The following is a 55,895-nucleotide window of genomic DNA, read 5'->3' as shown; positions in this document are numbered from 1 at the left end:
CGACAAGGTCGCTCAGCATGACCTGGTCGAGCTCTGCGTAGAACGCCTCAAGCGCGCGGCGGATGTAGGCGTGCAGCCGACAGCTGTCGACCAACGGGCAGTTGTTGTTCGCGGGATCGAAGCACTCGGTGAACGGCACCTCCGCCTCGAAGTCGCGAAACAGCGCGCCGATCGAGATCGTCTCGGGCGCACGGGCGAGCATCAGCCCGCCGCCCCGGCCGCGCCGGGTTTCGACATAGCCGAATTGCTGCAGCTTGTGGATCACCTGGCTCAGGTGGTTGCCGGAGGCGTTCGTCGCCTGCGCGATCTGCGCGGATCGCACTGTCGCGTCCGCGTTCACACCGCAGTACATCAGCACGCGCGCGGCCAGGTTCGTTCTCATGGTCAGACGCATGGGCCCCTCCCTAATCACCTGCCAGTCTAACCGGTCGCGCCCACCGGCGATTTGACATGGATCAGATAAATGTTTCGGCCCGTCTTACTTGCATCGCCGGAAACCGTTGAAATGGCCGCGAAAATTGAACACGTTAAGAAAACCACTGCAAAAGCGGCGCCCCGCGCGTCCGCCCGGCCCGGGGAAACGCCATGACACGCAAAGCTGCGCGCAACGGATTCGAACTGTCCGAGACCCGGCGCACGCTGCCCATCGCGCTGCTGCGCGCGCGGGAAACCGTGATGGAACGCTTTCGCCCGATGCTCTCGGCGCATGGCGTGACCGAACAGCAATGGCGCGTGCTGCGCGTGCTGCAGGAGGCTGACGAACTGGACGCGACCGACGTGTCGGAAGCGGCCTGCATCCTTGCCCCTTCGATCTCGCGCATGACCCGCACGCTCGAGGCAAAGGGGCTGGTCGAGACCCGCAAGGACCCGGCCGACGGGCGCCGTTCGCTGATCCGGCTGACCAAGGCGGGCGACAGTTTCCTGCGCCAGGTCGCCCCGGAAAGCGCGGCGATCTACGAGGAGATCGAAACGCTCGTCGGGCGCGACCGGATCGAGGCGCTGCTCGACGAGGTCGACGCGCTCCTGAACGCGCTCGAGCGCGACGGCTGAGCCGTCAGCCGTCCGTTTCCCCGGCCAGCCAATCGCGAAAGGCCCGAAGAGGGGCGGCCTCTTCCCGGCTTTCCGGCCAGTCCAGCCAATAGGCGCCCTGCACCGGCACCGCCTGCCCGAAGATCGGGACCAGTCGGCCATCCGCGATCTCGATCCTGGCCAGGTAATCGGGCAGAAGCGCGATCCCGAGCCCCGAGATCGCCGCCTGAATCATCATCGAGAACTGATCCATCATCATCCCGCCGGTCGCGGGCGGCGTGGCTCCCTGCCCGGTGAACCAGTCGGACCAGACGTTGGGACGGGATTCGAGGTGCAGCATCGGGAGGCCGGCCAGGTCGTCGAGGGTGTCGAGCCTGTGGTTCTCGGCGAAGGCGGGCGACACGCAGGCCGTGACCCGTTCGTCGAAGAGCTTCTGCTGATGGGCCCCGGCCCGGTCCGGACCGCCGAAACGGATCGCCGCGTCGAAGGCCTCGCCCGCGAAATCGACGAGGCCGATCCGGGTCGACAGGTTGACCGCGATCCCCGGATGCGCGTTCAGGAAATCACCCAGCCGCGGGCCGAGCCAGCGGGTCGCGAAGGTAGGCAGGACCGCCAGCGACAGCGTCCCGCCCTCGGGGTTGGCCAGCACCGCCATGCTCGCGCGCTGCACGATGTCGAGCGCGCGGGCCACGTCGCGCTGGTACCCGATGGCCGCGTCGTTGGGGATCAGCCGGCGCCGCGTGCGGGTGAAGAGCTCCACCCCCAGCTGGGCCTCGAGCGACAGGATCAAGCGGCTCACCGTGCTCTGCGTGAGGTTCAGCTCCTGCGCCGCCGCCGTCACCGAGCCGTGGCGCACCACCGCGTCCAGCGCGAGAAGCAGCCGGGTCGAGGGAAGGAAACGTCGCTGCCGCATGATCATTCCATTTCTGCATGAACTCATGCGACAATGCCGCTTCATGTGGGGAATTTCCACTGGTATTGTCGCGCCTGACGCATAATCGAAGAACCACAGGAAGGGACGACATGGCCACAACATCGCACAAGGGGATCTCGTACAACTGGGAGGACCCGTTCCTTCTGGACGACCAGTTGAACGACGACGAACGCATGATCCGCGACAGCGCACGCGCCTTCGCTGCCGACCGGCTCCTGCCCCGCGTGACGGAAGCCTACCTCGAGGAAAAGACCGACCCGGAGATCTTCCGCGAGATGGGCGAGGCCGGGCTTCTCGGCGTGACCGTGCCCGAGGAATACGGCTGCGCCGGTGCCTCCTACGTCTCCTACGGCCTCGTCGCGCGCGAAGTGGAGCGGATCGACAGCGGCTACCGGTCCATGATGTCGGTGCAATCCTCGCTCGTGATGTTCCCGATCCACGCCTACGGCTCGGAAGAGCAGCGGCAGAAGTACCTGCCGAAACTCGGCAGCGGCGAATACATCGGCTGCTTCGGCCTGACCGAGCCCGATGCGGGCTCCGACCCCGGCGGCATGAAGACCCGGGCCACCAAGACCGACGGCGGCTACGTGCTCAACGGGTCGAAGATGTGGATCTCGAACAGCCCGATCGCCGATGTCTTCGTCGTCTGGGCCAAGTCCGAGGCGCATGACGGCAAGGTGCGCGGCTTCATCCTCGAGAAGGGCATGAAGGGCCTGTCGGCCCCGAAGATCGGCGGCAAGCTGTCGCTGCGCGCCTCGATCACCGGCGAGATCGTGATGGACAACGTGGAAGTGGGCGAGGACGCTCTGCTTCCAAACATCCAGGGCATGGGCGGCCCCTTCGGCTGCCTCAACCGCGCGCGCTACGGCATTTCGTGGGGCGTGATGGGCGCGGCCGAGGATTGCTTCACCCGCGCGCGCCAGTACGGGCTCGACCGGCACCAGTTCCAGCGCCCGCTCGCCGCGACCCAGCTCTACCAGAAGAAGCTCGCCGACATGCAGACCGAGATCACGCTCGGCCTCCAATCCTCCCTGCGCGTCGGCCGGCTCTTCGACGAGGGCCGCTTCGCGCCCGAGATGATCTCGCTCATCAAGCGCAACAATTGCGGCAAGGCGCTCGACATCGCGCGGATGGCCCGCGACATGCACGGCGGCAACGGCATCCAGGCGGAATACCACGTGATGCGCCATGCCCAGAACCTCGAGACGGTGAACACCTACGAGGGGACCCATGACGTGCACGCCCTGATCCTCGGGCGCGCGATCACCGACCTCCCCGCCTTCGCCTGAGCCGATGGCCGGGGACGCACCGCTCGCAGGCCTCAAGGTGGTCGAGCTGGCCCGGATTCTTGCCGGGCCGTGGCTGGGCCAGACGTTGGCCGACCTCGGTGCCGAGGTGATCAAGGTGGAAAGCCCCGATGGCGACGACACGCGCCATTGGGGCCCGCCCTTCATCGAACGCCCCCTGCCCGACGGCGGGACCGAGACGGTGGCGGCCTATTTCCACGCCGCCAACCGGGGCAAGACCTCGATCACCTGCGATTTCGGCGACGCGGACGACCTTGCCCGCCTCAAGGCGCTCATCGCCGAGGCGGACGTGGTCATCGAAAATTTCAAGGTCGGCGGGCTGAAGAAATACGGCCTCGATTACGAGACGGTTTCGCGGGACAACCCCGGCCTCGTCTATGCCTCGATCACCGGCTTCGGCCAGGACGGGCCGCGCGCCACGCAACCCGGCTACGACTTCCTGATCCAGGGGATGTGCGGGATCATGGACCTGACGGGCGACCCCGAAGGCGAGCCGCAGAAGGTGGGCGTCGCGTGGATCGACGTCTTCACCGGGCTCTACGGCGTGATCGGCGCGCAGGCGGCGCTGGCCGAACGGGCCCGGTCGGGGCGCGGACAGCAGGTGGACCTGGCGCTGTTCGACTGTGGCATCGGCGTGCTCGCCAACCAGGCGATGAATCACCTGCTGGGTGGCCTTTCTCCGACCCGGCTCGGCAACGCCCACCCCAACATCGTGCCCTACCAGGTCTTCCCGGCCTCCGACGGCCACCTCATCATCGCCTGCGGCAATGACCGGCAGTTCGTCCGGCTCTGCGACGTCCTCGGGCTTCATGATCTCGGCCAGGACCCGTCATTCGCCACCAACCGCGGCCGGGTCGCGGGCCGGGACACGCTGATCGCCCGCCTCAGCGCCGCCACGCAGACACGCCCCCGCGCCGAGCTCATCGCCGCGCTGGACGCCGCCGGCATCCCCGCGGGCCCCATCAACACCGTGGCCGAAGCCCTTGGCGACCCGCAGGTCGACGCCCGGGAGATGCGGATCACCCCAGAAGGCATCGCCGGCCTGCGCACCCCCATCCGCTTCTCCCGGAGCCCGCTGTCGCTGGAGCGTGCCGCGCCGGTGTTGGGCCAGATCAAACCGCCCGAGCCGCCGCAATGATCGGATGTGGCCTGCCCGCCTGACTCGCCTGTTCGCATGAGATCGGCGCTCGAGCCGGTTCAACCGGATTGCACGCGCGCTGGATTCGCCAAGGCGGACCGCCGCTTTTTGCAGCCAATTCAAGAGGTTGCCGAGATCCGGCATCGGTTTCACGCAAGAGCCAATTTCGCCTTGTGTCCGCAAGACTTGGGCGGCTATACCCGTCGACGGAGACGTGGCCGAGTGGTCGAAGGCGCTCCCCTGCTAAGGGAGTAGGCGGGAAACCGTCTCGAGGGTTCGAATCCCTTCGTCTCCGCCACCCACCCCGCCCGCTTCGCAGCGATTGCCAAGACCCGCTCGGGCGCGATAGGAACGGGGCCAGTCCTGCGTTTGCCGCGGGACACGTGGGACCTGGTCGAGAGAGGCGGAATCTTGAGCATTTTCAAACGGCTGCTGCGTCGCTCCGGTGCTCCGGCGGCGTCGCCGGAATTCCGGGCGCCACTTCAGCCCGAAAGTCGGATGTGCGTGATCGGGGATGTGCACGGCTGTGCCATGCTGCTCGACCGGCTCATGGAGAAGATCGAGAGCCGCGACGATCTCGAGGAAATCATCTTCGTTGGCGACTACGTGGATCGGGGCGACGACAGCCGGGGGGTGATCGACCGCCTGGTGGAACGCGACCGCGACGCCCGCGTGACGTGCCTCATGGGCAACCACGAGGACATGATGCTCACCTTCCTCGACGACCCGGCGGGAAGCGGGCGGCGCTGGCTGCGCTTCGGCGGGCTGCAGACGCTGGCGAGCTTCGGGATCACCGGCGTGGCGGAATCGGCTCCGGACGACGAGATGACCGCCGTGGGTGAGGCGTTCCGCGAAGCGCTGGGGTCCGAGCGCGATGACTGGCTGCGTAACCGCCCAGTGCAGCACCGCAACGGAAACGTGGCCGTTGTCCACGCCGGGGCGGCGCCAGCGCTGCCGATGGAAGCGCAGAACCCCGGCCACCTGATCTGGGGGCACCCCACGTTCGGGCGCACGCCGCGCAGTGACGGGGTCTGGGTCGTGCACGGGCATACGATCGTGTCGGCCATCGAGCCGCACGAGGGCGTGATCGGGGTCGATACCGGCGCCTACGCGACGGGGCGGCTCTCAGGGGTGATCCTGTCGCCCGACGGCGGGCTCGAGGTGGTCGAAGCCGTGGAATAGCGTCGGCACCCGCATCAGGCTTCTATACAACTCAAACGTGTGATAATGATCCCAGGCACAGCCATAACCTGTGCGAGGAACAGTCGTGCGCATACTCATCCTCTTGAACTTCCTGGTGACGCTGACCGCCTGTTCCGGGGTCGGCACGCCGGTCGTGATCCCGGAGCGCACCGCGGCCGGCGAGGTCGAGATCGTGATGATGACGGCCAATTCCGTCGATGCGGCCAACGCCTCGCGCTATGAGCCGCGCACCGTGCCCGCGATCTTCGCCCGGACCACCGGCATCCCGGACGCGACCCGCGGGTTGGGCGCCCTGCCCGCGCCGGTGCACAGCGCCCAGGTGCGACCGGGATCCCTGCCCACCCGCCTGCCGCCCGACCTGCTTCCCGCGCCCTACCGCATCGGCGTGGGCGACGTGCTGGTCCTCTCGACCCCCGGCGGCGATACGACGGCCGAGGCGCTGACCGGGCTGCTGGCCGCGCAGAACAGCCGGCAGGACTACACGGTGCAGGATGACGGGGCGGTCTCGATCCCCGACGTGGGACGGGTCGAGCTGGGCGGTCTCACGCTCCCGGAAGCCGAAGCAAGAGTATTCCAGGCAGTCCTCGACGCCGGGTTCGAGCCGAGCTTCTCGCTCGAAATCTCCGAATTCAACGCGCAGCGGGTCACGATCGGCGGCGCAGTGGGCGCCCCGGCGGTGATCCCGATCACGCTCACACCGCTGCGCCTGTCCGAGGCGATCAGCCAGGCGGGCGGTATCACGGCGGCCGAACGGGAGATGGCCACGATCCGGCTCTACCGCGACGGGGCGCTCTACCGGATTCCGCTGTTCGCCTACCTCGAGGACACCGAGATCCGGGGCCTCACGCTCAAGGACGGCGACAGCCTCTACGTCGACGCGGAATACGACCTCGCGCAGGCCGAGGCGTTTTTTCGCGAACAGATCACGCTTCGGACCACCCGGTTCAACGCCCGCTCCACCGCGCTCGACCAGCTTGCGACCGAAATCGGAATGCGCCGGGCCGAGTTGAACGAGGCGCGGGGCAATTTCCGCGCGCGGCTGGAGATGGATGCGGTGGCGCGCGACCATGTCTACATCGCCGGGGAAGTGGGCCAGCAGAGCCGCTATACCCTGCCCTTCGAGCGGCGCGCCACGTTGGCCGACGCGATCTTCGACGCCGCGGGCGGCGTGCCCAACGAAAGCGGAAACATCGGCGAGGTCTACGTGCTGCGCGGCACCGGCGACGGGCGCGGGATTCGCGCCTGGCATCTCGACGCCTACAACGCCGCGAACCTGGTGCTGGCCACCCGGTTCGAGCTGCGACCCGACGACGTGATCTTCGTGAGCGAGAAGCCCCTCAGCGCGCTCAGCCGGTCGCTGACGCAGATCGCCGCGGGGCTGGCGCTGGTGCTCTAGGCGTTGAAGAGGAAGTGCAGGACGTCGCCGTCCTTCACCTCGTAGCTCTTGCCCTCGGCGCGCATCTTGCCGGCATCCTTGGCGCCCGCTTCGCCGCCCAGGGCCACGAAGTCGTCGTAAGCGATGGTTTCGGCCCGGATGAAGCCTCGCTCGAAATCGCCGTGGATGACGCCCGCAGCCTGCGGGGCGAGCGTGCCGGACTTGATGGTCCAGGCGCGCGCCTCCTTCGGGCCGACGGTGAAGTAGGTCTGGAGGTGCAGCAGGTCGTAGCCCGCCTTGATCAGCCGGTCGAGCCCGGCCTCTTCCAGACCCAGCTCGTCCAGGAACATCGCCTGTTCTTCGGCGTCGAGCTGGCTGATCTCTTCCTCGATCTTGGCCGAGATCACGACGCTGGCCGCGCCCTGCTCTTGCGCCATCTTTGCGACCGCGTCGGAATGCGCGTTGCCCTCGGCCGCTTCGTCCTCGCCCACGTTGCAGACGTAGAGGATCGGCTTGGTGGTCAGCAGCTGGAGCATCTTCCAGGCCTTCGCGTCCTCCGCGTCGACCTCGACGGTGCGCGCGGGGCGCCCCTCTTCGAGCGCTGCCATCGCGGCCTTCAGCAGGCGTTCCTGCTGGAGCGCTTCCTTGTCGCCGCCCTTCACCTTGCGCACGATGTTCTGGAGCCGTTTCTCGATCGACTCCATGTCCGCGAGCATCAGCTCGGTCTCGATCGTCTGGGCGTCCTCGACCGGGTTCACGCGGCCCTCGACGTGGGTCACGTCCCCGTCCTCGAAGCAGCGCAGAACGTGTGCGATCGCGTCGACCTCGCGGATGTTGGCCAGGAACTGGTTGCCCAGCCCCTCGCCCTTCGAGGCGCCCTTCACGAGGCCGGCGATGTCCACGAAGGTCATGCGCGTCGGGATCACCTCTTTCGACTTGGCGATGGCGGCCAGCTTTTCGAGCCGCGGGTCGGGCACGGCCACCTCGCCCACGTTGGGTTCGATGGTGCAGAACGGGAAATTCGCCGCCTGCGCCGCGGCGGTCCGCGTCAGCGCGTTGAACAGCGTCGACTTGCCGACATTCGGCAGCCCGACGATCCCCATGCGAAAGCCCATTTGCATCTCCTTCGGAATGATCCCCGCGCCTTCTAGGGACAATTCCGCCCGCCCGCAACGGGGGCCGGTCAATTGCGGAAGACGAAGCGGAAGAGCGTCGAGGCGGCCCAGCCGAAGAACCCCGCGATGGCGAGCGACAGGAGACCGTAGATCAGGGGGCGTTCATGGGCGAGGTTGAAGACCCAACGCTCCAGCCCGACCTTGCGCACGCTCACGTAGGAGACGTGGTTGGATACCACCTTTCCTTCGCGCGTGAGATAGATATGCGCCGTGTAGAGCCCCTCGACCACGTTCGACGGAAGCTGCACGCTGGTGGAAAAGAGCGTCGATTGATCGAGAAAGACGCTGTCCTCGGCCAGCGAATAAAGCCCTTCCTTCTCGCGGATGCGGATGAGCGCGTCGGCGAACGCCTCGGCGTCGTCCACCTCTGCGTTCTCGATCACCTGCACCGTCTCCTCGATCGAGACGAGCCGATCGCGGTTCTCCTCCTCGCTCAGGACGTAGTCGAACCGGCCGGACGTGGCGATGGCGTAGAAGGCCGGCGCGTCGCGCACCGCCACCGCGTCGGTGTTCACCCAGATGCCGAACTGGCGTTCCTTGCGCCGCACCGTCACGGTTTCTTCCGGACCCTCGATCACGATGACCACGCCCAAAGGGCTATCGGGGATCGGGGTCTCGCGCTTGACGGCCCCGAAGAGTAGGATCTCGGAGCCCACGAAGGTCGCGTCGATGGCCACCCGGTTCTGGCTCATCCCCGCGACGATGCGTTCCTCCTGCGCCCACGCCGGGGCGGCGAGAAAGAGGAGAAGCGACAGGAGGAGGCGCATCATCAGCCCTCCTGCCCCAGCGAGTAGAGCTCGGACGGCTCGATCAGAAGGCCCACGGCCAGGTTCAGGCAGACACCGACGACGAGCAGCGCAAGCAGGATACGGGTCTGTTCGGCCTTGATGCGAAGCCCGATGCGCGCGCCCAGCTGCGCCCCGATCACGCCGCCGAGGATCAGAAGGATCGCAAGGCCGATATCGACGGTCTGGTTCTCGTAGGCGTGCATCACCGTGGTGAAGGCCGCGACGAAGATGATCTGGAACAGCGACGTGCCCACGACCACCTTGGTCGGCATCCCCAGGATGTAGATCATCGCGGGCACCATGATGAACCCGCCACCGACGCCCATGATGGCCGCCAGCACGCCCACCGAAAGCCCGACGAGGATCGGCGGGATCACCGAGATGTAGAGCCCCGAGGTGCGGAACTTCATCTTGAAGGGCAGCGCGTGCACCCAGTTGTGCCGCCTGCGTTTCGGGGCCGTAGCACGCCGGTTGCGCAGGATCGCGCGGGTGCTTTCGACCAGCATCAGGAAGCCGATGATGCCCAGGAAAACGACGTAGCAGAGCGTCACGAGCAGATCGACCTGCCCGATGGACCGCAGGTAGGTGAAGAGCTGGACACCCAGAAGCGCGCCGATCAGACCCCCGACCAGCAGCACCCAACCCATCCTCAGGTCGACCGTCTTTCGCTTGAGATGCGCGAGCACGCCGGACACGGAGGACGCGACGATCTGGTTCGTCCCCGTCGCCACGGCCACCGCCGGCGGAATGCCGATGAAGAACAGGAGCGGCGTCATCAGAAAGCCGCCACCGACCCCGAACATGCCGGACAGGATTCCGACCAGCCCTCCGAGCCCGAAGAGCAGGAACACGTTGACCGAAACCTCGGCGATAGGAAGGTAGACCTGCATGGAACACTCCTGCGCCAAGCCACAGGATTTGTCCAGATCGCCGCCGATTACCGGAGGGAATACCTATGCGCTAACGGACAGGAAGCGGCGGATCACCCGTTCGAGCTTCTCGGCCCCCGAGACGGCCATCTTCTTGGTGTGCGCGTGGGACAGTTTCTCGTCCGACATGCCCTCGGCCATGTTGGTGATCGCCGAGATCGCGGCGACGTCCAGACCGAAGAACCGCGCGAGGATCACCTCGGGCACCGTCGACATCCCGACCGCGTCACCGCCCAGCGTGCGGATCGCCCGGATCTCGGCCGGCGTTTCGAAGGATGGCCCGGAGAACCACGCGTAGGTCCCTTCGGCGAGCGTGATCGCCTCTGCCCGGGCCGCCGCGTGCAGCCCCGCACGCATCTCGGCCGAGTAGGCATCGCCAAGCGGCACGAAACGCGCGTCGGTCGCCTCGCCGATCAGGGGATTGGCCCCGGCGAAGTTGATGTGGTCGGTGATCATCATCAACTCGCCCGGGGTCACGTCCGCCCGCGTCGACCCGGCCGCGTTGGTGAGCAGCAGGCGTTTCGCCCCCAGCTCTTTGAGCACGGCGAGCGGCATGCGCATCGCGGCCGCGTCCCCGTGTTCGTAGTAATGCGCGCGCGCCCCGAAGATCGCCACGCGGGTGCCCAGCAGGTCACCGATCACCAGCTTGGGGTTGTGCCCCGACACCCCCGGCTGCGGGAACCCGACAAGGTCGGCATACGGAATGGCCGTGCCCTCAACCGCATCGGCAAGGTGACCCAGGCCCGAGCCCAGGATCAGGCCCAGCTCGACCGGGGCGTCACCGGCCCTGTCGCGGATCGTGGCGGCGAGTGTGGTGGCGTCGGTCATCGTCCCTCCTGGCGTTTTCGCCACCCTAGTCACGGGTCGCCGTGACGGTCCAGAGGCCACGTCGCGGCAGGTGGCTCAGAGCAGGGATTTCGACATGAGGATCGCGTCGACCGGCGCCGCGCCGACGCGGGCGTAGTAGCCGGGGCGCCGCCCGGTCTCGGCCCAGCCCGCCGCGCGGTAGAGCGCCAGCGCCTGAGCGTTGTCCTGCGCGACTTCGAGAAACGCGCTTTCGCCGGCCCGGCCGCGCGCGGCCTCTTCGAACGCATCCAGAAGGGCGCGCCCCTGCCCGGCCCCTTGCGCGGCCGGATCGACGGCGATGGTCAGAAGCTCCGCCTCGCCCGCGATCACCCGGCCCAGCGCGAAGCCGTCCGGCGCATCGACGGCGAAGCCGCCCGGGCCCTCGATCAATCCGGCAATCTCCCTGACCGCCCACGCGCGGCTCGCCGGGAAGGCAGCGGCATGAATCCGGGCCATGTCTGCCGGCGTCATGGCAGTATAACGGGGGGCGGATCGCTTGCGGGCGCGGCATCGGCGCTGCGGATGTAGAGCGGCGCAGGCCGGTCGATCGAGCCGCCGGCGGCAAGGCGCCCGACGCCGATCCGCGCGATATTGGTCACGAGCCGGTCCGGCGGCAGCCCCGCCGCAATTGGCAGGTCGTCCGGCACGTCACCGGCCTCGATCAGCTCGGGCCCCGCCGCGCCATCGCCGAAGACCTGCGCATAGACCATGCCGCGGCGCGCGTCCGCCACGGCCCGGCACGGGCGTGCCAGCCCGTAGGCCTGGGCTTCGAGCACGGAAACCCCGATGGCCGGCCGGCCAAGCCCCAACGCCAGGCCGCGTGCGGCGGAGACGGCGATGCGGATGCCGGTGAAGTTCCCCGGTCCGATGCCCACGGCCACGGCCGACAGATCGTCCCAGCGCAGGCCCTGGCGCGCGAGCACCGCGTCCATGAGCGGCATCAGCCGTTCCGCCTGCCCCCGGCCCATCTCTTCCACGGCGCATTCGACGATGTCGTCGCCACAAAGCAAAGCGGCCGCGCAATGCGCGGCCGATGTGTCGAAAGCAAGAAGCGTCGGGTCAGACGGCAACGGGCCGAACCTCGGTCACTTCCGGGATGTAGTGCTTGAGCAGGTTCTCGATCCCCATCTTGAGCGTCAGGGTCGAGGACGGGCAGCCTGCACAGGCCCCCTGCATGTGCAGGTAGACCACGCCACGGTCGAAGCCGTGGAAGGTGATGTCGCCACCGTCCTGCGCCACGGCCGGGCGCACGCGGGTGTCGAGCAGGTCCTTGATCTGGACCACGATCTCGCCGTCCGGGCCGTCATGGTCGGCGTGGGCCGCCTGGCTCGCCTCTTCCCCCATGACCGGCGCGCCGGACTGGTAGTGCTCCATGATGGCGCCCAGAAGCGCGGGTTTGACGTGGTCCCACTCGATCTCGTCGGCCTTCGTCACGGTCACAAAATCGGTCCCGAAGAACACACCCGTCACCCCGTTCACGGCGAAAAGACGCTGTGCCAACGGGGACTTGCCGGCAGCCTCGGGGTTCGGGAAATCCGCGGTTCCCGCGTCCAGAACGGTCTGTCCCGGCAGGAATTTCAGGGTTGCCGGGTTCGGTGTGGATTCGGTCTGAATGAACATGTTACGTCCTTTCCTGTCGACTTCGGATATGAGCTTGGAATCGTTCCAAGTCAACCGGTGGGCCCTTTTTCTTTCCTTCACGCGAAAGTCAGCTTTAGGAGATTTCATGACCGATCACCTCAAGGGATTGATCATCACGTTCCTTGGCGTGGTCTTCATCCTGCCCGACAGCCTCATGGTGCGCCTGATCGAGACCGACGGGGTCACCGTGGCGTTCTGGAAGGCGCTGCTCGTGGCGCTGGTGCTGGGCGCGGGCTACCTGGTGCGCGACGGCGTAAGGCCGTTTCGCACCGTCTTCGCGCTGGGGCCGAAGGTCTGGGTCTATTCCGCCTGCACGGGGGCGGCGGGGACCATGTTCGTGCTCGCCGTCGCCAACACCTCGATCGCCAACGTGGTCTTCATCATCGCCGCGATGCCCCTGATGTCCGCGCTCTTCTCGCGCGTGGCCCTGGGCGAGCGGATCACCCGGCGCACGGCGCTCACGATGGCGGTGGTGCCGGTGGGCATCGGCCTCATCGCCTACGGATCGGGCGAGACGGAGGGCGCATCGCTCAAGGGCGACCTGATCGCGCTGGGGATCGTGGTGGTCTTCTCGATCGGCCTGACCATCGCGCGCAGCCTGCGCCCCGTCTCGATGGTCCCCGCGATCCCGCCGGGAATGCTGGGCGCGGCGCTGGTGCTCCTGCCCTTCGCGCAACCCTTCTCGGTTCCGGCGGACGACTGGATCTGGGTGGCGCTCCACGGCGGGTTCTTCATCGTGATCTCGACCGCGCTGCTGGCCACCGGCCCCCGCTTCCTCCCCTCTGCCGAGGTGGCGCTGCTGCTTCTCGTCGAGAGCGTCTTCGCGCCGCTCCTCGCCTGGGCGGTGATCGGGGAGGTGCCGGGAAAATGGGCGCTGATCGGCGGGGCCATCGTGATCACCGCGCTCGCGATCTCGAACGCGGTGGCGCTCATGCGCGGGCGCCGCGTGCCGGTCAAACCGGCCCCGCCGCACCTCTAGGTGATGCTCTCCAGCCGCTCCTTGGACATCTCGCCCGGAACGATGGTGAGCGGCACCGGAAGGCTCGCCGAGGCGCGCGTGAGCGCAGTGACCAGAGGCCCCGGGCCCTTCTTGCCCGATCCCGCGCCCAGCACCACGACCCCGACCTCGGGGTCCTCGTTGACCTGCGCCAGGATTTCCTCGACCGCCTCGCCCTCGCGGATGACCAGTTCCGGGTCGATCCCCTGCTTGTCGCGCATCCACTTGGCGAAGACCTCGTAATGCGCCTCGATCCGCTCGCGGGCTTCTTCGCGCATGACGGCGCCGACGCCGAGCCAGTGGTTGAACTCCTCCGGCGCGATGATCGACAGGATCTCGACCCCGCCCCCGGTGCGCGCGGCGCGCATGGCGGCGAACCGCATCGCGTTCAGGCATTCGCGGCTGTCATCCAGCACCACGAGAAACTTTCGCATGAGGCACTCCTCTCAGCGCCGCATCATGGCCGAGGGGCCGGACGCTGGCAACAACCGCTTCATCGTTCCCGAAATACTTTGGGGGAGTCGGTGATCCCCCCGGGATCACCGGCGGGGGCAAAGCCCCCTCTTCAGGGCCTCAGAGGCTCAGCGCCCAGTCCCAGTAGAGCTCGCGCGCGCGCCGGGCCATGCGCCCCTGCTGGTACATGGTCCCGTCGAACTCGGTCACCGGCGTCACCTTGTTGAGGTTGCCCGACAGGAACACCTCGTCCGCCTCGCGGAAATCGTCGAAGGACAGCACGCTTTCGTGCACCGTCACGCCGTCGGCGCGCAGGTTCTCGATGTGGCGTGCGCGGGTGATGCCCGACAGGAAGGTGCCGTTCGGGATCGGCGTGAACACCTCGCCGTCGCGGACCATGAAGACGTTGGCGCTCGCGGTTTCCGCGACGTTGCCCAGCGCGTCGGCGACCAGCGCGTTGCCGTAGCCCTTGGACCGCGCCTCGGCCAGCATGCGCGCGTTGTTGGGGTAGAGGCAGCCGGCCTTCGCGTTGACCACGGCATCCTCGAGCACCGGGCGGCGAAAGCGCGTCGTGGTGAGCGTCACCGCGGCATCGGGTGCGGCCATCGGGATTTCCTCGAGCGACACCGCGAAGCCGGTGGCGGACTGGTCGGGCAGGATGCCCAGGTAGCCGCCCTCGATCCCCCAGTACATCGGCCGCACGTAGACCGCCGCGTCCTTGGGATAGAGCGACAGCCCCTCCCACACGATCTCGAGCATTTCGTCCACGCTCACCGTCGGCTTGATCATCAGCGCTTCGGCCGAGCGGTTGACGCGCGCGAGGTGGCGGTCGAGGTCCGGGGCCATGCCATCGACGAAGCGCGCACCGTCGAAAACGGTCGTACCCAGCCAGGCGCCGTGGTCGGCCGCCTTCATCACGGGGACGTCGCCCTCGTGCCAGGTTCCCTCGAAATACGTGCGCAGATTCGTGCCCGTCGCCATGTCGCCCTCCGTCTGATCGGCGCGACCCTACGCCCGGCTTCGGGGAAGGTCCAGATGGTGGAAAAAGGGCGCCCCCGGCGGGACGACCGGGGGCGCGAGACCGCGCGCGGGCAAAAGGATTGGGACAGGCGCGCTGCCCGGCGAAAGCCCCGGTAGGGGCGGGGAATCGCGGGCAGGTCCACTCTAGGAACGGCTTGATTCCGTTTTGTGACAGCGCCGGCTCAGAGCCCGACGATCCGCGCCCCCACGCGGGCGAGCCCCTCGTCGACCAGTGCGGTCTCCTCCTCGATCAGCGACTGGTGGCGCGGGTAGATCGGGGCCGCCCGGTCGTCGAGCACGGGGACATGCCAGTTCTCGGTCGTCTCGAAGAAATGGTCGACGCCCGCGCGGCCGAATTCCGTGTGAAAGCCCTGCACAACGACGTCGAGATAGGACAGGAGCACCGGGTCGTCATCGCCGGGGACCGGGAAGCGCTCCAGGTCGACCGCGTAGATCGCGATGTCGAGCGGGCGCTCGACCGGGTGGCGCACCGCCGCGCTCGCGTCGTGGCGGGCATAGCCGCCCTCGCGTTCGTCCAGCGCGGCCCAGTCGGCCCCCGGCACGGCGGCGATCAGGCCGTCGATGTAATCCTCGGTCGCGGGGACCGCGGACAATAGGCAGCGGTCGAAGCGCGCCGACTTGCGCCAGGCCCGGCGCCAGCCGGTGACGCGGGCGGGATGCGCCTCGGGGTAGTCATGGGTGCGCCGGTTCACCAGCGAGCCATAGCCAAAGAAGAACGGATCGGACATGGCCCGTGTTCTCCCGGTCCCGGGCGCGAAACGCAAGCCTTGTGGCGGGCGGCGGCGCTGATTACCCTGCCGCTATCCGCGTTGGGAGAATCTGGCATCGCCAGTGCCGAAGGAGCAACCGCCCCGGAACCTCTCAGGCCCACGGACCTTCGCGGGACGACAGCACTCTGGAGAGTGGCGCAATGACGCCCGCCGAAGGGATAACGATCTCAGGCAGCCGGACAGAGGGGGCATCGAATGGGCCGAAACGGCCCAGCGATGCCGGGCGCGACATCCCGGTGAGGGATCGGGCGATGAGTGACTTGAAGCGGACGGGGCTTTACGAACTGCACGTTGAACTGGGCGCCAGGATGGTGCCCTTCGCCGGCTGGGAGATGCCGGTGCAATACCCGCTGGGCGTGATGAAGGAGCATCTTCACACCCGCGCCGCCGCCGGGCTCTTCGACGTGAGCCACATGGGCCAGGTGATCCTGCGCTGCCCGCCGGAGGCGCTGGAAGCGCTGGTGCCGGTGGACGTGGCCGGGCTCGCCGAAGGGCGGCAGCGCTACGGTCTGTTCACCGACGAGAGCGGCGGCATCCTCGACGACCTGATGATCGCCAACCGCGGCGACCACCTGTTCCTCGTCGTGAACGCGGCGATGGCCGAGCGGGACATCGCGCACCTGCGCGAACACTTGGGCGACGCGGTGGAACCTGTCACGAATCGCGCATTACTGGCGCTTCAGGGCCCCAAAGCGGAAGAAACCCTTGCACGGATCGCACCTGGGGTGGCCGAGATGCGCTTCATGGACGTGGCGGTGATCCCCTCGGACTTCGGCGACCTCTGGGTTTCGCGCTCCGGCTACACCGGCGAGGACGGCTACGAGATCAGCGTCGAGGAGACCAACGCCGACCCTCTCGCCCGCGCGATTCTGGCGCACGACGCGGTCGAGACCATCGGCCTCGGCGCCCGCGATTCCCTGCGGCTCGAGGCAGGGCTGTGCCTTTACGGCACCGATATCGACACCACCACCACGCCGGTCGAGGCCGACCTCGGTTGGGCGATCCAGAAGGTCCGGCGCACCGAACGCACCGACTTCCCCGGCGCGGACGTGATCCTGGACCAGCTTGCAAACGGTGCGCCGCGCAAGCGGGTGGGACTCCTGCCCGAAGGGCGCGCCCCCATGCGCGCGGGCACCGTGCTCTACGCCGACGAAACGGATGCCGATCCGATCGGCACCATCACCTCCGGCGCCTTCGGCCCGTCCATCGAAGGGCCGATGTCGATGGGCTACCTGCCCGCCGACCGTGCGACCCCCGGCACCACCGTCTACGGCGACGTGCGCGGCAAACGGCGCCCCGCGACCGTGACGCCCCTGCCCTTCCGCCCCGCCACCTACAAACGCTGACCAACAGGAGAGATTGCATGAAATTCACCGAAGAACACGAATGGCTCGATGACGTGGACGGCATCGTCACCGTCGGCATCACGGCGCACGCCGCCGAGCAGCTGGGCGACATCGTCTTCGTGGAACTGCCCGACCCCGGCGCATCGGTATCCAAGGATGACGAGATCGTGGTGATCGAAAGCGTGAAGGCTGCCTCGGACATCCTCGCCCCCATCGACGGCGAGATCGTCGAGGTGAACGAAGCCATCGTGGAAGACCCGGCCAAGGTCAACGAGGACCCGGAAGGCGAAGCGTGGTTCTTCAAGATCAGGCCCGAGGACGTCTCGCAGATGGACGACCTGATGGACGAGAAAGAATACAAGGAATTCATCGGGTAACCGCGGGGGCCGGACGGCCCCGCGATGGAGGACAGCCACATGACGTTCACCCCGACCGGGTATGACCCCTACGACTTCGCCAACCGCCGCCACATCGGCCCCTCGCCCAGCGAGATGGACGAGATGCTCGCGGTGATCGGCGCGGACAGCCTCGAGGCGCTGATCGACCGGACCATCCCCGCGAGTCTCCGACAGGCCGACCCGCTCGATTTCGGCGCGGCGCTGAGCGAACGCGAGATGCTGCACCGGATGCGGGTCACCGCGGAGAAGAACGTGGTGCTGACCTCGCTCCTGGGCCAGGGCTACCACGGGACGGTCACGCCGCCCGCGATCCAGCGCAACATCCTGGAGAACCCCGCCTGGTACACGGCCTATACGCCCTACCAGCCGGAGATCAGCCAGGGCCGGCTCGAGGCCCTGCTGAACTACCAGACGATGGTGTCGGACCTCACCGGGCTCGAGATCGCCAACGCCTCGCTCCTCGACGAGGCGACCGCCTGCGCCGAGGCGATGACGATGGCCCAGCGCGTGTCCAAGTCGAAGGCCACGGGCTTCTTCGTCGACGAGAACTGCCACCCGCAGAACATCGCGGTGATGAAGACGCGGGCCGCGCCCCTTGGGATCGAGGTGATCGTGGGCGACCCCGACACGGTCGACCCCGAGGCAGTCTTCGGCGCGATCTTCCAGTATCCCGGCACCAACGGCGTGGTGCGCGATTTCACCGGCGTCATCGCGTCGCTGCACGAGGCGAAGGCGATCGGGATCGTCGCGGCCGACCCGCTTGCCCTGACCGTGCTGAAAGAGCCCGGGGCGATGGGCGCCGACATCGCGGTCGGCTCCACCCAGCGCTTCGGCGTGCCGATGGGGTACGGCGGGCCCCACGCGGCCTACATGGCCTCCAAGGACGCCTACAAGCGCGCGATGCCGGGGCGGATCGTCGGCGTCTCGATCGACGCGCGCGGCAACAAGGCCTACCGGCTCGCGCTCCAGACCCGCGAACAGCACATCCGGCGCGAAAAGGCGACATCGAACGTGTGCACCGCGCAGGCGCTGTTGGCGGTGATCGCGAGCTTCTATGCGGTCTTCCACGGCCCCGAGGGGCTGAAGGCCATCGCGCAGGACGTGCACCGCAAGGCGCTGCGCTGTGCCAAGGGGCTTGAAGCCGCCGGGTTCGAGATCGGTCCGGACGCCTTCTTCGATACCTTCACCGTCGAGGTCGGGCTCTTGCAGAAGGGCGTGATCACCGCCGCCCGGCGCGAGGGCGTGAACCTGCGTGCCGTCGGCAAGACCCGGGTGGCGATCACGATGGACGAGGCGATCAGGTCGCCCATCATCGAGGCCGTCTGGCGCGCCTTCGGGATCGAGGCGAAGGACGACCCGTCCGACACCGACTATCGCCTTCCCGATCCGATGCTGCGCGAAAGCGACTATCTCACCCACCCGGTCTTTCACATGAACCGGGCCGAGACCGAGATGATGCGCTACATGCGGCGCCTGGCCGACCGCGACCTGGCGCTCGACCGCGCGATGATACCGCTGGGTTCGTGCACGATGAAGCTCAACGCGGCGGCAGAGATGACGCCGATCAGCTGGCGCGAGCTGGCCATGCTCCACCCGCTCTGCCCCCCCGACCAGGCGCAGGGTTATGCCGAAATGATCCGCGACCTGTCCGACAAGCTCTGCACCATCACCGGTTATGACGCGATGTCGATGCAGCCCAACTCCGGCGCGCAGGGCGAATACGCGGGGCTTCTGACCATCGCCGCCTATCACGCGGCGAACGGGCAGTCGGAGCGCAACGTCTGCCTCATCCCGATGTCCGCCCACGGCACCAACCCCGCCTCGGCCCACATGGTGGGCATGGACGTGGTGGTGGTGAAGTCGGCCGAGAACGGCGACATCGACCGCGACGATTTCCGCGAGAAGGCCGCGAAGGCCGGCGACCGGCTGGCGGCCACGATGATCACCTACCCCTCCACGCACGGGGTCTTCGAGGAGACCGTGCGCGAGGTCTGCCGGATCACGCACGACAACGGCGGGCAGGTCTACATCGACGGGGCCAACCTCAACGCGCTCGTCGGGCTCGTGAAACTGGGCGAGCTGGGGGGCGACGTGAGCCACCTCAACCTGCACAAGACCTTCGCCATTCCGCACGGCGGCGGCGGCCCGGGCATGGGACCGATCGGGGTCAAGGCGCACCTCGCCGCGCACCTGCCGCCCGATCCGTTCACGGGCGCGACCGGCGCGGTGAGCGCCGCGCCCTACGGGTCGGCGTCGATCCTCGCGATTTCCTGGGCCTACGTGCTGATGATGGGCGGCGCCGGGCTGACGCAGGCGACGCGGGTTGCGATCCTGAACGCCAACTACATCGCCGCGCGCCTGAAAGGCGCCTACGACGTGCTCTACAAGGGGCCCACGGGCCAGGTCGCACACGAGTGCATCATCGACACCCGCCCCTTCGCCGACAGCGCCGGCGTCAGCGTGGACGACATCGCCAAGCGGCTGGTCGATTGCGGCTTCCACGCCCCCACGATGAGTTGGCCGGTCGCAGGCACGCTGATGGTCGAACCCACGGAATCCGAGACCAAGGCCGAACTCGACCGCTTCTGCGACGCCATGCTCGCCATCCGGGACGAGATCCGGGCGATCGAGGAGGGCACCGCCGACCGCGAGGCCAACCCGCTCAAGCACGCGCCGCACACGGTCGAGGACCTCGTGGGTGACTGGGACCGCCCCTATTCGCGTGAACAGGGCTGCTTTCCGCCGGGTGCCTTCCGGGTCGACAAGTACTGGCCCCCGGTGAACCGGGTCGACAACGCCTATGGCGACCGCAACCTGGTCTGCATCTGCCCGCCGCTCGAAGAGTACGCGGAGGCGGCCGAGTAATCCTTTCGCGAACTGGCAAAACCCGGCCCCCGTTGCTATCCCGGTCTTCGGGATCAAGGGGCCGGGGAAAGGGATGCCGGAACGAAACCGTTTCACGGGCAAGATGGAGCCGTCCATCAGGGATTACGACCTGTCGGAGGCGCTCGACCTCGTCGACCGGCGCTTCGGAATCGACACGCTCATGCGCGATCTGACGGCACCGCGCGACCGGCTCGTGGCCGCGTATTACAAGCAGTCGCGCAAGGGCTACGAGCACTACCACCGCGACGCCTCGATGCATTACGCGCTTTGCGAGGGCGAGGATTACGACCACGACGGGCTCTACGCGCAGGCCCGCGCGGTGATCGCGCTGGCGCGCCGGACCGGGGCGAAGCGCATCCTCGAAATCGGCTGCGGACAGGCGTTCAATGCGCGCCACGTGGCGCAGGAGCTGCCGGGGGTGGAGGTCATGGGCCTCGACCTGATGCAGGACCACGCGGACCGCGCCAACGCCCGCGCGGCCGAGGCGGGGCTCTCCAACTTCCACGCGGCGCAGGGCAGCTTCACCGCGTTCCCGCAGGACGCCGGACAGTTCGACATCATCTTCGCGGTCGAAACGCTGTGCTACGCGGACCGGGACGAGATCGACAGTATCGCGGGCCATCTCTTCGACCACCTCGTCCCCGGCGGGCATTTCATGATGCATGACGGGATCCGAAAGGCGGACTGGGACGACTACCCCAGGGATCTGCAGACCGCGCATGTCCTGAACGAGCTCTGCATGGCGGTCACCAACGACTTCTTCTCCGAGGGCGAATGGGAGGCGGCGCTCGTGCGCGCCGGTTTCGTCGACATCACGACCGAGGACCTGTCGCAGCAGACGCTGGGCACGGTGCGCCGGATCGCCCGGATGGGGGTGCTCTACACCACTCGGTGGAAATACCGGCTGATGATGCGCTTCGTGCCGAAATACCTCGCCCGCAATTCCGTCTCGGGCCTCTTGTCGATCTTCGCGCTCTTCGGAAGCGCGAAGGAGCCCGATGTCCGCAAGGGGATCGTCAAGTACCTGCTGGTGACGGCGCGCAAGCCGGAGTGACGCTCAGCGCCCCGCGGAGCGTTTGAACAGAGTGGGCCAGCTCGAGAGCTTCGTGGCCATGCGCACCATCGCGTGCCGCGCCATGCGCCGTTCGATCTCGGCATAGGTGGCCTTGCCGCTCACCACCTCGAACAACGCGTCACGCAGGCGGGTGGAGGTCGCGAGCTTTTCCTTGAACATCGCCCGCGTGCGCGACCCGTAGGCGATGACGCGCAGGCGGCGCACGTTGGCAAGGTCCGCCTGAATCGGTTTCACCCGCGGGAAATAGGCCCGGTCGGCGCGCTCCGGCCGCCCCTCCCCGATCACCTGCGCGGCAGCATCGGCGGCATGCGCGCCGCTTTCCATCGCCAGCGCGATCCCTTCCCCGGTGATCGCGTCGACGAACCCTGCCGCATCGCCCGCAAGCAGGATGTTGCCGCGCCCCGGCTTTTCCTTGAAGTCGCCGAAGGGAATATGCGCGCCCTTGATCTTCACGCTGGCCGGGTCCACCCCCTCGTGCGCGAGGTAGCGCTCCATCCGCGCGCGCAGGTCCTGGTCGAGACCCCGGATCGATACCACCCCGATGGTCTGGCTCGTCGCCTTGGGGAAGTTCCAGCCGTAGCCCCAGCGCACGATCCCGAAGTCGATGGACATCCGCGTGTCGTCTGCATTGGTGGCCGGCACCTCGGCCTCGTAGGCGAAGCCGATCGTGTCGGTGTCGAACGCCTTGCCGAAAAGGTGCCGCGCCACCGGGCTTGCCACCCCGTCCGCGCCGATCAAGACCTTGAAGCCGACCGCTTCACCGCCGTCGAGCCGCAGCCGGTTCTCCCTGTCCCGGATCTCCGCCACGCGCGTGCCTTCGCGGATCTCTGCGCCGGCAGAACGCGCGAGATCGACGAGCCAGTGATCGAAATCCTCGCGGAAAGTGTACTTGAACGGGTAGGGCTGATCGAAATCGGCCAGGTGTTCGCCGTCCCAGCGAAAACCCATCTTCGTGGAGCTGAGCGTGATCCCGGCCGGCATCTCGGCATCGAAGATATCGCGCAGCGCCTGCTGGCTGCGTGGCGTGATGCCGGCCCCGCAGAGCTTGGGACGGGGAAAGGTCGCCTTGTCGATGACGAGCACCGACAGCCCCGCCCGGCGCGCGCGTATCGCGGCAGAGGTCCCGGCCGGGCCGGCCCCCAGCACGATCACGTCATAGCTGTTCGGATCGCCCATCTGCGCCCCGTTGTCTCGGCTCACCGCGTTCTACGGGAAATGTCCTCTGCCGAGAAGGCGATATCGCGCGCCGCCAGCCAGGCGGCGAAGCGCGTGACCTTCTCGTCCAGGCTACAGGTCGCGGGGGCCCGGTCGAGCTCGCGCTGGTACGCCTCGCGCAGGCGAAGCTGCTCGTCGCCCGGCACCTCGGTCCATTTTCTCATTCCGGCGCCTTTCACGCTTGAAACCCGGTGCGAGCGATATACATATTCATACAAATGAATGCAAAGGGACGCCTCCGATGAGCAAATTCGTGAAACTCACCTGCCTCGACTGCGGCAGCCTCAACCGCGCACCGGAAGACAAGCTGGGCGCGGGTCCGAAGTGCGGCACCTGCGGGGCCAAGCTGACCGACGGCAAGGTGCGCGAACTCGATCCGCAGACGCTCGCGAAGGCATCGAAGTCGGACGGCCTGCCGCTTCTCGTGGATTTCTGGGCGCCCTGGTGCGGCCCCTGCCGGATGATGGCGCCGGAATTCCAGAAGGCGGCGAAAGCGCTCGCCCCGAACGCCCGGCTCGCCAAGATCAACACCGAGGATTTCCCGAACGTCTCGATGAAGAACAACATCCGCGGCATCCCGGCGCTGATCCTTTACCAGAACGGACGCGAAGTGGCCCGCCAGGCCGGCGCGATGCCCGCGAAATCCATCGAGGACTTCGTGCGCTCGCACGCGAAAGTCGGCGCCTGAAAACAGGCAAATCCCGCTTGACACCAAGGCCGGAAACAGCCAGATAGCGCAGCGTTGGGGCCGTAGCTCAGTTGGGAGAGCGCGTCGTTCGCAATGACGAGGTCAGGGGTTCGATTCCCCTCGGCTCCACCAAATTCCCACCCTTTCCATCACACCGTCAATCGGCCCGGGCCGGACCGTTCCCGAGTTGAGAGATCACGTAGCCGCCCGGATAGGTCGGGCGCTTGCGGGCGGTGATGAGGCGGGGGGTTTTGCGGCGCGGCAGGCGGCGCAGGATGGCCGCGCGCAGTTTCATGGCCCGCAACACGGCCCGGCGTACCGCGGGTCGTGGCGGCTCGTACCCCATCGCGGCCAGGAGCGGTTCGTCCATCAGCGACAGGGCAACGGGGTGGCCGAGGCGAAACAACGGACGCGGCAGGTAGAACCCCAGAAGCAGGTCGAGCGAGGCATCGGCGATCCGCTTGTTCGAGCGCGCGAAACGGAAGTGGCGTTCCTCGTACTCGCGGTTCAGCCGGTCGAACCCCTCGTAATCGCGCGGACTGCCCGCGATCCCCATACGTTCGCCCAGCGCGCGGTAATAGTTCGTCCAGGCGCGGATCTCTTCCGGCGTGAAGGGGCGTTTGCCGTGGCGCGCGCACCAGCGAACGGGTTCGCACACGAAGGTCGACAGGACGTAGAGCATATCGTCGTTCGAAATCCGGAAGCGCCCGTGGATCGCGTTGATGCGGTCGACCGCTTCGCGCCCGCGCGGCGAGTCGAGCCCGTGCTCCATCGGTTCGGACAGCAGAAGCTCGGTGTCGTCGTAGCGCTTGCGCGGCTCGGTTTCGAACTTGCCGGTGCGCGCCAGCAGGCCCGAGATCGACGGCACGGCGTAGGTCCGAAACAGCGCGAATTCCAGCGCCCGTTCGATGTCCCAGGCGAACTCGATGGCCCCCAGCCACCGCGCGATGGCTTCGTACTCCGTATCCGGGTCGCGGCCCAGGCCGCTGTCCTGCGTGATGGTCATGCGCCTTGTCCCGTGGCTCGTCGCCAGTGTCGCCCCGGCCGGCCGGCAACACAAGTGCGCACCACGATTGAACAATCGCGATCTTTCAAGGCGGGAACACCTGCATTCCGTGTTCCCGCCTTTCAGTTTCCCTGCATTGTGCCGGAAACGGCCGCTCAGCCGTCCTGGCGGATGCGCGCGTTGGTCGGGTCGTGTGGGCTGTCCTCGACGATCTCCGCGTCCCAGAGCCTGTTCTGCATCTTGACCTTGAGCCTGGTGCCCACCTCCGCCTTGTCCGGCTGGACATAGCCCATCCCGATCGACTTGCCGAAAGCTACCGCGTAGCCGCCCGAGGTGAGGCGCCCGACGCGGGTGTCGCCATCGTAAAGCGCCTCGCGCCCCCAGGGGTCCGCATCCTCCGGCCCGTCGATGAGAAGGGTCACGCATTTCGACCGGATCCCCGTGTCGATCATGGCGGCCTTGCCGTGGAACTCCTTGTCGAGATCGACGAAGCGGTCGAGCCCCGCCTCGAGCGGCGTGGCATCCCGGCCAAGCTCGGTCCCGAAGGCGCGGTAGCTCTTCTCCTGCCGGAGCCAGTTCTGCGCCCGCGCGCCCACCAGCTTCATCCCGTGCTTCTCACCCGCTTCCATCAGGCGGTCCCAGAGGTAGTTCTGCATCTCGATCGGATGATGAAGCTCCCACCCCAGCTCGCCCGTGTAGGCGACGCGCACGGCGTTCACCGGGCACATCTTGAGCTCGATCTTGCGCATCGACAGCCACGGGAACCGCTTGTTCGACAGCGCGGTCTCCGGGTCGGCATCGACGATCAGTTCCTTGAGAATGTCGCGGGCCTTCGGGCCGGCCAGCGCGAAGACGCCCTGGCGGGTGGTCCAGTCCTCCACCTCGATCCGGCCGAACTCCGGCTCCTTGTCCTCGACCGCCTTCATGAGGAAATCCTCGTCATAGGCGTGCAGACCGCCCGACGAGATCAGCATGAAGCGATCCTCGGCCTCGCGGATGATGGTGTATTCCGTGCGCGTCGTGCCCGCATCGGTCAGCGCGTAGGTCAGGTTGATGCGCCCGACCTTCGGCAGCCGGTTGGTGGTGAACCAGTCGAGGAACGCTGCCGCCCCCGGCCCCTTCACGAGGTGCTTGGCGAAAGCAGAGGCGTCGATGAGACCCGCGGTGGTGCGCACCGCGTCGGCCTCGTCCCTGGCGTATTGCCACCAGCCGCCCCGGCGGAAGGACCGCGACGCGTGGTCGAAATCCTCGGGGGCATCGACGGGGCCGTAGTAGTTCGGACGCTCGAAGCCGTTGACGACACCGAACTGCGCGCCGAGCGCCTTCTGCCGGTCATAGGCCGGCGCGGTGCGCAGCGGACGGCAGGCTTCGCGCTCTTCGTCCGGGTGGTGCAGGATGTAGACGTGGGAATAGGCTTCCTCGTTCTTGCGCGCCCCGTACTCGGTCGTCATCCAGTCCTGGCCGTAACGCTTGGGGTCAAGGCTGGCCATGTCGATCTCGGCCTCGCCCTCGACCATCATCTGGGCGAGGTAATAACCGGTGCCGCCGGCGGCCGTGATCCCGAAAGAGAAGCCTTCGGCGAGCCACATGTTGCGCAGGCCCGGCGCGGGACCGACGAGCGGGTTTCCGTCGGGCGTGTAGCAGATCGGGCCGTTGTAGTCGTCCTTCAGACCCACGGTTTCCGAGGACGGGATGCGGTGGATCATCGACATGTATTCTTCCTCGATCCGGTCGAGATCGAGCGGGAACAGGTCGGCGCGGAAGCTGTCGGGCACGCCGTGCTCGAAGCGCGCGGGCGCCCCTTCCTCGTAAGGTCCGAGGATCCAGCCGCCGCGCTCCTCGCGCACGTACCACTTGGCATCCGCATCACGCAGAACCGGGTGCTGCTCGTGGGACTTGCGGTACTCGACGAGTGCCGGGTCGGGTTCGGTCACGATGAACTGGTGCTCGACCGGGATCGCCGGCATCTTGATGCCCAGGAGCTGCGCGGTGCGTTGCGCGTGGTTGCCGGTGGCGGTGACGACATGCTCGGCGTGGATTTCGAACTCTTCCTCGGTGCCGATCAGGTTGCCGCCCTTCTCTCCCATGATGCGGCCCTTGACGATCCAGTGGTCGCCCGCCCATTCGTAGCTGTCCACCTGCCGCTTGCGCAAGATCTCGACCCCACGCTGGCGCGCACCCTTGGCCATCGCCATCGTCACGTCGGCCGGGTTGATATAGCCATCAGTCGGATGGAAGATCGCGCCCTTCAGGTCGTCGGTATGGACCAGCGGCCAGCGGTCCTTGATCTGCGCGGGCGTCATCCATTCGTAGGGAACGCCCACCGTCTCGGCGGTCGAGGCATAGAGCTCGTACTCGTCCATCCGCTCCTGCGTCTGCGCCATCCGCAGGTTGCCGACGACGAAGAACCCGGCGTCGAGCCCGGTCTCTTCTTCCAGCGTCTTGTAGAACTTCACCGAGTAATCGTGGATGTGGCTCGTCGCGTAGCTCATGTTGAAGAGCGGCAGAAGGCCGGCCGCGTGCCAGGTCGACCCCGAGGTCAGCTCGTCGCGTTCCAGCAGGACGACATCCGACCATCCCGCCTTCGCCAGGTGATAGGCGATCGAGGTGCCGACCGCACCGCCACCGACAACCAGTGCTTTCACATGTTTCGCCATCGTGCGACTCCCTTGACCGTCCGGCCACACAATGGCTGATCAAACTGCGCGGTGTCCCACTGGCCCGACGATTTGCGGCGCGAAAACGACCTAGCGGGCGCTGCGTTTCAGGAAATTGTCGACCGGGAGAACGGGGCGCAGGATGTCGGCCAGCTCGTCCAGCTTGGGGTCCTCGGGATCGAAGAGCGCGTAGCAGACGAAATCCTCGACGATTGCCGCCTGCTGTTCGTAGCCGAAGGACAGGAACTCCTGCGCGCCCTCCGATTCCCACCAATAGGGATCACGCGATTCGATGCTCTCATTTCCCGCGGCCAGCGGCGAGTAATTCGTGCGGTCCCGGTTCTGCCATTGCCAGACATGCACCAGTTCATGCGCCATCAGCACGGTGTCCGGATAGAGCGCACGCTCGGGCAGGCCCATGAAGGCGTCGTGCGGATACCAGCGATAGGAATAGTAGATGTCGTCGCCCAGCACGAAGGCCGCCGGCCAGCGCCAGTACTTGCGCGGGTTGGGCTTGCGCACGCAAAGATCCTCGGGCGGTTCGCGCGGCTCCGGGTCCTGGGCCGCCTCCCCCTTTGCAGCCGCGGGCCGGGCGTCCTTCACGGGCAGCGGCAGCACGCCCACGCCCGCCAGCACTTCGATCTCTTCTGTCTCCAGCGTGTCGCCGAAGAGGGTGCGCGCGAAGACCGTCTCGTTCGGGGTCAGAGACCGGGAACACCCGGCGACAAGCGCGAGAGCGGCAAGACCGAAGACAAGGGGAGCGCGCACGGGGACACCTCGAAGACTGCTCGTTTCGCGAAGCCTAACCGATTTGGCCCCGGTTGAAAGGTGGTTCGGGTCAGCCGCGCGGGTTGATGAGCCGCGCGACCACGCTTTCGTGCGTGACCCGGCCGATGGGTGTGCCGTCCTCCGTCACGGCGAGCGCATCGGTCGTGGCGAGGCGCGACATGACTTCCTGCACCTTGGTGTCCGCCGCGATCTCGCCCTCTGCCTCCCCGGGTTCCATCACGTCGCGCGCGGTGAGCACGCCGAGCGGGTTCATGTGGGCCACGAAATCGGCGACGTAGTCGTTGGCGGGCGCGGTGAAGATGTCGCGCGGCGTGCCGCACTGGACGATCCGCCCGCCCTCCATGATCGCGATCCGGTCGCCGATCTTGAACGCCTCGTCGAGGTCGTGGCTGACGAAGATGATGGTACAGCGGAACTTCTGCTGGAGGTCGAGAAGCTCGTCCTGAAGCCGCGTGCGGATCAGCGGGTCGAGCGCGGAATAGGGCTCGTCCATCAAGAGGATCGGCGCACCGGTGCAGAAGGCGCGGGCGAGGCCCACGCGCTGCTGCATCCCGCCCGACAGCTCGCTCACCATCCGGTCCGCCCAGTCGGTCAGGCCCACGATGTCGAGCTGCTCGTCCACCTTGGCCTTGCGCTCCGCCTTCGACTGACCGCCGAGTTCGAGCCCGAGCCCGACGTTGTCGCGCACCGTGCGCCAGGGCAGCAGGCCGAACTGCTGGAACACCATCGAGACCTTGTTGAGCCGCATGTGGCGTAGGGTGGCCGCGTCCGCATGGGTCACGTCCACCATCCGCTCCCCGTCCGACACGTGCACCGCGCCACGCACCACGGGGTTCAACCCGTTGACGGCCCGCAGGAGCGTTGATTTGCCGGAGCCCGACAGCCCCATGAGCACGAGGATTTCGCCCTCGGCCACCTCGAGCGAACAATCGTGGACGCCCAGCACCTGGCCGGTCGCCTCCTGCACGGCCGCGCGGTCCTGCCCCTCGTCCATCAGCGGCAGCGCGCTTTCGGGCGCGTCGCCGAAGACGATGGACACCTTGTCGAAAACGACGGTTCCGGTCATTTGCGCTCGATCCTCAGCATCCGGTCAAGGATGATCGCCACGACGACGATCACGAACCCGCTCTCGAACCCGAGCGCGGTGTTCACCTGGTTCAGCGCCCGCACCACCGGCACGCCCAACCCGTCAGCGCCCACGAGCGCGGCGATCACCACCATCGAGAGCGACAGCATGATCGTCTGATTGAGCCCGGTCATGATCTGCGGCAGCGCGTAGGGCAGTTCCACCTTCCACAGAAGCTGGCGCCCGGTCGCCCCGAAGGCCTGCGCGGCCTCCTTGAGCGGCAGCGGCGTGGAGCTGATGCCGAGGTGGGTGAGCCGGATCGGCGCGGGCAGCACGAAAATCACCGTGGCGAGCAGCCCGGGCACCATCCCGATGCCGAAGAACACGATGGCCGGGATCAGGTAGACGAAGGTGGGCAGCGTCTGCATCAGGTCGAGCACGGGGCGCATGGCGGCGTAGAGGCGCGGCCGGTGCGCCGCCGCGATCCCGATGGGCACGCCGATCGTCATGCAGACCACGCAGGCCGACAGGACCAGCGTGAGGCTTTCGGTCGTCTCCTCCCAATAGCCCTGGTTGAGGATGAAGAGAAACCCGACGACGACGAAGCCCGCGATCTTCCAGTTACGCTGGAGCGCCCAGGTCAACGCACCGAAGACGAGGACCACCAACAGCGCGGGCGGGGTCTGAAGGCCCCACAGGATGCCCTCGATCATCGCTTCGCCCACGATGGCGATCCAGTCGAAGACCGGTCCGCCCACGTCCTGCAACCAGTCGAAGGCGGTCCGTGCCGCCTGCCCGACCGGGATTTTCGTGTCCTCGATCCAGTCCATCAGTCCCCTTACCGCGCCACGTCCGCCGCCGTGCCGATCCATGTGTAGTCGAACAGAACCCTTTCCGCACCATCGACCAGAACTTCGCGGCTGGCGAGCACGAGCCGCAGGGCCGGGGCGTAGGAATGTTCGAAAGTTGTGATTTCACTATCGGAAGCGCGCAGTTCGCGCACTGTCCAGGTATCGTATGTGCAATTCAGGATCTCGGCCTGCCCTGCGCCGCGATAGATGAAGAGAAGATCGCGGCGCCGGTCGCCCTCGGTCTCGGAGGTGATCAGCGCCGACAATCGCGCCTCGCCCGCCCGGTCGAGATCGTCCAGAGCGGCGACATCCGCGTCGTAGGTCAGGATCGAGCGGCCTTCGACCCGGTCGATGAGCGCCGGCGTCAGCACGTGATCGGCGACCCTCGCCTCGACCTTGTTGCCCGCCCCCGGCGTGCGCGTGAGGCGCACCTCGCGCAGACCGCGTGCGGTCAGGTCGAAATCGGCCCGGATGAAGGTGGGCTCGTTCTGGACCAGGATGACACCGGCGGGCAGGTCCGCCGCCGTCGGACAGGTGGCGAGCGCCGGTGAGGCCAGGCAGGTGAGAAGCGCGATCAGACGCATGGAAATGGGCGGCCACGCGACGCGGCCGCCCGTCCGGATCACTCGAGCGCCGCCGACACGGCTTCGACCGCGTCACCGCCATCTGTGGTGGTCACACCTTCGAGCCACGGCTGCCAGGCATCCGGGTTCGCGGAAAGCCAGTCCTTCGCAGCCTCGGTCGGGTCGGTGCCCTCGTTCAGGATCGCGCCCATGATCTCGTTCTCCATCGCGAGCGAGAACTTCAGGTTGTCAAGGAACGCCCCCACGTTCGGGCAATCCTCGGAGAACCCGGCACGCGTGTTGGTATAGACCGTGGCACCGCCCAGGTTCGGACCGAAGTAGTCGTCACCCCCGGTGAGATAGCCCATGTCGAAATTGGCGTTCATCGGGTGCGGCTCCCAGCCGAGGAACACGATCGGCTCGTCGCGGCCCGTGGCGCGGTCCACCTGCGCGAGCATCCCCTGCTCGGAGCTTTCGACCACCTCGAAGCCGCTCAGGCCGAAAGCATCGCCCTCGATCATGTCCATGATCAGGCGGTTGCCGTCGTTGCCCGGCTCGATGCCGTAGATCTTGCCCTCGAGCGCGTCGCGGTGCTCGGCGATGTCCGAGAAATCGGCGATGCCGAGATCCTGCGCCGGCTTGTTCACGGCAAGCGTGTATTTCGCGCCTTCGAGGTTCTCGCGCACCGTCACGACCGTGCCCGCCTCGCGGTAGGGGGCGATATCGCCCTCCATCGTGGGCATCCAGTTGCCCAGGAACACGTCGATGTCGCCATCGGCCATCGAGGTATAGGTCACCGGCACCGACAAGACCTTGATGTCGGTCTCGTAGCCCAGCGCGTCGAGCACGAAGGTCGTGGCCGCCGTGGTCGCGGTGATGTCCGTCCAGCCGACATCGGAAAACACGATCTCCTCGCACTGGACCTGGGCCAGCGCGGGGCCGGCGAAGGCCGCGAGCGCAATGGCGGACAATGTGGTCTTCATGGTCATGGTGTTGCTCCCTGTTTTTCTTGTTCGCAACGGTCGCCCCGTGGCAGGGCGCCGGTCCTTGGCTGTGGGTGAGACTATACCCGAGCGCCCCCAGATCAAACACACGATTGGATTTGACGTGGGGGACGCCGCCCCTGTGCCCCGCTGCACATCTCTTTCGCGCCGCTTTCGCCCCCGAAGCATCGCTGCACACTGGCAAAGCGGCGTCACGGGGCCTAATTAGCGGGCATGACCGATGATCTGTCCCTCGACGCCCGCGACGGGCTCCCGCCCGAGATGAAGGTGCTTCTCGAAACCTACCCCCGCGAGACGTGGGAAGGGCATCCGAACTTCCAGGGGCTGACCGCCTTCTGGCTCCAGATGCACGGCAAGTTCCGCGCGGTGCAGACCGAGCTTCTGCAACTCACGCAGGACTTCCTCGACGGCAAGACCGATCCAATGCGCTACGGCGCGGCGACGTCGCGGTATTCGGGCTTCTTCCTCGAGGGGCTGCATGGCCATCACAACATCGAGGACCACCATTACTTCCCCCTGATGGTCGCGCTCGACGACCGGGTGGCACGGGCCTTCGACCTGCTGGACGCCGACCATCACGCGCTGTCCCATCACATGAACGCCCTGGCGGACGCGACGAACGCGGTGCTGCGCCCGCTTCAGAACGGCGAGGACGCGCGCGACCCGGCGGGCAAGCTCCACGGCGTGCAGAGCGACTTCCAGACCTTCCTCGACCGACACCTCACGGACGAAGAGGACGTGATCGTGCCGCTGATCCTCGAATACGGCGACAATTTTCACTGATTTGATCCGGGTCAATGTAGCGCGCGCCGCGCGGTGCCAATCCTTCGGCATACGCTGACAGGAGACAGACATGACCCACACGCCGCACGAACTGCACGAGGAATTCCCCGAGCTCGCCGACAAGATCACGGCGCTCAAGTCCTCGGACCCGCATTTCGCGAAACTGGCCGACGAATACCACGAGGTGAACCGCGCCGTGCACCGCGCGGAAACCAACGTGGAGCCGACCGACCAGTTCAACGAGGAAGAGATGCGCAAGGAGCGCGCCCGGTTGAAGGACGAGCTCTACAAGTTGCTGACGACGGACGCGTAACGCGCCGAAGCGACGACAGAACCCCGGCCCGAACGGCCGGGGTTTTTCATTCCTGCTCGTCGACCTCTTCGGGCGCCTTGCCCTCTTCGACGACCTGTTCGAAACGTTCGAAGAAGCTGTCGACCATCTTCTTGGCGAACCCGTTGACCACGCGGCTGCCCAGCTGGGCCAGCTTGCCGCCCACCTTGGCCTCGACCTCGTAGGACAACTCCGTGCCACCCTCGACATCGGCCAGCGACACGTCGGCGCCGCCCTTGGCGAAGCCGGCAACGCCGCCCTTGCCTTCGCCGACAAGGCGATAACCGTTCGGCGCGTCGACGTTCTCCAGCGTGACCGAGCCCTTGAAGGTCGCCTTCACCGGGCCGACCTTCTGCTTCACGACCGCCTCGAACCCCTCCTCGGGCGACCCGGTCAGCTCCTGGCAGCCGTCGATGCAGGCCTTCAGGGTTTCGGCGTCGTTCAGGTGACGCCAGACCGTGTCCCGATCCGCCGAAATGGTGCGGCTGCCCGACATTTCCATGATGCATCTCCCTGTAGCGCGCCCGCACGTTAGAGCGGGGATGGCGCCGGGTAAACCCGGTTCCCTAGCGCGCGATTTCGTACGGCAGCACCCCGCGATGATCCGGGTCGACACGGAGTTTGCGCTCCAGCGGCGGGACCGAGCGCTGGTGGCAATCGGGCCGTTCACAGATCCGGCAAGAGATCCCGATCGGCTCGAAGGCGGCGGCGTTGGTCACGTCCAGGTCGTCGGCGTAGACGAGCGACCCGGCATGGCGGACCTCGCACCCCAGCGAAATCGCGTAGCGCCGGATGGGCGCCTTGAAGCTGCCCCCGGATTTCGACACGTCGCGGGCGAGCGAGATATAGCGCACCCCGTCCGGCGTCTCGGCCAGCTGGCGCAGGAACTGCCCCGGCGTCTCGAAGGCGCGGTGGACGTTCCAGAGGGGACAGGCGCCCCCGAAGCGGGCGAATTGCAGCCGTGTCGCGGAGTGGCGTTTCGTGATCGTGCCGGCCTGGTCGACGCGCACGAAGAAGAACGGGATACCCTTGGCGCCGGGACGCTGGAGGGTGGAAAGCCGATGGGCCACCTGCTCGATCGAGGCGCCGAAGAGATCGGCGAGCCGCTCCACGTCGTGGCGCGTCTCCTGTGCGGCGGCATGGAACCGGCCGTAGGGCAGCAGCGCTGCCCCCGCGAAGTAGTTGGCAAGCCCGATCTTGGCGATCGCGCGGGCCGCGTCGGACTGGAACCGTGCGAAGTCGAGCGTGGCTTCGAGCAGGTCATCCTGCGCGATGAGTGCCACCTGGTGGAGAAGCTGGAAGCGCCGCGTTGCGGGTGAGGCGAGCGCGGACAACGTGATCGTCGCCGCCTCCGCGTCGTAGCCGCGGATCTGCTCGGTATCCGACAGCACCACCCGGATGCCGCGCCGCGCGAGCAGGGCTTCGGCCGCGGCCTCCGGCGTCGCATCGCGCACGAAGGTTTCAGCTGCCCGGTCCACGGCGTCGATGTAGTTGTCGCAATAATGGAAGAAGTCGCGCACCTCTTCCCAGGGGCTCGTCTGCACCGATCCACCTTCGCGCCCCAACGCTTCGTCGAGCGAGGCGAGGCGTTCGTGCCCCTGCCGGTAGGCGCGGTGAATTTCGAGGAAAGCGCGCGCCAGTGCCGGCGCGTTCGAGGCCACGAGCCGCAGGTCGGCCACCGGCGGGGCCACGTCGGCGAACACCGGGTCGGCCAGTGCCTCGCGCATGTCGACGACCAGCCGCTCCGCGTCCCCCGTCGACAATTCCGCCACGTCGAAGCCGAATTCCTGCGCCAGAGCCAGCACCACCCCGGTCGAGACGGGGCGGTTGTTGTTCTCCATCTGGTTCAGGTAGGGCAACGAAACGCCCAGCTTCTCGGCGAACGCCTTCTGCGTCAGGCCAAGCCGCGTGCGCGTTTCACGCAGCTTGACGCCGGCATAGAGTTTCTGGGTCGCCATTGCGCCACCTCCCTTTTGCAAAGCCGATGATTAGCCTTTGCAAAGGGGTGCGGCAAGCCTATGCGGTGACGCGAAGCTGCCGCTCGCGCCGGATGACCACGAGGATCGAGGCGATCGAGAGAGCGCCGGAGAGCAGCATCATCACGAGCAGCGGATCGGGGCCGCTTTCGACCGTGAGCCGCGTGCCCACGAAGGCCGAGATCGCTGCCCCGCCGCCGATCATCATCGCGCCGCCCAGGCCCGAGGCACTGCCGGCCAGCTCCGGACGCACGGACATGAGGCCGCTGTTGGCATTCGGGAGCGTCAGGCCATTGCCCAGGCCCACCAACGACATCAGGCCGAAGAAGACCCACGGGGTGCGAAAGCCCAGACCTTCCGCCAGAAGCGACAGGGTAAGACCACAGACGAGGGTCATGCCGCCGAAAAGGATCATCTTGTTGAGACCGAGGCTCACCGAGTAGCGCCCGGCGATGAAGTTCCCGACGAGGTAGCCGACCGCGGGCATCCCGAGGAGCAGGCCCAGCATCCCGGATTCCAGCCCGAAGATCTCGCTTCCCACGAACGGCGCGCCGCCCAGGTAGGCAAAGAAGCAGCCCGAAGCGAACATCGCCGACAGGCTGTAGCCCCAGAAGCGCGGCGACCGCAGGAGGTCCGGGTAGGCGCGAAGCTGTTCGCGGAAGCTGCCATGTCCGCTCAGTCGCGTCTCCCCAAGGTCACGCCACATGAGCCACAGCACGGCGAGGCCGAGGATGACCTGCAGCCAGAACGCCGAGGTCCAGCCGAAAGTCGCGCCCAGGAAGCCCCCGATCGCCGGGGCGATCATCGGGACGAGCGACATGCCCATCGTCACGTAGGCGATCATGGAGGCCGCCTGTTCGGCCGGCACCATATCGCGTACGACGGCGCGGCTGAGGATCATCCCGGTCACGACGACGGCCTGCAACATCCGGAATCCCAGGAATACGGCGATGTTCGGGGCGAAGATGCATCCGACCGTCGCCAGCAGGTAGATCGAGAAACTGGTCAGCACGACGGGCCTGCGCCCGAACCGGTCGGACAGCGGCCCCAGGATGACCTGCAGAATCGCATTCATGGCCAGGTAGATCGCCACCGACAGCTGCATGACCCGGTAATCGACGTCGAAATGGACGGCCATGTCGGGCAGCGAGGGGAGAAATACGTTCATCGACAACGCCGAAACGCCCGTCATCAAGGTGAGGGTCAGAATATGCGGCGGCGTGGTCGTGTCTAAAAATTTTACACGCGGAGCTTCAATCATGAAAATTGCGTAGGGCCAGCGCGCGGGGTTGTCGAGACTGCTTGAACAGGCGGAGAGCAAAAAAACGACCCTGCGACGAAAGTGACGCAATGTAAGATTTCTGCACCGCCGCAGTTTGCAGATATTCATTTCGCAGAAGGCCGATTTGAACGTCTTTGCAAATTCGCCGAAATCTGTTTGGGAAACCCGGGGCAAGCCGCTAGGTTGCCCCGAAATCATGGAGGGCCGCCCGATGAAAGATATCCTGCAACAGCTCGAAGATCGCCGCGCGGTCGCCCGTCTCGGCGGCGGCGAAAAGCGGATCGCGAGCCAGCACGCCAAGGGCAAGCTGACGGCGCGCGAGCGTGTCGAGGTGCTGCTCGACGAAGACAGCTTCGAGGAGTTCGATACCTTCAAGGCGCACCGCTGCCATGACTTCGACATGCAGGAGAACCAGTTTCCCGGCGACGGGGTCATCACCGGCTGGGGCACGATCAACGGCCGCCTCGTCTATGTCTTCAGCCAGGATTTCACCGTCTTCGGCGGCTCGCTGTCCGAAACCCACGCCGAGAAGATCTGCAAGATCATGGACATGGCCGTGCAGAACGGCGCGCCGGTCATCGGCCTGAACGACTCCGGCGGCGCGCGCATCCAGGAAGGTGTGGCATCGCTCGCGGGTTACGCCGAGGTGTTCCAGCGCAACATCATGGCCTCGGGTGTCGTGCCGCAGATCTCGGTCATCATGGGCCCCTGCGCGGGTGGCGCGGTCTATTCGCCCGCCATGACCGACTTCATCTTCATGGTGAAGGAATCGTCCTACATGTTCGTCACGGGCCCCGACGTCGTGAAGACGGTCACGAACGAGGTGGTGACGGCCGAAGAACTTGGCGGCGCCTCCACCCACACCAAGAAGTCCTCCGTCGCGGACGCGGCCTTCGAAAACGACGTGGAAGCACTCTTCGAAGTGCGCCGGCTGGTCGACTACCTGCCGCTCAACAACCGCGACAAGGCCCCGGTGCGCCCGTTCTTCGACGAGCCCGGCCGGCTCGACCATTCGCTCGACACGCTGGTGCCGGACAACGCCAACACGCCCTACGACATGAAGGAACTCATCGTCAAAACGGCGGACGAGGGCGATTTCTACGAGATCCAGGAGGATTTCGCGAAGAACATCATCACCGGCTTCATCCGGCTCGAGGGTCAGACCGTCGGCGTGGTCGCCAACCAGCCGATGGTGCTGGCCGGCTGCCTCGACATCGACAGCTCGCGCAAGGCCGCACGCTTCGTGCGCTTCTGCGATGCCTTCGAGATCCCGCTCCTCACCTTCGTGGACGTCCCGGGCTTCCTCCCCGGCACCGGGCAGGAATACGGCGGCGTCATCAAGCACGGCGCGAAGCTGCTCTTCGCCTATGGCGAGGCGACGGTACCCAAGGTCACGGTCATCACCCGCAAGGCCTACGGCGGGGCCTACGACGTCATGGCCTCGAAGCACCTGCGCGGTGACTTCAACTACGCCTGGCCCACCGCGGAGATCGCGGTGATGGGGGCCAAGGGCGCGACCGAGATCCTCTACCGCTCCGAGCTGGGCGACCCCGACAAGATCGCTGCGCGCACGCAGGACTACGAAGACCGCTTCGCCAACCCCTTCGTGGCGGCCGAACGCGGCTTCATCGACGAGGTGATCATGCCCCACTCCACCCGCAAACGGGTGAGCCGGGCCTTCGCCTCCCTGCGCAACAAGAAGCTCCAGAACCCCTGGAAGAAACACGACAACATCCCCCTGTAAGGGGACGTCGGGAGGGACGCACGATGCGCCGCGCCACCGCAGTTCGCAGCTTGCTGGCCGCCCTCGCGGCCACGCTCGCCCTGCCCGCGCAGGCCGAGGAGGAGATCGAGCTGCCCTCCGGCCACACGGTCACGTTCCATGACGTGGTCTGGGGCGAACCCGGGGCGGCCGGGCTTACCGTCCGGTTCCGGTTCCTCGACCCCGACCTGCCCACCCGCACGAATGAAGAGGGCATGATCATCGTCACCGACGACACCGCCTTCCTGTGCGAAAGCTTCGCGCTGGATCGCATCGCCAACGGCGGGCCGCGGCCCAAGCAGATCGTGATCTCGATCTCGGACCGCCCGGTCGAATTCGGCGAACCCAACCCGGAGGCCACGCAGGTCTTCGAGGCGTATTCCTATTCCGACGGCACCTGCATCTGGGACTTCTTCTGATGGCGCTTCCATACATGACGAAACACCGTGGATTTCCCGGACGCCTGCCCGGCACGGATTTCCAGTTCACCATCCGGCGCGCCAACAAGAAGGGGGCGACGCCGATCATCCGGCGTGAACGCTACGCCGACCGCCGCCCCGCCGACAAGCGGGCCGACACCGGTTTCATGGCCGCCCTGTGGAACTACTTCGGAGAAGAGGAATTCGAGCGCGGCAATCTCGACGCCGGGCGCCTGTCCTGGCTCTTCGGGCGCGAGGTCGTGCCGGCCGAGGATCCGTTCGACCCGGAAAGCTACGAAGCGATGCTGAAGATCGACCGCGCGGCGGCCGAGGCCAGCTTCCCCGACGTGTTCGCCGATGACGACCCGTTCGGCTTCGAGGGGCTCGACGATGACGGCTGGGACGACGAATGAGCAATTTTTCGCTGGCCTGTCAGAGTTTTGCGCAATGTTTGGCGCACGCGGCGCGGACGCCGTTTTCGCCCTGTTCGACACAGACAAGCTTTGGCACGGTCGGTGACATGGCGGGCGCACTATCCCGGCGTCCCGTCTGGTTTAGTCAAACCGTTACCCTTCCCCTTCTGCCCGGGTTGGCCCCCCCAGGCCAACCCGGGATTTTCTTTGCCCCCACATCGCCGCGCGCCCGCACCCCGGTCCTGAACCGGATGCGCGCCGCGTGCGCATGCCCCGGCCGCACGGCCGGTGGCGGGGCCCCTTCACCCACACGCGGCCCCGCCGCCATCAAGACGTAAGAGAGAGGGACAGGACATGTTCAAGAAGATCCTGATTGCCAACCGGGGCGAGATCGCCTGCCGCGTGATCAAGACGGCGCGCCAGATGGGCATCCAGACGGTCGCGATCTATTCGGACGCCGACCGCAACGCGCTGCACGTCCAGATGGCGGACGAAGCGGTGCACATCGGCCCGGCGCCCGCGAACCAATCCTACATCGTCATCGACAAGGTGATGGACGCGATCCGCAAGACCGGGGCCGAAGCCGTGCACCCGGGCTACGGTTTCCTCTCGGAGAACGCGAAATTCGCCGAGGCGCTCGAGGCCGAGGGCGTCGCCTTCATCGGGCCGCCCAAACGCGCGATCGAGGCGATGGGCGACAAGATCACGTCTAAGAAGATCGCCCAGGAGGCCGAGGTGAACACCGTCCCCGGCTACATGGGCCTGATCGAGGACGCCGAGGAAGCGGTGAAGATCAGCCAGGAAATCGGATACCCGGTGATGATCAAGGCCTCCGCCGGCGGCGGCGGCAAGGGCATGCGCATCGCCTGGAACGACGACGAAGCCCGCGAGGGCTTCCAGTCCTCGAAGAACGAAGCGGCAAGCTCTTTCGGCGATGACCGTATCTTCATCGAGAAGTTCGTGACCCAACCGCGTCACATCGAGATCCAGGTGCTCTGCGACCAGCACGGCAACGGCGTCTACCTGAACGAGCGTGAATGTTCGATCCAGCGCCGGAACCAGAAGGTGATCGAGGAAGCCCCCTCCCCCTTCCTCGACAAGGAAACCCGCAAGGCGATGGGTGAGCAATCGCTCGCGCTGGCCCACGCGGTCGGCTACTCCAGCGCGGGCACGGTCGAGTTCATCGTGGACGGCGACCGCAACTTCTACTTCCTCGAGATGAACACGCGCCTCCAGGTGGAGCACCCGGTGACCGAGCTCATCACCGGCCAGGACCTTGTCGAGCACATGATCCGCGTGGCCGCCGGCGAGAAGCTTTCGATTTCGCAGAAGGACGTGAAGATCAACGGCTGGGCGATGGAAAGCCGCCTCTACGCCGAAGACCCCTACCGCAACTTCCTGCCCTCGATCGGCCGCCTCACCCGCTACCGGCCGCCCGAGGAATTCGCGGCGAAGGACCACGTGGTGCGCAACGATACCGGCGTCTACGAGGGCGGCGAGATCTCGATGTACTACGACCCGATGATCGCCAAGCTGTGCACCTGGGGTCCCGACCGGGCCACCTCGATCGAGCACATGCGCAACGCGCTGGACGGGTTCGAGCTCGAGGGCATCGGGCACAACCTGCCGTTCCTGTCGGCGGTGATGGATCACCCGAAGTTCACCTCGGGCGACATGACCACCGCCTTCATCGCCGAGGAATACCCGGACGGGTTCGACGGCGTGACGCTCGACACCGCCGTGCTCAAGCGCATCGCGGCCGCCTCGGCGGCGATGTACCGGGTCGCCGAGATCCGGCGCACCCGCATCTCCGGCACGATGGACAACCATGAACGCATGGTCGGCGCCGACTGGGTGGTGAGCCTTCAGGGCGAGAACTTCCCCGTCACCGTGGACGCGGACCGCGAAGGCTCTACCATCCGCTTCGACGACGGGTCGGACATGCGCGTGACCTCCGACTGGACACCGGGTGACCAACTGGCCCGGGTCGAGGTCGACGGAAAGCCGCTCGTCCTCAAGGTCGGCAAGATCACCAACGGCTTCCGTATCCGCAGCCGGGGCGCGGACCTCAAGGTCCACGTGCGCACCCCGCGCGTGCATGAGCTGTCGCTCCTGATGCCGGAACGCCTGCCGCCCGACACGTCGAAGATGCTGCTCTGTCCGATGCCGGGTCTCGTCGTGAAGATCGACGTGGAAGAGGGCCAGGAAGTGCAGGAAGGCCAGGCGCTCTGCACGATCGAGGCGATGAAGATGGAAAACATCCTGCGCGCCGAGAAACAGGGCATCGTGTCGAAGGTCAACGCGGGCCCCGGCGACAGCTTGGCGGTCGACGAAGTGATCATGGAGTTCGAATAAGCCCATGACCTCGCGCGGCGGACATACCCCGGTCCATCAGGGCGGCCCCGCCGTGCGCCCCGGCCCTGCGGGGACGGGGGCATGACGATGGCCCTGTCGCGCGAGGACGGCAGCACCTCGGCAGGTCGCGCGACCCTGCCGGCGCTGTCGGTGGCGAGCGTCCTGATCGTGTTCGCCGTGCTGCAAGCCTTCGTCCTGCGCCTGACCGGCGGGGCCTTCGACTATCCGCTCGACGATCCCTACATCCACCTCGCCATCGCCGAGACGATCGCCGGGGGCGGCTACGGCGTGAACGCGGGCGAGCTGTCCTCCCCCGGATCCTCGCCGCTCTTCCCCCTCCTGCTGGTCCCGTTTTCGGGCACCGAACTGCACCGCTACCTGCCGCTCTTCTGGAACGCCGTGGGCCTCGCGCTCAGCGCGTTGCTCTGGGGACGGCTCCTGTTCGAGGCCGGTTTCGCCCGCCCCGGCTGGCGCGCCTTGGGACTTGCCGCAGCGATCCTTGGTCCGCTCGCCGTGATGATGCCGATGGTCGCGTTCGTGGGGATGGAGCACGCGCTTCACGCCGCGGCGACGCTGGCGCTCCTTCTGGGCCTGTTCCGTTTCCTGCGCGACGGCTCGGGCGGCGCGCTCATCCTCGCCGGTGCCTTCTTCGGCACCGCCTTCCGGCTCGAGGGGCTGGCGCCCGGCCTCCTCGCCGCCGCCGCGCTCCTGGTGATCGGCAACCGAAAGCTGGGGATCGCCACGGCCGCGGCCGCGCTTCTGCCGGTGGCAGTCTTCACGGGCGTTCTCGTCGCGCTCGGGATGGATCCCCTGCCGTCGTCGGTTCAAACGAAGCTCGCCGTGGGATCGGCGGAGGGCCCGGGCGTCCTGCAGGAACGCCTCGCGATCTTCGCGATCAACCTCATGGGCCCCGCGGGTCTTTTCGTGGGCGCGCTCACGCTGGGATCGTTCCTGCTCTGGCGCCTCAACGACCGTGTGAAGTCGAGCCGCTGGACGCCCCTGGTCCTCGTCACCGTGCTCGCGGCCCTGGCCCACCTTGCCTTCGGGCAGATGGGCTGGCTCAACCGCTATGAGCATTACATCCTCGTGCTAACCGCCGCGACGTTCCTCGTGTTGCTGCCCATCGCCACGGGATCCCGCGGCCCCGGCCCGTTGGCCATCGGCGGGGTCGCGGCCCTGATCCTCGGCGGCGCGCTGGCCTACCGCCTGCCGATGCACGCCTTCGAGCTGCCCCCGGCCGCCCGCGCGATCCACACGCAGCAGGGCCAGATGGCCCGCTTCGCCAAGGATGTCCTCGACACGGACGTGGCGGTGAACGACCTGGGCTACGTCGCGTGGCAGAACGACAATTACGTGCTGGATCTCTGGGGCCTCGCTTCGGCCGAGGCGCGGCGCATCCGGCTATCGGACCCCGGCCCGGGGTGGACCGGCGACCTCACCGCCAAGCATGACGTGCCCGTCGCGATGGTCTACGACCACTGGTTCGAGGACGGGATCGGCGAAGACTGGGTGAAGCTCGGGGACTTCCACCTCACGATCGAAGGCGGATTCCTGGGCGGATATGCCGTGGCCTTCTACGCCACCGCGCCCGCGCATGTTGCGATGACGGCCGATGCGATCGCCGAATGGGAAAAATCCCTGCTGCCCCACAGCCGCTTCGTCTGGGCGGAGGGCATGGAACCATGATCCACGCCGACAGCCCTCAGCGCACCAGCCGCTCGTCCTGTATTTCCTGGCGCCGTACCGGCATCTTGTCGATCGAACGGGTGATCTCGCGCACGTCCCACGGGAAGGGCTTGCGCAGGTACTTCTCGCCGTCCTTGCCGATGAGCACGATCATGAAGCCGCGCGGGCGCAGTTCGGTCCGGATCGGCGACAGCGTGTCGGGGTCGGTGTCCGTGATGACGATCACGTCGCGCTTGGCCAGGTCTTCGGGCCGGTCGGCGATGAAGGACATCTGTTCGAGGAACCTCGGATCCTGCGGCGAGTCGGCGAAGACGACCAGCGGCCGCGCCTCCCACAGGTATTCCGACAATTCATGCTCCCCCGCCTCGATGATCGGCAGTTCCGGCGCTTCCTGCGCCGCCATCGCGTGGGGAGAGGCCAGCATCAACGCGGCGGCCAAGGGTGCGGCTTTGAACATCATTTCTCCTTCCCGCCTCAATATAGGCGCAGGAGAAGCCCGACAGAAGAGCCGGATCACCGGCGGATCACGAGGAGTTTGGCAATGAGCGACCAGAACGACTGGAAAGCACTGGCCGAGAAGGAGCTGCGCGGGCGCGCACTCGAAGAATTGAACTGGGAAACGCTCGAGGGCATCACGGTCAAGCCGGTCTACACCGAGGAAGACACAGCGAATCTGCCCCACATGGGCAGCCTGCCCGGATTCGGCCCCTTCACCCGGGGCGTGAAGGCCACGATGTACGCCGGCCGACCCTGGACCATCCGCCAGTACGCGGGCTTCTCCACCGCCGAGGAATCCAACGCCTTCTACCGCAAGGCTCTCGCCGCCGGGCAGCAGGGCGTGTCGGTCGCCTTCGACCTGGCCACCCACCGGGGTTACGATTCGGACCATGAGCGCGTCGTGGGCGACGTGGGCAAGGCCGGCGTCGCCATCGACAGCGTCGAGGATATGAAGATCCTCTTCGACGGCATCCCGCTTCAGGACATTTCCGTGTCGATGACGATGAACGGTGCGGTGATCCCGATCCTCGCCAACTTCATCGTCACCGGCGAGGAACAGGGCGTCGACCGCGCGCAGCTTTCGGGGACCATCCAGAACGACATCCTGAAGGAGTTCATGGTCCGCAACACCTACATCTATCCGCCCGAGCCCTCGATGCGGATCATCTCGGACATCATCGAGTACACCTCGAACGAGATGCCGCGCTTCAATTCCATCTCGATCTCCGGCTACCACATGCAGGAAGCGGGGGCGAACCTCGTGCAGGAACTGGCCTTCACCCTGGCCGACGGCAAGGAATACGTGAAAGCGGCGATGGAGGCGGGCATGGACGTGGACCGGTTCGCCGGCCGCCTGTCCTTCTTCTTCGCCATCGGCATGAACTTCTTCATGGAGGCGGCCAAGCTGCGGGCCGCGCGGCTCCTGTGGTACCGGATCATGGACGAGGTCGGCGCCAAGCAGGAACGCTCCAAGATGCTGCGCACCCACTGCCAGACCTCGGGCGTCAGCCTGCAGGAACAGGACCCCTACAACAACGTGGTGCGCACGGCCTACGAGGCGATGTCGGCGGCCCTGGGCGGCACCCAGTCGCTTCATACGAACGCGCTGGACGAGGCGATCGCGCTGCCGACCGAGTTCTCTGCCCGCATCGCGCGCAACACCCAACTCATCCTGCAGGAAGAGACCGGGATCACCAACGTGGTCGACCCGCTCGCGGGCTCCTACTACGTCGAAAGCCTCACGCACGAGCTTGCCGACAAGGCCTGGGCCCTCATCGAGGAGATCGACGAGATGGGCGGCATGACCAAGGCGGTGGCCTCCGGCATGCCCAAGCTCCGGATCGAGGAAACCGCGGCGCGCCGCCAGGCCGACATCGACCGCGGCGACGAGGTGATCGTGGGCGTGAACAAGTACCGCAAGGAGACCGAGGATCCGATCGACATCCTCGACGTGGACAACGTGCGCGTGCGCGACGGCCAGGTGAAGGCGCTCCAACGCATCCGCGCGGAACGTGACCAGCCCGCCTGCGATGCGGCGCTCGATGAACTGACCCGCCGGGCCAAGGAAGGCGGCAACCTGCTCGAGGCCGCGGTGGAAGCCGCGCGCGCCCGGGCCACAGTGGGAGAAATCTCGATGGCGATGGAAAAGGTGTTCGGCCGCCACCGCGCGGAAGTCAAAACGCTCGCGGGCGTCTACGGCGCGGCCTACGAAGGCGACGAAGGGTTCGCGGCGATCCAGAAGGACGTGGAAGCCTTCGCCGAGGAAGAAGGGCGCCGCCCCCGGATGCTCGTCGTCAAGATGGGCCAGGATGGTCACGACCGGGGCGCCAAGGTCATCGCGACCGCCTTCGCCGACATCGGCTTCGACGTGGACGTGGGCCCGCTCTTCCAGACGCCGGAAGAAGCCGCGCAGGACGCGGTGGACAACGACGTCCACGTGGTCGGCATCTCGAGCCAGGCGGCCGGGCACAAGACGCTCGCCCCGAAGCTGATCGAGGCGCTGAAGGCGCAGGACGCCGAAGACATCATCGTGATCTGCGGCGGGGTGATCCCGCAGCAGGATTACGACTTTCTCAAGAAGGCGGGCGTCAAGGCGATCTTCGGCCCCGGCACCAATATCCCCGAGGCCGCCAAGGACATCCTGAAACTCATCCGCGAGGCGCGCGCCTGATCCCTTCTTCGGGCCCCAAGTATCCTGGGGGGAGAGCGGCCTTGCCCCGCAAGGCCGCTCCGGGGGGGCAACGCCCCCCGACCGCGCGTCAGCGCTGACAGAGCGCGCGCCACCGGCGCGCACCGCTTGGCATCGCCCGCGCTCAGGGCAGGCCGTAGCCGCGCCGCGCCTCCCACATCTTTTCCCCGACCTGGCAATCGCGGGGGTCTGGGACCCCGTATTGCACGCGCTCCGGACGTGGCAGGGGCGGCGGCGCCGCGCCCACGACGATCTCCATCACCATCTTGCGTTGCACGGCTTCCGGGAAATCGTCCCAGTCGTAGACCGGCAGCACGAAGGCCCCGAGCCCGCCGATGACGCAGGTCTCGTAGTAGAGATCCAGCCCCTCGAGATGCCATTGCGCGCCCAGCCCCTCGCGGGTCATGAGCGGCAGGCCGTTGACCACGATCCCCTGCCCCACCACCGCGTCGCGGGCGCGGTCGACGGGACGGCCCAGGTTGTTGGGCCCGTCGCCCGAAATATCGATCACCCGCCGGTCGCCGGCATAGCCGTTCCCCTCGAAAAGCCGCGCGCCGAAATAGAGCGCTTCCGAGATCGATGTGCGTCGCAGCGCCGGGTTGAAGGTGATCGACAGGTCGGCCGCGAAGGCATCGAGGTCCGCGCGGCTTTCCAGCACGCGCCACGGCACGACGACCTGCTGCGTGCCCGCCCATTCGACGTATGTGACCGCGATGCGTCCGAAATAGCCCGATTGGATCGCCGCGAGCACCGGGTCGGAGCGCAGCGCCTCGGCATAGCCCACCCGTTGAATCTCGAGCTCGTGCTCGCTCATGGAGCGCGATACGTCGACCATCAGGACCAGCTCGACATCGACCCAGACGTCCTCGGCCAGGGCGGGCGGGACGAGCCAGAGGGACAAAAACAGGGCCGCGAGCCATCTCATGCGTTCAGAATGAGCGGCGCGGGGGCGCGCTGTCCAATCACATGTCGGCGCGCCGCCCCCCGTTCAGTAGCCGCGCGACTTGTCGACTTCGTGCAGAAGCGGCTGGCGCGCCTCCACCCGGCTGATGTTCTCGGCCACCACCGTCGAGGCGGTCTCGGGCCGGGTTTCCGAGGCGATGTGCGGCGTCACCGTCACGTGCGGATGGGCCCAGAACGGATGGTCCTCGGGCAGAGGTTCGACGCGGAACGTGTCCAGCGTCGCATGCCCCACCTGCCCGCGATCCAGGGCGGCCAGAAGCGCGTCGTCATCGATCAGCGCGCCGCGCCCCGGGTTCAGGATCACCGCGCCCTCGGGCATTCGGGCGAGGGTTTCGGCGTTCAGCGTGTTCTCCGTCTCCGGCGTGGAGGGTAGCAGCAGGACCAGAATCTCGGATTGCTCCAGCACCTGCGCGAGCCCGGCGTCCCCGTGGAAACAGGCGACCTCGGGCAGCGCCTTGGGCGACCGGCTCCACCCCGCCACCGCGAAGTTGAGCCGCGCCAGCGCCTGCGCGCTGGCCGATCCCAGCACCCCGAGCCCGAGGATGCCGACCTTGCGGTGCCGCGCAAGTGGTGGCGGGCTGTGGTCCCATCCCGCGCGGCCGGTGATGTGGGCATCCATGCCCAGGTGATGGCGCAGAACGTGCCCCGTCACCCACTCCACCATGCCCTCGGTCAGCCCCTCATCCACCATGCGGGCATAGGGCTGGGTCAGCGTTTCGTTCTTGATGATGCTCTCGACCCCCGCCCAGAGCCCCAGCACGGCCTTCGTGTTCACGTAGCCCGACAGGTCGGCCGAACCGCCGCCGGGCGCGTAGATGACGTAATCCACCTCTTCGGGGTCGAAGTCGGTCCCCAGCTTGGCGGTGACGCCCGCCTCCTCGAAGGCGGCCTCGAGATGCGGGGACCAGTTGGCCACCACCTCGGCCGGCGTGATCATCTGAACTTTCAGCATCAGCGCGCCCTGTGTACGTGTGCGGATTGGACCAGCCCGAAGCCGATCATCAGGATCAGCATCGCCGAGCCGCCGTAGCTCACCAGCGGCAGCGGGACGCCCACGACCGGGGCGAGCCCCATGACCATCGACATGTTCACAGCGAAGAACAGGAAGAACGTGGTCGCGATGCCGAGCGTCAGGAGCGACCCGAACCGGTCCGAATTGCGCGCGGCCGAGGCGATGCAGAACACGATGATCAGCACGTAGAGGGCAAGCAGCGAAGCCGCACCGACGAAGCCGAATTCCTCGGCCAGCGTGGTGAAGATGAAGTCGGTATGCTTCTCGGGCAGGAAGTTCAGCCGCGACTGCGTGCCCTGCATGAAGCCCCGCCCGGTCCAGCCGCCCGAGCCGAGGGCGATCTTCGACTGGGTGATGTGATAGCCCGCCCCGAGCGGGTCGGAGGCCGGGTCGAGGAACGTGTCGATCCGTCGGTACTGGTAGTCCTTGAGAAGCTGCCACTCCGTCCCGCGCGAGGCGAAGACGGCGGCCACCAGCCCGCCCCCCGCCGCGCCCACAACGATGAAATAGAGGATATGCACGCCCGCGAGGAACATCATCGCGCCGCCGCCCAGCACCAGCAGGATCGAGGTCCCGAGGTCCGGCTGGCGCAGGACGAGGAAGGTCGGCAGCAGCACGACAAGCACGGGTATCAGCACCCAGAGCGGGCGCGACACCTTGTCGATGTCGAGCCAGTCGTAATAGGCCGCCAGCACCATGACGAGCGTGATCTTCGTCAGCTCCGAGGGCTGCAGGCGCATGAAACCGAGATCGATCCAGCGCTGCGCGCCCATGCCAACGTCACCCGCGACCTCGACCGCGACAAGCAGCAGGACCGAGGCCAAGAAGGCCAGTACGGACATGTTGCGCCAGAACCAGATCGGGACCATCGCGACCACGAGCATCATCACGAAGCCCACCGCGAAGCGTTTCATCTGCGGCTCGGCCCAGGGCGAGAACGACCCGCCCGCGACCGAGTAGAGCATCAGGAACCCGATCGACGCCGCCGCTGCCAGCAGAAGCGCCAGCACCCAGTTCACGTGCAGGATCTTCGACAGTCCCGTGGGCGTGGTCTTCACGTTGTATTCGAGGAAGGTCATGCGCGCGATCTCCCCTGCGACGGGGCAAGCGGTTCGCGCAGGTCCATCGCCTCGAAGCGTGAGCGGATCGTGCCGCGCTGCGAGGTCGGGTAGGCCTCGAGAGGCGGAATGTCGTCGTAGAGCGCGGCCAGCAGGATGTCGCGGGCGATCGGGGCGGCCGCGGTCGACCCGCCCCCGCCGTGCTCGACCACCACCGACACCGCCACTTCCGGCGCGTCGTGGGGCGCGTAGCTCACGAAAAGGGCATGGTCGCGCCGCTCCCACGGCAGGTCCTCGTTGCGGGTGACACCCGCGGCGCGCTCGGCCGCGGTGATGTTGCGCACCTGGCTGGTGCCGGTCTTGCCGGCCATGCGCAGGTTCTCGGCGATGACGCGCGATCCGCCAGCGGTTCCGCGCGTCGCGTTGACGACCTGGTACATCCCCTCGCGCACAACCGCGAGGTGGTCCGGGTTGATGTCGATCGCCTCGGCCCCGAGGATCGGTTGCTCGACCCCGTCGATCGCGCGCACCAGGCGCGGCTCGATCGCCTGCCCGGTCGCGATGCGCGCCGACATGATCGCCAGCTGCAGGGGCGAGGTCAGAACGAAGCCCTGGCCGATCGCCGCGTTGATGCTGTCGCCCACGACCCAGTCGGCCCCGCGCACCTGTCGTTTCCATTCACGCGACGGGATCAGCCCTTCGGCAACGCCCGACAACGGCAGTTCCGGCCGGGTGCCAAGGCCCAGTTTGCGCGCCATCGCGGCCATGCCCTCGATCCCGACCCGCTGGGCCAGTTCGTAGTAGAACACATCGCAGCTTTCGCGCAGCGACCCGATCAGGTCGAGCCGCCCGTGTCCCCCGCGCCGCCAACAGTGGAAGCGGCGGTTGTGCAACTCGACGAAGCCGCGGCATGTGATGGTCTCGTCGAGCTCGATCTCGCCTGCCTCGAGGGCGGCGAGCGCGGTGACCATCTTGAAGGTGGAGCCCGGCGGATACGTGCCCTGCGCCGTCTTGTTGGCCAGCGGACGGAAAGGGTCTTCGAGGAGCGCGTTGTAATCCTTCGACGAAATCCCGCGCACGAACTTGTTCGGATCGAACGACGGGGCCGAGGCGATGGCGAGGATATCGCCGTTGCGCGGGTCCATGACCACGGCCGCCGCGCTTTCCCCGGCCATGCGCGCCTCGGCGAAATTCTGGAGCGCGTGGTTCACCGTGAGCTGGATGTTGGCGCCCGCGACGCCCTCTTCGCGGTCGAGTTCGCGCATGACGCGGCCCACCGCGTTCACCTCGATGCGCCGGGTGCCCGCGCTGCCGCGCAGGACGTCCTCGTGCTTGGACTCGATCCCGGTCTTGCCGATCTGGAAGCGCGGGATCTGGAGCACCGGATCGGGGTCTTCGATCTTCGAGAGGTCGTAATCGGACACCGGGCCCACGTAGCCGACGATATGCGCGAAATCCTTGCCCAGCGGGTAGACGCGGCTGAGCCCCATCTCGGGCGTGACGCCGGGCAGCGCGGGGGCGTTCACCGCGACCTCGGAGATGTCCTTCCACGACACGCGGTCGGCCACGGTCACAGGCACGAAGGGCGAGCGGCGCGACATTTCTTCGAGCGCGCGCGCCTTGTCGGCCGGGTCGATCCAGACGATCTTCTCCAGCCGCGACAGCACGTCCTCGGGGTCGCCCGCATCCTCGCGCACCATGACGATCGAGTAGTTCTGTTCGTTGCCCGCGAGCAGCACGCCCTTGCGGTCGTAGATCAGGCCCCGGACCGGCGGCACCAGCCGGATGTTGATCCGGTTCTCGTCGGCCAGCATCCGGTACTGGTCGGCCTGGTCGACCTGCATGAAGCGCATACGTGCGACCAGGACCCCGGCCATCGCCATCTGGGCCCCGCCCAGAAGAAGCCCCCGACGGGTGATCTTGCGCGCGCTACGCTCGGTGTCGGCGGGTGTGCGTTTCATGCCGCGTGCGCCTCCGGGTCGATCGCGCCGGGCTTGAGCCATTCGATCCGGAACCCGAGTGTCGAGATCAGGACGGCGACGGGGTAGAACAGGATCGTGACGAGCAGGCTCAGAACGGACATGCCGAAGCCCACCTGCGGCACGAAGAAGACGCCGAGCAGCAGACGCTCGCCGATCATCATGAGCGTGAGGATCGCGGCGACCGACAGCCATTCGACCGCGAAGCCCTGGTCGGCCAGCAGCCCGCGCCGCGCGCGCAAAGCCTCGATCCCGAGGATGGCGAGGAACGGCGCCACGCCCGGGGGCGCGAGTGTGAGCATGTCAGCGACCAGCAGGATGCCCGCGACGCCCAGCACCGGCATGTAGTCGGGCCGGCGCACGGTCCAGGCAAGCGCGAAGCACAGGATCAGGTCGGGCGGCGGAAACCCCCCGGACCCGCCGTGAAGCGGGAGCATCCGGGTGAACAGGATCAGCGCGGACAGCCCGAGGAAGAGCATGAAGTAAAGCAGCCGGCGCAGGAGATACGGGTCGATCATTGGGTGACCTCCGCCGTCTCGTCCGGCCCGATGCTCGGGCATTCATCCGGGGGCGCCTGTCCTTCGGCAAGGTCGAGGCAGGCCTCCGGCACGCCCTCGGCCACCGGGGCGGTGGCCGGGTTCATGACGATGAGCGCGCCCGTGTCCTCGACCACCTCGCCGGGGTGGGAGCGCATGACGCGCAGGAATTCGAGCCGCTCGTAATCCGCCGCCAGCCGCACGCGCAGGCGGCGGTCCTTGTCCTGAACGACCTCGCCCACAAGAAGCCCGGCCGGGAACACCCCACCGTCGCCGGACGACAGAACCCGGTCGCCCGGGCGCACCAGCTCGCGGTTCTCGATGAACTCGAGCGGCGGAACCGCCGAGTTGTCGCCGGTCAGGATCGCGGTCTGGCCCGAAGGCTGCACCGTCACCGGGATACGGCTGTTGGAATCGGTCAGAAGGATGACCCGTGAGGTGCGCTCCCCCACCCCCGCGATCCGGCCCACGAGCCCAAGCCCGTCCATCGCCGCCCAGCCGTCGACCACCCCGTCGCGCGCGCCGAGGTTGATGAGCACGGACTGGCGGAAGGGCGACCCGCTGTCGGCCAGCACGACGCCGGTGACATAGGACAGCCGCGCGTCGAGACGCACGTTGTTCAGGTCGCGCAGCTTGGCGTTCTCCTGCTCCAGTTGAAGCGCGGCTTCCTTCCATGCCTGCATCTGGCGCAGTTCACGCCGCAATTCCTGGTTCTGCTGGGCGATGCGCTGGTAGCTCTGGAAGTTCTCGATCGCGTCCGCGGTCTTGGTGACCGGCACCAGCGCCCATTCGAAATTGGGCACCACCGCGTCGACCAGCTGGGCCCGGAAGCGTTCGACCCGGGGGCTGTCGATGCGCCACAGAAGGAACAGCGCGAAGAGCAAAAAGAGGGTAAGCCCGATCAGGATGCGCCTGACCGGACCGACGTAGTCCTCTGTCCGTGCCTTCGAACGTGCCAATTTGTCCCCCCGGTCTCATGGGGCATGCGCGGCGCCCCGCGGGGCCTCAACTGTCGTAGTCGATAACGTGACGCAGTTGCTTTTCGTATTCCAGTGCCTTGCCGGTGCCCAAGGCTACACAATTCAGAGACTCGTCGGCGACCGAGATCGACAGACCGGTCTGTTCGCGCAGCGCGAGGTCGAGCTCGCCCAGCAGCGCGCCGCCCCCCGTGAGCATCACGCCACGGTCGACGATGTCGGCGGCCAGGTCCGGCGGCGTGGTCTCGAGCGCGGTCATCACCGCCTCGCAGATCTGCTGCACCGGTTCGGCCAGCGCCTCGGCCACCTGGGCCTGGCTGATCTCGAGCTCCTTCGGCACGCCGTTGAGCAGGTCGCGCCCCCGGATCTGCATCGAGGCGCCGCGCCCGTCGTCGGGCATGCGGGCGGTGCCGATCGAGGTCTTGATGCGTTCCGCGGTGCTTTCGCCGATCAGCAGGTTGTGCTGGCGGCGCAGGTAATTGACGATGCTTTCGTCCATCCGGTCGCCACCGACGCGCACGGAGCGCGCATAGACGATGTCGCCAAGGCTGAGGACGGCCACCTCGGTGGTGCCGCCGCCGATGTCCACGACCATCGAGCCGGTCGGATCGGTGATCGGCATCCCGGCCCCGATGGCCGCCGCGATGGGTTCTGCGATCAGCCCCGCGCGCCGGGCACCGGCGGACAGGACCGACTGGCGAATGGCGCGTTTCTCGACCGGGGTCGCGCCGTGCGGCACGCAGACGATGATCTTGGGCTTGGAGAAGGTGGTGCGCTTGTGAACCTTGCGGATGAAATGCTTGATCATCTCTTCCGCGGTGTCGAAGTCGGCGATCACACCTTCGCGCATCGGCCGGATCGCCTCGATCGAGCCCGGGGTCCGGCCCAGCATCAGCTTGGCGTCCTCGCCGACGGCGAGCACCTTCTTGACGCCGTCCTTGACGTGATAGGCGACAACCGAAGGCTCGTTCAGGATCACCCCGCGGCCCTTCACGTAGACCAGCGTGTTCGCCGTGCCGAGGTCGATCGCCATGTCGGACGAAAACAGCCCTGAAATACCAGCCATGTGAAGGTTGTCCCTGCTCCCGATGCCCATGCCCCCGAGACTCGTCGCCGGGGCTGGCTGACTTATATTGATGAGCCGCCCCGGGTAAAAGGGGGGGACCATGCCCGCTCAAGCGAATTCTTGCCTGAACGGACCCGCGTGGTCCCGGTTCCCTTCACCCCGGCGCAACGGGCGCATTCGCGCCCGCGCGATCAGCTCGCGTCGGTGTAATGCACCTCCGGCGCCGACTTTGCCAGCCGGATCTGAAGGCGGTTCAACGCGGTGATGTAGGCCTTGGCCGACGCGACCACCGTATCCGTGTCTGCCGACTGGCCGGTCGAGATGCGCCCGTTCTCCGACAGACGGACCGAAACGGTGGCCTGCGCGTCCGTGCCCTCGGTCACGGCGGAGACCTGGTAGATCTCGAGCCGCGCCTCGGTCGGGAAGAGCGCCTTGACCGCGTTGAAGGTCGCATCCACCGGACCGTCGCCGGTCTGGGTGGTCGAGACCTCCTCGCCGTCGATCTCCAGCACCAGGTCCGCGGTCTGCGGGCCTTCGGTGCCGCAGACGACCTTCAGCGACTTCAGCTTGATCTTCTCGACCGCCTTGTCGCCGGCCGTATCGGCCACCAGCGCGATGATATCGTCGTCGTAGACTTCCTTCTTGCGGTCGGCCAGCGACTTGAAGCGCACGAAGATGTCCTTGAGCTGGTTGTCACCGACTTCCAGCCCCAGCGCGTTGAGCTTGTCGCGCAGCGCGGCACGGCCCGAATGCTTGCCCAGCGGCAGCGAGGACGAGGCCAGGCCGATGTCCTCGGGGCGCATGATCTCGAACGTCTCGGCGTTCTTGAGCATCCCGTCCTGGTGGATGCCGGATTCGTGCGCGAAGGCGTTCTTGCCGACCACGGCCTTGTTGTACTGCACCGGGAAGCCCGACACCTGGCTGACACGGCGGCTGATCTGCATGATCTTCTTCGTGTCGATGTGGGTGGCATAGGGCATGATGTCGTTGCGCACCCGCAGGGCCATCACGACCTCTTCCAGCGCCGTGTTGCCGGCGCGTTCGCCCAGGCCGTTGATCGTGCACTCGATCTGGCGCGCGCCCGCTTCCACGGCGGCGAGGCTGTTGGCGGTCGCCATGCCCAGGTCGTTGTGGCAATGGGTCGAGAAGACGATTTCGTCACCGCCCGGCACCTTCTCGATCAGCATGCGGATCAGGTCGGCGCTTTCGCGGGGCGCGGTGTAGCCCACCGTGTCGGGGATGTTGATCGTCGTGGCGCCCGCCTTGATCGCGATCTCGACGACCCGGCACAGGTAATCGTGCTCGGTGCGGGTGGCGTCCATCGGCGACCATTGCACGTTGTCGGTCAAATTGCGCGCGTGGCTCACCGTCTCATGGATCAGATCGGCCATGTCGTCCTGGCTCAGCCCCGGGATCGCGCGGTGGAGCGGCGAGGTGCCGATGAAGGTGTGGATACGCGGGCTGTTGGCGTGCTTCACCGCCTCGTAGGCCCGGTCGATATCCGTCGTGTTCGCCCGCGCCAGGCCACAGATCGTCGCGTTCTTCGAGCGCTGCGCGATTTCCTTGACCGCCTGGAAGTCACCCTCCGAGGCGATCGGGAAGCCCGCCTCGATGATGTCCACGCCCATTTCGTCGAGCATCTCGGCGATCTCGAGCTTTTCCTCGTGGCTCATCGTCGCGCCGGGGCTCTGTTCGCCATCGCGCAGCGTCGTGTCGAAAATCAGGACGCGGTCCTGCTTGGTCGTCTGTGTCATTGGAATGTCTCTCTTATACTGTCTTAGCCGTGGTTCGGCGGCGCGATGCCATACCCCTGAGCGCTCGCGCCGTCGGCACGCTCAGAGGCAGCTAAGAAGAAGGAGGGCAGCACGACGGGACGGACGCGCAAGCGCGCCGGTCAGACCGATGGTATGTGCCGTCTTCGTCATGGGGCCGTTATACCGCTCACATAGCGAATGAAAAGTGATTTTTGCCACGACTGGTCCGCGCGCGCGCCCCGCGCGTAGCGGGAACATGACGAAAAAAGCCCTGATACTCGGCGCCTCCGGCGGAATCGGCGGCGCCATCGCCCGCCACCTTTCGAACGCCGACTGGGCCGTCACCGGCCTGTCGCGCAGCACCGATGGCTTCGACTTCGCGGATCCCGAGCGGGTCGATGCACTGCTTTCGGACCTCGACGGTCCCTTCGATCTCGTCTTCATCGCCACCGGCGCGCTCGAGACCGATGGCAGAGGCCCGGAGAAGGCGCTCAAGCATCTCGACGCAGAGGTGCTGGCCGCCCAGTTCCGCACCAACGCGATCGGCCCGTCGCTCGTCTTGCGGCACGCGGCACGGCTTCTGCCCCGTGACCGCCCTGCCCATATCGCCGCCCTTTCGGCCCGCGTGGGCTCGATCGGCGACAACCGGATGGGCGGTTGGTACGGCTACCGCGCGGCGAAGGCGGCGTTGAACCAGGTCATGCACACCGCCGCGATCGAGCTCGGGCGCACCCACAAGCAGGCGATCTGCGTCGCGCTCCATCCGGGCACCGTGGCGACCGACCTGACAGCCGTGCACGGCGCGGGTCACGACAAGGTCACCCCGGCCGAGGCGGCCGCGAACCTGCTGCGCGTGCTGTCCTCGCTCGACGTCGCGCAGAGCGGCCAGTTCTTCGACTGGCGCGGCGACCGGGTAGTGTGGTGAGCCGCCTCGTCCTCGTCCTGGGCGACCAGCTGACCCCGGATCTCTCCGCGCTGCGCGAGGCCGACCGGGCGCGGGACGTCGTGGTCATGGCCGAGGTGCGCGGGGAGGCGGGGCGCCCAAAGCATCACCCCAAGAAGATCGCGCTGATCTTCGCGGCGATGCGCAAGTTCGCGGCCCGGCTGGAGGCGGATGGCTGGACCGTCGCCTATGCCCGGCTCACCGACCCGCACAACGCGCAGAGCATCGACGGCGAGCTTCTGCGCCGGGCAAAAGACCATGATGCGAAAGAGCTCATCTGCACCACGCCCGGCGACTGGCGGTTGATCCAGCTCCTCGACGATCTGCCTCTGAAGGTCACGCGCCTGCCCGACACCCGCTTCATTTCCACACAGGAGGAATTCGAAAGTTGGGCCGAGGGGCGCAAGGAGCTGCGGATGGAGTTCTTCTACCGCGAGATGCGCCGCAAGACCGGCATATTGATGAACGATGACGGCAAGCCCGAGGGCGGCAAGTGGAACTACGACCACGACAACCGGGAGCCCGCCGCGCACGACTTGTTCCAGCCGAAGATTCCCCGATTCCAACCTGACGCGGTCACGCAAGAGGTGCTCGAGCTTGTGGGATCGGAGTTTTCCGACCATTTCGGCGATCTCGACGGGTTCGCCTTTCCCACCACCCACGAGGATGCCGCGCGTGCCGCGGACGATTTCATCGCCAACCGCCTGCCCCGCTTCGGCCCCTACCAGGACGCCATGCTGACCG

Annotated in this window: 54 protein-coding genes, 2 tRNA genes and 1 riboswitch (2 of these 57 cut by a window edge); of the genes, 23 read left to right on the top strand and 33 right to left on the bottom strand. The window is 67.0% G+C overall.

What is annotated here, in order from left to right:
• A protein-coding gene (locus GQE99_RS18010) for an RrF2 family transcriptional regulator (protein ID WP_161353116.1) crosses the window boundary here: on the bottom strand, positions 1–394 show its 5' portion. Its footprint begins 77 nt before the window's first position; 394 of the gene's 471 nt are visible here — the first part of the coding sequence; it begins with the start codon at positions 392–394; its stop codon lies off the left edge, out of view.
• Between the two features lie 191 nt (positions 395–585).
• Here GQE99_RS18010 and hpaR point away from each other — a divergent pair, with 191 nt between their 5' ends.
• The gene (gene hpaR, locus GQE99_RS18005) at positions 586–1,050 is read left to right on the top strand and encodes a homoprotocatechuate degradation operon regulator HpaR (RefSeq protein ID WP_161353113.1); all 465 of its coding nucleotides are present in this window, start codon (positions 586–588) and stop codon (positions 1,048–1,050) included.
• A 4-nt stretch (positions 1,051–1,054) separates the two neighbouring features.
• Here hpaR and GQE99_RS18000 read toward each other — a convergent pair whose 3' ends face one another.
• Positions 1,055–1,942 carry a LysR family transcriptional regulator gene (locus tag GQE99_RS18000; protein WP_161353111.1) on the bottom strand — a complete coding sequence of 296 codons (888 nt, stop codon included), beginning with the start codon at positions 1,940–1,942 and terminating at the stop codon, positions 1,055–1,057.
• Positions 1,943–2,052: 110 nt separating this feature from the next.
• Between GQE99_RS18000 and GQE99_RS17995 the strand changes: the two genes are divergently transcribed.
• The 5 genes from GQE99_RS17995 (at position 2,053) to GQE99_RS17975 (ending at position 7,007) form a co-directional block, all read left to right on the top strand.
• A complete protein-coding gene (locus tag GQE99_RS17995) occupies positions 2,053–3,252 on the top strand; it encodes an acyl-CoA dehydrogenase (RefSeq protein ID WP_161353109.1) in 1,200 nt (399 codons plus the stop codon).
• A 4-nt stretch (positions 3,253–3,256) separates the two neighbouring features.
• On the top strand, positions 3,257–4,408 hold the full coding sequence (locus GQE99_RS17990) for a CaiB/BaiF CoA transferase family protein (RefSeq protein ID WP_161353106.1): 1,152 nt from the start codon (positions 3,257–3,259) through the stop codon (positions 4,406–4,408).
• A gap of 208 nt (positions 4,409–4,616) precedes the next feature.
• Positions 4,617–4,706, top strand: a tRNA-Ser gene (locus tag GQE99_RS17985).
• 200 nt (positions 4,707–4,906) lie between these two features.
• A complete protein-coding gene (locus GQE99_RS17980) occupies positions 4,907–5,590 on the top strand; it encodes a metallophosphoesterase family protein (RefSeq protein ID WP_161353316.1) in 684 nt (227 codons plus the stop codon).
• Positions 5,591–5,675: 85 nt separating this feature from the next.
• Complete coding sequence (locus tag GQE99_RS17975; RefSeq protein WP_328794182.1) at positions 5,676–7,007, top strand: polysaccharide biosynthesis/export family protein; 1,332 nt, start codon at positions 5,676–5,678, stop codon at positions 7,005–7,007.
• Here GQE99_RS17975 and ychF read toward each other — a convergent pair.
• From ychF to GQE99_RS17940, 7 genes are all read right to left on the bottom strand, one after another.
• Positions 7,004–8,101: a redox-regulated ATPase YchF gene (gene ychF / locus GQE99_RS17970; RefSeq protein WP_161353103.1), complete on the bottom strand. Its 1,098-nt coding sequence runs from the start codon at positions 8,099–8,101 to the stop codon at positions 7,004–7,006. The two genes, GQE99_RS17975 and ychF, sit on opposite strands and share 4 nt — an antisense overlap.
• A gap of 68 nt (positions 8,102–8,169) precedes the next feature.
• Positions 8,170–8,931, bottom strand: coding sequence for a TIGR02186 family protein (locus GQE99_RS17965; RefSeq protein WP_161353102.1), 762 nt, complete (start codon positions 8,929–8,931; stop codon positions 8,170–8,172).
• Entirely contained in the window at positions 8,931–9,839 is a 909-nt protein-coding gene (locus GQE99_RS17960; RefSeq protein WP_161353100.1) for a sulfite exporter TauE/SafE family protein, read from the bottom strand. The genes GQE99_RS17965 and GQE99_RS17960 overlap by 1 nt, the downstream gene beginning before the upstream one ends.
• A gap of 63 nt (positions 9,840–9,902) precedes the next feature.
• The gene (locus GQE99_RS17955) at positions 9,903–10,706 is read right to left on the bottom strand and encodes a purine-nucleoside phosphorylase (protein ID WP_161353098.1); all 804 of its coding nucleotides are present in this window, start codon (positions 10,704–10,706) and stop codon (positions 9,903–9,905) included.
• A gap of 75 nt (positions 10,707–10,781) precedes the next feature.
• Positions 10,782–11,114, bottom strand: coding sequence for a GNAT family N-acetyltransferase (locus GQE99_RS17950; protein WP_328794180.1), 333 nt, complete (start codon positions 11,112–11,114; stop codon positions 10,782–10,784).
• 77 nt (positions 11,115–11,191) lie between these two features.
• Complete coding sequence (tsaB, locus tag GQE99_RS17945) at positions 11,192–11,794, bottom strand: tRNA (adenosine(37)-N6)-threonylcarbamoyltransferase complex dimerization subunit type 1 TsaB (protein WP_161353093.1); 603 nt, start codon at positions 11,792–11,794, stop codon at positions 11,192–11,194.
• Complete coding sequence (locus GQE99_RS17940) at positions 11,784–12,344, bottom strand: NifU family protein (RefSeq protein ID WP_161353091.1); 561 nt, start codon at positions 12,342–12,344, stop codon at positions 11,784–11,786. Before GQE99_RS17940 ends, tsaB begins: the two co-directional genes overlap by 11 nt.
• A 106-nt stretch (positions 12,345–12,450) precedes the next feature.
• On the opposite strand from GQE99_RS17940, the gene GQE99_RS17935 reads away from it, so the two are divergent.
• Complete coding sequence (locus GQE99_RS17935) at positions 12,451–13,344, top strand: DMT family transporter (RefSeq protein ID WP_161353090.1); 894 nt, start codon at positions 12,451–12,453, stop codon at positions 13,342–13,344.
• On the opposite strand, the gene GQE99_RS17930 is transcribed toward GQE99_RS17935, so the two are convergent.
• The 3 genes from GQE99_RS17930 to GQE99_RS17920 all read right to left on the bottom strand — a co-directional run bounded on the left by GQE99_RS17930 (position 13,341) and on the right by GQE99_RS17920 (position 15,584).
• Positions 13,341–13,796, bottom strand: a complete 456-nt coding sequence (locus GQE99_RS17930) for a universal stress protein (RefSeq protein WP_161353088.1) — start codon at positions 13,794–13,796, stop codon at positions 13,341–13,343. The genes GQE99_RS17935 and GQE99_RS17930 overlap by 4 nt on opposite strands.
• A 139-nt stretch (positions 13,797–13,935) precedes the next feature.
• Positions 13,936–14,796 (bottom strand): branched-chain amino acid aminotransferase, encoded by an 861-nt coding sequence (locus GQE99_RS17925; RefSeq protein ID WP_161353085.1) that lies wholly within the window; start codon positions 14,794–14,796, stop codon positions 13,936–13,938.
• A gap of 221 nt (positions 14,797–15,017) precedes the next feature.
• Positions 15,018–15,584: a gamma-glutamylcyclotransferase family protein gene (locus GQE99_RS17920; RefSeq protein ID WP_161353084.1), complete on the bottom strand. Its 567-nt coding sequence runs from the start codon at positions 15,582–15,584 to the stop codon at positions 15,018–15,020.
• Between the two features lie 72 nt (positions 15,585–15,656).
• Positions 15,657–15,743, top strand: a riboswitch (glycine riboswitch).
• Positions 15,744–15,877: 134 nt separating this feature from the next.
• Here GQE99_RS17920 and gcvT point away from each other — a divergent pair.
• The 4 genes from gcvT to GQE99_RS17900 all read left to right on the top strand — a co-directional run bounded on the left by gcvT (position 15,878) and on the right by GQE99_RS17900 (position 21,310).
• Positions 15,878–16,972, top strand: coding sequence for a glycine cleavage system aminomethyltransferase GcvT (gene gcvT, locus GQE99_RS17915; protein WP_161353082.1), 1,095 nt, complete (start codon positions 15,878–15,880; stop codon positions 16,970–16,972).
• 17 nt (positions 16,973–16,989) lie between these two features.
• Entirely contained in the window at positions 16,990–17,349 is a 360-nt protein-coding gene (gene gcvH, locus GQE99_RS17910; protein WP_161353080.1) for a glycine cleavage system protein GcvH, read from the top strand.
• A gap of 39 nt (positions 17,350–17,388) precedes the next feature.
• A complete protein-coding gene (gene gcvP, locus GQE99_RS17905; protein WP_161353077.1) occupies positions 17,389–20,235 on the top strand; it encodes an aminomethyl-transferring glycine dehydrogenase in 2,847 nt (948 codons plus the stop codon).
• A 73-nt stretch (positions 20,236–20,308) separates the two neighbouring features.
• On the top strand, positions 20,309–21,310 hold the full coding sequence (locus GQE99_RS17900) for a class I SAM-dependent methyltransferase (protein ID WP_161353076.1): 1,002 nt from the start codon (positions 20,309–20,311) through the stop codon (positions 21,308–21,310).
• A 3-nt stretch (positions 21,311–21,313) separates the two neighbouring features.
• Here the strand turns inward: GQE99_RS17900 and GQE99_RS17895 are convergent, their stop codons facing one another.
• Positions 21,314–22,531 carry a geranylgeranyl reductase family protein gene (locus tag GQE99_RS17895; protein ID WP_161353074.1) on the bottom strand — a complete coding sequence of 406 codons (1,218 nt, stop codon included), beginning with the start codon at positions 22,529–22,531 and terminating at the stop codon, positions 21,314–21,316.
• Entirely contained in the window at positions 22,528–22,710 is a 183-nt protein-coding gene (locus tag GQE99_RS17890) for a hypothetical protein (RefSeq protein WP_161353073.1), read from the bottom strand. The genes GQE99_RS17895 and GQE99_RS17890 overlap by 4 nt, the downstream gene beginning before the upstream one ends.
• Before the next feature lie 77 nt (positions 22,711–22,787).
• Here GQE99_RS17890 and trxC point away from each other — a divergent pair, with 77 nt between their 5' ends.
• Positions 22,788–23,234, top strand: coding sequence for a thioredoxin TrxC (trxC, locus tag GQE99_RS17885; RefSeq protein ID WP_161353071.1), 447 nt, complete (start codon positions 22,788–22,790; stop codon positions 23,232–23,234).
• Positions 23,235–23,290: 56 nt separating this feature from the next.
• Positions 23,291–23,366, top strand: a tRNA-Ala gene (locus GQE99_RS17880).
• A 25-nt stretch (positions 23,367–23,391) separates the two neighbouring features.
• Here GQE99_RS17880 and GQE99_RS17875 read toward each other — a convergent pair.
• The 7 genes from GQE99_RS17875 to choX form a co-directional block, all read right to left on the bottom strand.
• On the bottom strand, positions 23,392–24,240 hold the full coding sequence (locus GQE99_RS17875; protein ID WP_161353069.1) for an oxygenase MpaB family protein: 849 nt from the start codon (positions 24,238–24,240) through the stop codon (positions 23,392–23,394).
• A 155-nt stretch (positions 24,241–24,395) separates the two neighbouring features.
• Positions 24,396–26,897 carry a GcvT family protein gene (locus GQE99_RS17870; protein ID WP_161353067.1) on the bottom strand — a complete coding sequence of 834 codons (2,502 nt, stop codon included), beginning with the start codon at positions 26,895–26,897 and terminating at the stop codon, positions 24,396–24,398.
• 90 nt (positions 26,898–26,987) lie between these two features.
• Positions 26,988–27,665 carry a hypothetical protein gene (locus tag GQE99_RS17865; RefSeq protein ID WP_161353066.1) on the bottom strand — a complete coding sequence of 226 codons (678 nt, stop codon included), beginning with the start codon at positions 27,663–27,665 and terminating at the stop codon, positions 26,988–26,990.
• A gap of 70 nt (positions 27,666–27,735) precedes the next feature.
• On the bottom strand, positions 27,736–28,752 hold the full coding sequence (gene choV, locus GQE99_RS17860; RefSeq protein ID WP_161353064.1) for a choline ABC transporter ATP-binding protein: 1,017 nt from the start codon (positions 28,750–28,752) through the stop codon (positions 27,736–27,738).
• Positions 28,749–29,582 (bottom strand): choline ABC transporter permease subunit, encoded by an 834-nt coding sequence (gene choW, locus GQE99_RS17855; RefSeq protein WP_161353063.1) that lies wholly within the window; start codon positions 29,580–29,582, stop codon positions 28,749–28,751. The genes choV and choW overlap by 4 nt, the downstream gene beginning before the upstream one ends.
• A gap of 8 nt (positions 29,583–29,590) precedes the next feature.
• On the bottom strand, positions 29,591–30,187 hold the full coding sequence (locus GQE99_RS17850) for a hypothetical protein (RefSeq protein WP_161353061.1): 597 nt from the start codon (positions 30,185–30,187) through the stop codon (positions 29,591–29,593).
• A gap of 38 nt (positions 30,188–30,225) precedes the next feature.
• Positions 30,226–31,155: a choline ABC transporter substrate-binding protein gene (choX, locus tag GQE99_RS17845; RefSeq protein ID WP_161353059.1), complete on the bottom strand. Its 930-nt coding sequence runs from the start codon at positions 31,153–31,155 to the stop codon at positions 30,226–30,228.
• Between the two features lie 228 nt (positions 31,156–31,383).
• Between choX and GQE99_RS17840 the strand changes: the two genes are divergently transcribed.
• Both GQE99_RS17840 and GQE99_RS17835 read left to right on the top strand, forming a co-directional pair.
• Positions 31,384–31,953, top strand: a complete 570-nt coding sequence (locus GQE99_RS17840; RefSeq protein ID WP_161353057.1) for a hemerythrin domain-containing protein — start codon at positions 31,384–31,386, stop codon at positions 31,951–31,953.
• Positions 31,954–32,023: 70 nt separating this feature from the next.
• Entirely contained in the window at positions 32,024–32,266 is a 243-nt protein-coding gene (locus GQE99_RS17835; RefSeq protein WP_161353055.1) for a YdcH family protein, read from the top strand.
• 46 nt (positions 32,267–32,312) lie between these two features.
• Here the strand turns inward: GQE99_RS17835 and GQE99_RS17830 are convergent, their stop codons facing one another.
• From GQE99_RS17830 to GQE99_RS17820, 3 genes are all read right to left on the bottom strand, one after another.
• Positions 32,313–32,786 (bottom strand): CoxG family protein, encoded by a 474-nt coding sequence (locus GQE99_RS17830; RefSeq protein WP_161353054.1) that lies wholly within the window; start codon positions 32,784–32,786, stop codon positions 32,313–32,315.
• 64 nt (positions 32,787–32,850) lie between these two features.
• The gene (locus GQE99_RS17825) at positions 32,851–34,242 is read right to left on the bottom strand and encodes a helix-turn-helix domain-containing protein (RefSeq protein WP_161353052.1); all 1,392 of its coding nucleotides are present in this window, start codon (positions 34,240–34,242) and stop codon (positions 32,851–32,853) included.
• 58 nt (positions 34,243–34,300) lie between these two features.
• The gene (locus tag GQE99_RS17820) at positions 34,301–35,521 is read right to left on the bottom strand and encodes a multidrug effflux MFS transporter (protein ID WP_161353050.1); all 1,221 of its coding nucleotides are present in this window, start codon (positions 35,519–35,521) and stop codon (positions 34,301–34,303) included.
• A 232-nt stretch (positions 35,522–35,753) separates the two neighbouring features.
• Between GQE99_RS17820 and GQE99_RS17815 the strand changes: the two genes are divergently transcribed.
• The 5 genes from GQE99_RS17815 to GQE99_RS17795 all read left to right on the top strand — a co-directional run bounded on the left by GQE99_RS17815 (position 35,754) and on the right by GQE99_RS17795 (position 42,177).
• A complete protein-coding gene (locus GQE99_RS17815; RefSeq protein WP_161353048.1) occupies positions 35,754–37,286 on the top strand; it encodes an acyl-CoA carboxylase subunit beta in 1,533 nt (510 codons plus the stop codon).
• A gap of 23 nt (positions 37,287–37,309) precedes the next feature.
• Positions 37,310–37,723 (top strand): DUF6497 family protein, encoded by a 414-nt coding sequence (locus GQE99_RS17810; protein WP_235917272.1) that lies wholly within the window; start codon positions 37,310–37,312, stop codon positions 37,721–37,723.
• 14 nt (positions 37,724–37,737) lie between these two features.
• Positions 37,738–38,136, top strand: coding sequence for a hypothetical protein (locus tag GQE99_RS17805; protein ID WP_202530881.1), 399 nt, complete (start codon positions 37,738–37,740; stop codon positions 38,134–38,136).
• A 354-nt stretch (positions 38,137–38,490) separates the two neighbouring features.
• Complete coding sequence (locus GQE99_RS17800; protein ID WP_161353044.1) at positions 38,491–40,491, top strand: acetyl-CoA carboxylase biotin carboxylase subunit; 2,001 nt, start codon at positions 38,491–38,493, stop codon at positions 40,489–40,491.
• 81 nt (positions 40,492–40,572) lie between these two features.
• On the top strand, positions 40,573–42,177 hold the full coding sequence (locus GQE99_RS17795) for a hypothetical protein (protein ID WP_161353042.1): 1,605 nt from the start codon (positions 40,573–40,575) through the stop codon (positions 42,175–42,177).
• A 16-nt stretch (positions 42,178–42,193) separates the two neighbouring features.
• On the opposite strand, the gene GQE99_RS17790 is transcribed toward GQE99_RS17795, so the two are convergent.
• Positions 42,194–42,634 (bottom strand): DUF4174 domain-containing protein, encoded by a 441-nt coding sequence (locus GQE99_RS17790; protein ID WP_161353041.1) that lies wholly within the window; start codon positions 42,632–42,634, stop codon positions 42,194–42,196.
• 84 nt (positions 42,635–42,718) lie between these two features.
• Here GQE99_RS17790 and scpA point away from each other — a divergent pair, with 84 nt between their 5' ends.
• Complete coding sequence (gene scpA / locus GQE99_RS17785; RefSeq protein WP_161353039.1) at positions 42,719–44,845, top strand: methylmalonyl-CoA mutase; 2,127 nt, start codon at positions 42,719–42,721, stop codon at positions 44,843–44,845.
• A gap of 142 nt (positions 44,846–44,987) precedes the next feature.
• On the opposite strand, the gene GQE99_RS17780 is transcribed toward scpA, so the two are convergent.
• The 8 genes from GQE99_RS17780 to GQE99_RS17745 form a co-directional block, all read right to left on the bottom strand.
• Positions 44,988–45,788, bottom strand: coding sequence for a DUF1194 domain-containing protein (locus GQE99_RS17780; protein ID WP_161353037.1), 801 nt, complete (start codon positions 45,786–45,788; stop codon positions 44,988–44,990).
• Between the two features lie 63 nt (positions 45,789–45,851).
• Complete coding sequence (locus GQE99_RS17775; RefSeq protein WP_161353035.1) at positions 45,852–46,778, bottom strand: 2-hydroxyacid dehydrogenase; 927 nt, start codon at positions 46,776–46,778, stop codon at positions 45,852–45,854.
• A complete protein-coding gene (rodA, locus tag GQE99_RS17770; RefSeq protein WP_161353033.1) occupies positions 46,778–47,917 on the bottom strand; it encodes a rod shape-determining protein RodA in 1,140 nt (379 codons plus the stop codon). Before rodA ends, GQE99_RS17775 begins: the two co-directional genes overlap by 1 nt.
• Positions 47,914–49,857 (bottom strand): penicillin-binding protein 2, encoded by a 1,944-nt coding sequence (gene mrdA, locus GQE99_RS17765; protein WP_161353031.1) that lies wholly within the window; start codon positions 49,855–49,857, stop codon positions 47,914–47,916. Before mrdA ends, rodA begins: the two co-directional genes overlap by 4 nt.
• Entirely contained in the window at positions 49,854–50,393 is a 540-nt protein-coding gene (locus GQE99_RS17760) for a rod shape-determining protein MreD (RefSeq protein WP_161353030.1), read from the bottom strand. Before GQE99_RS17760 ends, mrdA begins: the two co-directional genes overlap by 4 nt.
• On the bottom strand, positions 50,390–51,370 hold the full coding sequence (mreC, locus tag GQE99_RS17755) for a rod shape-determining protein MreC (RefSeq protein ID WP_161353027.1): 981 nt from the start codon (positions 51,368–51,370) through the stop codon (positions 50,390–50,392). Before mreC ends, GQE99_RS17760 begins: the two co-directional genes overlap by 4 nt.
• 46 nt (positions 51,371–51,416) lie before the next feature.
• Positions 51,417–52,454 (bottom strand): rod shape-determining protein, encoded by a 1,038-nt coding sequence (locus tag GQE99_RS17750; RefSeq protein ID WP_161353026.1) that lies wholly within the window; start codon positions 52,452–52,454, stop codon positions 51,417–51,419.
• A 191-nt stretch (positions 52,455–52,645) separates the two neighbouring features.
• The gene (locus GQE99_RS17745; RefSeq protein ID WP_161353024.1) at positions 52,646–54,208 is read right to left on the bottom strand and encodes a 2-isopropylmalate synthase; all 1,563 of its coding nucleotides are present in this window, start codon (positions 54,206–54,208) and stop codon (positions 52,646–52,648) included.
• Between the two features lie 256 nt (positions 54,209–54,464).
• On the opposite strand from GQE99_RS17745, the gene GQE99_RS17740 reads away from it, so the two are divergent.
• Together GQE99_RS17740 and GQE99_RS17735 are read left to right on the top strand one after the other, a co-directional pair.
• The gene (locus tag GQE99_RS17740) at positions 54,465–55,133 is read left to right on the top strand and encodes an SDR family NAD(P)-dependent oxidoreductase (protein ID WP_161353022.1); all 669 of its coding nucleotides are present in this window, start codon (positions 54,465–54,467) and stop codon (positions 55,131–55,133) included.
• Positions 55,127–55,895 carry the 5' portion of a cryptochrome/photolyase family protein gene (locus GQE99_RS17735; protein WP_161353020.1) on the top strand. Its footprint extends 764 nt past the window's final position, so the window shows 769 of its 1,533 coding nt (coding positions 1–769); its start codon is at positions 55,127–55,129; its stop codon lies beyond the right edge, outside the window. Before GQE99_RS17740 ends, GQE99_RS17735 begins: the two co-directional genes overlap by 7 nt.

It is taken from the genome of Maritimibacter harenae, from assembly GCF_009882975.1.
Classification (GTDB): domain Bacteria; phylum Pseudomonadota; class Alphaproteobacteria; order Rhodobacterales; family Rhodobacteraceae; genus Maritimibacter; species Maritimibacter harenae.
The sequence above is the reverse complement of the archived record's forward strand: the minus strand, read 5'-3'. Positions and strand labels throughout refer to the sequence as shown.

Excerpts from the sequence above, each read along its gene's own strand:
- GQE99_RS17810 (WP_235917272.1), top strand. The coding sequence starts at position 37,310 with ATGCGCCGCGCCACCGCAGTTCGCAGCTTGCTGGCCGCCCTCGCGGCC.
- gcvT (WP_161353082.1), top strand. The coding sequence starts at position 15,878 with ATGAGTGACTTGAAGCGGACGGGGCTTTACGAACTGCACGTTGAACTG.
- GQE99_RS17775 (WP_161353035.1), bottom strand. The coding sequence starts at position 46,778 with ATGCTGAAAGTTCAGATGATCACGCCGGCCGAGGTGGTGGCCAACTGG.
- GQE99_RS17995 (WP_161353109.1), top strand. The coding sequence starts at position 2,053 with ATGGCCACAACATCGCACAAGGGGATCTCGTACAACTGGGAGGACCCG.
- GQE99_RS17850 (WP_161353061.1), bottom strand. The coding sequence starts at position 30,187 with ATGCGTCTGATCGCGCTTCTCACCTGCCTGGCCTCACCGGCGCTCGCC.
- GQE99_RS17825 (WP_161353052.1), bottom strand. The coding sequence starts at position 34,242 with ATGGCGACCCAGAAACTCTATGCCGGCGTCAAGCTGCGTGAAACGCGC.
- choV (WP_161353064.1), bottom strand. The coding sequence starts at position 28,752 with ATGACCGGAACCGTCGTTTTCGACAAGGTGTCCATCGTCTTCGGCGAC.
- trxC (WP_161353071.1), top strand. The coding sequence starts at position 22,788 with ATGAGCAAATTCGTGAAACTCACCTGCCTCGACTGCGGCAGCCTCAAC.
- GQE99_RS17740 (WP_161353022.1), top strand. The coding sequence starts at position 54,465 with ATGACGAAAAAAGCCCTGATACTCGGCGCCTCCGGCGGAATCGGCGGC.
- GQE99_RS17955 (WP_161353098.1), bottom strand. The coding sequence starts at position 10,706 with ATGACCGACGCCACCACACTCGCCGCCACGATCCGCGACAGGGCCGGT.
- mrdA (WP_161353031.1), bottom strand. The coding sequence starts at position 49,857 with ATGAAACGCACACCCGCCGACACCGAGCGTAGCGCGCGCAAGATCACC.
- GQE99_RS17875 (WP_161353069.1), bottom strand. The coding sequence starts at position 24,240 with ATGACCATCACGCAGGACAGCGGCCTGGGCCGCGACCCGGATACGGAG.
- GQE99_RS17920 (WP_161353084.1), bottom strand. The coding sequence starts at position 15,584 with ATGTCCGATCCGTTCTTCTTTGGCTATGGCTCGCTGGTGAACCGGCGC.
- GQE99_RS17980 (WP_161353316.1), top strand. The coding sequence starts at position 4,907 with ATGTGCGTGATCGGGGATGTGCACGGCTGTGCCATGCTGCTCGACCGG.
- GQE99_RS17815 (WP_161353048.1), top strand. The coding sequence starts at position 35,754 with ATGAAAGATATCCTGCAACAGCTCGAAGATCGCCGCGCGGTCGCCCGT.
- GQE99_RS17780 (WP_161353037.1), bottom strand. The coding sequence starts at position 45,788 with ATGAGATGGCTCGCGGCCCTGTTTTTGTCCCTCTGGCTCGTCCCGCCC.
- GQE99_RS17745 (WP_161353024.1), bottom strand. The coding sequence starts at position 54,208 with ATGACACAGACGACCAAGCAGGACCGCGTCCTGATTTTCGACACGACG.
- ychF (WP_161353103.1), bottom strand. The coding sequence starts at position 8,101 with ATGGGCTTTCGCATGGGGATCGTCGGGCTGCCGAATGTCGGCAAGTCG.
- GQE99_RS17990 (WP_161353106.1), top strand. The coding sequence starts at position 3,257 with ATGGCCGGGGACGCACCGCTCGCAGGCCTCAAGGTGGTCGAGCTGGCC.
- rodA (WP_161353033.1), bottom strand. The coding sequence starts at position 47,917 with ATGACCTTCCTCGAATACAACGTGAAGACCACGCCCACGGGACTGTCG.
- gcvP (WP_161353077.1), top strand. The coding sequence starts at position 17,389 with ATGACGTTCACCCCGACCGGGTATGACCCCTACGACTTCGCCAACCGC.
- gcvH (WP_161353080.1), top strand. The coding sequence starts at position 16,990 with ATGAAATTCACCGAAGAACACGAATGGCTCGATGACGTGGACGGCATC.
- GQE99_RS18000 (WP_161353111.1), bottom strand. The coding sequence starts at position 1,942 with ATGCGGCAGCGACGTTTCCTTCCCTCGACCCGGCTGCTTCTCGCGCTG.
- GQE99_RS17935 (WP_161353090.1), top strand. The coding sequence starts at position 12,451 with ATGACCGATCACCTCAAGGGATTGATCATCACGTTCCTTGGCGTGGTC.
- GQE99_RS17830 (WP_161353054.1), bottom strand. The coding sequence starts at position 32,786 with ATGGAAATGTCGGGCAGCCGCACCATTTCGGCGGATCGGGACACGGTC.
- GQE99_RS17820 (WP_161353050.1), bottom strand. The coding sequence starts at position 35,521 with ATGATTGAAGCTCCGCGTGTAAAATTTTTAGACACGACCACGCCGCCG.
- GQE99_RS17805 (WP_202530881.1), top strand. The coding sequence starts at position 37,738 with ATGACGAAACACCGTGGATTTCCCGGACGCCTGCCCGGCACGGATTTC.
- GQE99_RS17965 (WP_161353102.1), bottom strand. The coding sequence starts at position 8,931 with ATGATGCGCCTCCTCCTGTCGCTTCTCCTCTTTCTCGCCGCCCCGGCG.
- GQE99_RS17750 (WP_161353026.1), bottom strand. The coding sequence starts at position 52,454 with ATGGCTGGTATTTCAGGGCTGTTTTCGTCCGACATGGCGATCGACCTC.
- GQE99_RS17890 (WP_161353073.1), bottom strand. The coding sequence starts at position 22,710 with ATGAGAAAATGGACCGAGGTGCCGGGCGACGAGCAGCTTCGCCTGCGC.
- GQE99_RS17840 (WP_161353057.1), top strand. The coding sequence starts at position 31,384 with ATGACCGATGATCTGTCCCTCGACGCCCGCGACGGGCTCCCGCCCGAG.
- scpA (WP_161353039.1), top strand. The coding sequence starts at position 42,719 with ATGAGCGACCAGAACGACTGGAAAGCACTGGCCGAGAAGGAGCTGCGC.
- GQE99_RS17900 (WP_161353076.1), top strand. The coding sequence starts at position 20,309 with ATGCCGGAACGAAACCGTTTCACGGGCAAGATGGAGCCGTCCATCAGG.
- GQE99_RS17795 (WP_161353042.1), top strand. The coding sequence starts at position 40,573 with ATGACGATGGCCCTGTCGCGCGAGGACGGCAGCACCTCGGCAGGTCGC.
- choX (WP_161353059.1), bottom strand. The coding sequence starts at position 31,155 with ATGACCATGAAGACCACATTGTCCGCCATTGCGCTCGCGGCCTTCGCC.
- GQE99_RS17870 (WP_161353067.1), bottom strand. The coding sequence starts at position 26,897 with ATGGCGAAACATGTGAAAGCACTGGTTGTCGGTGGCGGTGCGGTCGGC.
- GQE99_RS17790 (WP_161353041.1), bottom strand. The coding sequence starts at position 42,634 with ATGTTCAAAGCCGCACCCTTGGCCGCCGCGTTGATGCTGGCCTCTCCC.
- hpaR (WP_161353113.1), top strand. The coding sequence starts at position 586 with ATGACACGCAAAGCTGCGCGCAACGGATTCGAACTGTCCGAGACCCGG.
- choW (WP_161353063.1), bottom strand. The coding sequence starts at position 29,582 with ATGGACTGGATCGAGGACACGAAAATCCCGGTCGGGCAGGCGGCACGG.
- GQE99_RS17940 (WP_161353091.1), bottom strand. The coding sequence starts at position 12,344 with ATGTTCATTCAGACCGAATCCACACCGAACCCGGCAACCCTGAAATTC.
- GQE99_RS17760 (WP_161353030.1), bottom strand. The coding sequence starts at position 50,393 with ATGATCGACCCGTATCTCCTGCGCCGGCTGCTTTACTTCATGCTCTTC.
- GQE99_RS17925 (WP_161353085.1), bottom strand. The coding sequence starts at position 14,796 with ATGGCGACGGGCACGAATCTGCGCACGTATTTCGAGGGAACCTGGCAC.
- GQE99_RS17960 (WP_161353100.1), bottom strand. The coding sequence starts at position 9,839 with ATGCAGGTCTACCTTCCTATCGCCGAGGTTTCGGTCAACGTGTTCCTG.
- GQE99_RS17835 (WP_161353055.1), top strand. The coding sequence starts at position 32,024 with ATGACCCACACGCCGCACGAACTGCACGAGGAATTCCCCGAGCTCGCC.
- GQE99_RS17930 (WP_161353088.1), bottom strand. The coding sequence starts at position 13,796 with ATGCGAAAGTTTCTCGTGGTGCTGGATGACAGCCGCGAATGCCTGAAC.
- GQE99_RS17800 (WP_161353044.1), top strand. The coding sequence starts at position 38,491 with ATGTTCAAGAAGATCCTGATTGCCAACCGGGGCGAGATCGCCTGCCGC.